General features: G+C 72.2%; 52 protein-coding genes and 1 other RNA gene (1 of these 53 running past the window's edge). 21 read left to right on the top strand and 32 right to left on the bottom strand.

What is annotated here, in order from left to right:
* A partial coding sequence (locus R2737_12390) for a hypothetical protein (protein ID MEZ5117055.1) occupies window positions 1–233 on the top strand: 233 nt, incomplete at its 5' end.
* Here the strand turns inward: R2737_12390 and R2737_12395 are convergent.
* The 3 genes from R2737_12395 to R2737_12405 form a co-directional block, all read right to left on the bottom strand.
* Window positions 182–907, bottom strand: a complete 726-nt coding sequence (locus R2737_12395) for a radical SAM protein (protein ID MEZ5117056.1) — start codon at window positions 905–907, stop codon at window positions 182–184. The two genes, R2737_12390 and R2737_12395, sit on opposite strands and share 52 nt — an antisense overlap.
* Entirely contained in the window at window positions 879–2,420 is a 1,542-nt protein-coding gene (locus R2737_12400) for a YjjI family glycine radical enzyme (protein MEZ5117057.1), read from the bottom strand. Before R2737_12400 ends, R2737_12395 begins: the two co-directional genes overlap by 29 nt.
* Before the next feature lie 85 nt (window positions 2,421–2,505).
* Window positions 2,506–3,678, bottom strand: a complete 1,173-nt coding sequence (locus R2737_12405) for an aminotransferase class I/II-fold pyridoxal phosphate-dependent enzyme (GenBank protein MEZ5117058.1) — start codon at window positions 3,676–3,678, stop codon at window positions 2,506–2,508.
* A 92-nt stretch (window positions 3,679–3,770) separates the two neighbouring features.
* Here R2737_12405 and R2737_12410 point away from each other — a divergent pair, with 92 nt between their 5' ends.
* Together R2737_12410 and R2737_12415 are read left to right on the top strand one after the other, a co-directional pair.
* On the top strand, window positions 3,771–3,956 hold the full coding sequence (locus tag R2737_12410) for a hypothetical protein (GenBank protein MEZ5117059.1): 186 nt from the start codon (window positions 3,771–3,773) through the stop codon (window positions 3,954–3,956).
* Between the two features lie 357 nt (window positions 3,957–4,313).
* Window positions 4,314–4,937 carry a hypothetical protein gene (locus R2737_12415; protein MEZ5117060.1) on the top strand — a complete coding sequence of 208 codons (624 nt, stop codon included), beginning with the start codon at window positions 4,314–4,316 and terminating at the stop codon, window positions 4,935–4,937.
* On the opposite strand, the gene R2737_12420 is transcribed toward R2737_12415, so the two are convergent.
* Window positions 4,888–5,358, bottom strand: a complete 471-nt coding sequence (locus R2737_12420) for a DoxX family membrane protein (GenBank protein ID MEZ5117061.1) — start codon at window positions 5,356–5,358, stop codon at window positions 4,888–4,890. The genes R2737_12415 and R2737_12420 overlap by 50 nt on opposite strands.
* Before the next feature lie 127 nt (window positions 5,359–5,485).
* Between R2737_12420 and serA the strand changes: the two genes are divergently transcribed.
* Together serA and R2737_12430 are read left to right on the top strand one after the other, a co-directional pair.
* Entirely contained in the window at window positions 5,486–6,694 is a 1,209-nt protein-coding gene (gene serA, locus R2737_12425) for a phosphoglycerate dehydrogenase (GenBank protein ID MEZ5117062.1), read from the top strand.
* 57 nt (window positions 6,695–6,751) lie between these two features.
* A complete protein-coding gene (locus tag R2737_12430; protein ID MEZ5117063.1) occupies window positions 6,752–8,797 on the top strand; it encodes a PAS domain S-box protein in 2,046 nt (681 codons plus the stop codon).
* A 3-nt stretch (window positions 8,798–8,800) separates the two neighbouring features.
* Here the strand turns inward: R2737_12430 and R2737_12435 are convergent, their stop codons facing one another.
* Entirely contained in the window at window positions 8,801–9,457 is a 657-nt protein-coding gene (locus tag R2737_12435) for a TMEM175 family protein (protein MEZ5117064.1), read from the bottom strand.
* 120 nt (window positions 9,458–9,577) lie between these two features.
* On the opposite strand from R2737_12435, the gene R2737_12440 reads away from it, so the two are divergent.
* Complete coding sequence (locus R2737_12440; protein MEZ5117065.1) at window positions 9,578–10,570, top strand: catalase; 993 nt, start codon at window positions 9,578–9,580, stop codon at window positions 10,568–10,570.
* On the top strand, window positions 10,570–11,922 hold the full coding sequence (locus R2737_12445; GenBank protein MEZ5117066.1) for a hypothetical protein: 1,353 nt from the start codon (window positions 10,570–10,572) through the stop codon (window positions 11,920–11,922). The genes R2737_12440 and R2737_12445 overlap by 1 nt, the downstream gene beginning before the upstream one ends.
* On the opposite strand, the gene R2737_12450 is transcribed toward R2737_12445, so the two are convergent.
* Window positions 11,867–12,517 (bottom strand): TetR family transcriptional regulator, encoded by a 651-nt coding sequence (locus R2737_12450; GenBank protein ID MEZ5117067.1) that lies wholly within the window; start codon window positions 12,515–12,517, stop codon window positions 11,867–11,869. The two genes, R2737_12445 and R2737_12450, sit on opposite strands and share 56 nt — an antisense overlap.
* Window positions 12,514–13,908, bottom strand: coding sequence for a fatty acid desaturase (locus R2737_12455; protein MEZ5117068.1), 1,395 nt, complete (start codon window positions 13,906–13,908; stop codon window positions 12,514–12,516). Before R2737_12455 ends, R2737_12450 begins: the two co-directional genes overlap by 4 nt.
* Before the next feature lie 126 nt (window positions 13,909–14,034).
* On the opposite strand from R2737_12455, the gene R2737_12460 reads away from it, so the two are divergent.
* From R2737_12460 to katG, 4 genes are all read left to right on the top strand, one after another.
* A complete protein-coding gene (locus R2737_12460; GenBank protein MEZ5117069.1) occupies window positions 14,035–15,141 on the top strand; it encodes a prolyl oligopeptidase family serine peptidase in 1,107 nt (368 codons plus the stop codon).
* A gap of 19 nt (window positions 15,142–15,160) precedes the next feature.
* A complete protein-coding gene (locus tag R2737_12465) occupies window positions 15,161–15,439 on the top strand; it encodes a hypothetical protein (GenBank protein ID MEZ5117070.1) in 279 nt (92 codons plus the stop codon).
* 149 nt (window positions 15,440–15,588) lie between these two features.
* Window positions 15,589–16,035, top strand: a complete 447-nt coding sequence (locus R2737_12470; GenBank protein MEZ5117071.1) for a Fur family transcriptional regulator — start codon at window positions 15,589–15,591, stop codon at window positions 16,033–16,035.
* A gap of 58 nt (window positions 16,036–16,093) precedes the next feature.
* Window positions 16,094–18,271 (top strand): catalase/peroxidase HPI, encoded by a 2,178-nt coding sequence (gene katG / locus R2737_12475; GenBank protein ID MEZ5117072.1) that lies wholly within the window; start codon window positions 16,094–16,096, stop codon window positions 18,269–18,271.
* 86 nt (window positions 18,272–18,357) lie between these two features.
* Here the strand turns inward: katG and R2737_12480 are convergent, their stop codons facing one another.
* The 5 genes from R2737_12480 to R2737_12500 all read right to left on the bottom strand — a co-directional run bounded on the left by R2737_12480 (window position 18,358) and on the right by R2737_12500 (window position 23,246).
* Window positions 18,358–18,759, bottom strand: a complete 402-nt coding sequence (locus tag R2737_12480) for a hypothetical protein (protein ID MEZ5117073.1) — start codon at window positions 18,757–18,759, stop codon at window positions 18,358–18,360.
* Window positions 18,760–19,052: 293 nt separating this feature from the next.
* The gene (locus tag R2737_12485; protein ID MEZ5117074.1) at window positions 19,053–19,988 is read right to left on the bottom strand and encodes an LLM class flavin-dependent oxidoreductase; all 936 of its coding nucleotides are present in this window, start codon (window positions 19,986–19,988) and stop codon (window positions 19,053–19,055) included.
* A gap of 26 nt (window positions 19,989–20,014) precedes the next feature.
* Entirely contained in the window at window positions 20,015–20,890 is an 876-nt protein-coding gene (locus R2737_12490) for a fumarylacetoacetate hydrolase family protein (GenBank protein MEZ5117075.1), read from the bottom strand.
* The gene (locus R2737_12495; GenBank protein MEZ5117076.1) at window positions 20,887–21,783 is read right to left on the bottom strand and encodes a hypothetical protein; all 897 of its coding nucleotides are present in this window, start codon (window positions 21,781–21,783) and stop codon (window positions 20,887–20,889) included. Before R2737_12495 ends, R2737_12490 begins: the two co-directional genes overlap by 4 nt.
* Window positions 21,783–23,246, bottom strand: a complete 1,464-nt coding sequence (locus R2737_12500) for an aldehyde dehydrogenase family protein (protein MEZ5117077.1) — start codon at window positions 23,244–23,246, stop codon at window positions 21,783–21,785. Before R2737_12500 ends, R2737_12495 begins: the two co-directional genes overlap by 1 nt.
* Window positions 23,247–23,344: 98 nt before the next feature.
* Here R2737_12500 and R2737_12505 point away from each other — a divergent pair, with 98 nt between their 5' ends.
* Window positions 23,345–24,052 carry a gamma-glutamyl-gamma-aminobutyrate hydrolase family protein gene (locus R2737_12505; protein MEZ5117078.1) on the top strand — a complete coding sequence of 236 codons (708 nt, stop codon included), beginning with the start codon at window positions 23,345–23,347 and terminating at the stop codon, window positions 24,050–24,052.
* On the opposite strand, the gene R2737_12510 is transcribed toward R2737_12505, so the two are convergent.
* Both R2737_12510 and R2737_12515 read right to left on the bottom strand, forming a co-directional pair.
* Window positions 24,049–24,720 (bottom strand): MarR family winged helix-turn-helix transcriptional regulator, encoded by a 672-nt coding sequence (locus R2737_12510; protein ID MEZ5117079.1) that lies wholly within the window; start codon window positions 24,718–24,720, stop codon window positions 24,049–24,051. The two genes, R2737_12505 and R2737_12510, sit on opposite strands and share 4 nt — an antisense overlap.
* 9 nt (window positions 24,721–24,729) lie before the next feature.
* On the bottom strand, window positions 24,730–25,479 hold the full coding sequence (locus R2737_12515) for a type 1 glutamine amidotransferase (GenBank protein MEZ5117080.1): 750 nt from the start codon (window positions 25,477–25,479) through the stop codon (window positions 24,730–24,732).
* A 127-nt stretch (window positions 25,480–25,606) separates the two neighbouring features.
* Here R2737_12515 and R2737_12520 point away from each other — a divergent pair, with 127 nt between their 5' ends.
* Together R2737_12520 and R2737_12525 are read left to right on the top strand one after the other, a co-directional pair.
* Complete coding sequence (locus tag R2737_12520) at window positions 25,607–26,962, top strand: glutamine synthetase family protein (GenBank protein MEZ5117081.1); 1,356 nt, start codon at window positions 25,607–25,609, stop codon at window positions 26,960–26,962.
* Window positions 26,963–27,123: 161 nt separating this feature from the next.
* Entirely contained in the window at window positions 27,124–28,182 is a 1,059-nt protein-coding gene (locus R2737_12525) for a hypothetical protein (GenBank protein MEZ5117082.1), read from the top strand.
* 12 nt (window positions 28,183–28,194) lie between these two features.
* On the opposite strand, the gene R2737_12530 is transcribed toward R2737_12525, so the two are convergent.
* From R2737_12530 to R2737_12545, 4 genes are all read right to left on the bottom strand, one after another.
* Window positions 28,195–28,992: an acetoacetate decarboxylase family protein gene (locus R2737_12530; GenBank protein MEZ5117083.1), complete on the bottom strand. Its 798-nt coding sequence runs from the start codon at window positions 28,990–28,992 to the stop codon at window positions 28,195–28,197.
* A gap of 56 nt (window positions 28,993–29,048) precedes the next feature.
* Window positions 29,049–29,846 (bottom strand): aromatic ring-hydroxylating dioxygenase subunit alpha, encoded by a 798-nt coding sequence (locus R2737_12535; GenBank protein ID MEZ5117084.1) that lies wholly within the window; start codon window positions 29,844–29,846, stop codon window positions 29,049–29,051.
* Between the two features lie 274 nt (window positions 29,847–30,120).
* A complete protein-coding gene (locus tag R2737_12540; protein ID MEZ5117085.1) occupies window positions 30,121–31,098 on the bottom strand; it encodes a PDR/VanB family oxidoreductase in 978 nt (325 codons plus the stop codon).
* The gene (locus R2737_12545) at window positions 31,095–32,366 is read right to left on the bottom strand and encodes a cytochrome P450 (protein ID MEZ5117086.1); all 1,272 of its coding nucleotides are present in this window, start codon (window positions 32,364–32,366) and stop codon (window positions 31,095–31,097) included. The genes R2737_12540 and R2737_12545 overlap by 4 nt, the downstream gene beginning before the upstream one ends.
* A 210-nt stretch (window positions 32,367–32,576) precedes the next feature.
* Here R2737_12545 and R2737_12550 point away from each other — a divergent pair, with 210 nt between their 5' ends.
* Window positions 32,577–34,100: an APC family permease gene (locus tag R2737_12550; protein MEZ5117087.1), complete on the top strand. Its 1,524-nt coding sequence runs from the start codon at window positions 32,577–32,579 to the stop codon at window positions 34,098–34,100.
* A 150-nt stretch (window positions 34,101–34,250) separates the two neighbouring features.
* On the opposite strand, the gene R2737_12555 is transcribed toward R2737_12550, so the two are convergent.
* Window positions 34,251–35,741, bottom strand: a complete 1,491-nt coding sequence (locus R2737_12555) for a DUF222 domain-containing protein (protein MEZ5117088.1) — start codon at window positions 35,739–35,741, stop codon at window positions 34,251–34,253.
* Window positions 35,742–35,930: 189 nt separating this feature from the next.
* Here R2737_12555 and R2737_12560 point away from each other — a divergent pair, with 189 nt between their 5' ends.
* A complete protein-coding gene (locus R2737_12560) occupies window positions 35,931–36,599 on the top strand; it encodes a DUF4337 family protein (GenBank protein ID MEZ5117089.1) in 669 nt (222 codons plus the stop codon).
* 10 nt (window positions 36,600–36,609) lie between these two features.
* Here the strand turns inward: R2737_12560 and R2737_12565 are convergent, their stop codons facing one another.
* The 9 genes from R2737_12565 to R2737_12605 all read right to left on the bottom strand — a co-directional run bounded on the left by R2737_12565 (window position 36,610) and on the right by R2737_12605 (window position 48,621).
* Window positions 36,610–37,839 carry an AI-2E family transporter gene (locus R2737_12565; GenBank protein MEZ5117090.1) on the bottom strand — a complete coding sequence of 410 codons (1,230 nt, stop codon included), beginning with the start codon at window positions 37,837–37,839 and terminating at the stop codon, window positions 36,610–36,612.
* 336 nt (window positions 37,840–38,175) lie between these two features.
* Window positions 38,176–38,543: a transfer-messenger RNA gene (gene ssrA / locus R2737_12570) on the bottom strand.
* A 227-nt stretch (window positions 38,544–38,770) separates the two neighbouring features.
* Window positions 38,771–39,682 carry an amidohydrolase family protein gene (locus R2737_12575; protein MEZ5117091.1) on the bottom strand — a complete coding sequence of 304 codons (912 nt, stop codon included), beginning with the start codon at window positions 39,680–39,682 and terminating at the stop codon, window positions 38,771–38,773.
* Complete coding sequence (locus R2737_12580) at window positions 39,679–41,289, bottom strand: FGGY-family carbohydrate kinase (GenBank protein MEZ5117092.1); 1,611 nt, start codon at window positions 41,287–41,289, stop codon at window positions 39,679–39,681. The genes R2737_12575 and R2737_12580 overlap by 4 nt, the downstream gene beginning before the upstream one ends.
* A gap of 21 nt (window positions 41,290–41,310) precedes the next feature.
* Window positions 41,311–42,738 (bottom strand): aspartate aminotransferase family protein, encoded by a 1,428-nt coding sequence (locus tag R2737_12585; protein ID MEZ5117093.1) that lies wholly within the window; start codon window positions 42,736–42,738, stop codon window positions 41,311–41,313.
* A gap of 34 nt (window positions 42,739–42,772) precedes the next feature.
* Window positions 42,773–43,252, bottom strand: a complete 480-nt coding sequence (gene smpB, locus R2737_12590) for an SsrA-binding protein SmpB (protein ID MEZ5117094.1) — start codon at window positions 43,250–43,252, stop codon at window positions 42,773–42,775.
* Window positions 43,253–43,268: 16 nt separating this feature from the next.
* The gene (locus R2737_12595) at window positions 43,269–44,438 is read right to left on the bottom strand and encodes a S41 family peptidase (GenBank protein MEZ5117095.1); all 1,170 of its coding nucleotides are present in this window, start codon (window positions 44,436–44,438) and stop codon (window positions 43,269–43,271) included.
* A 9-nt stretch (window positions 44,439–44,447) separates the two neighbouring features.
* Window positions 44,448–46,448 carry a zinc ribbon domain-containing protein gene (locus R2737_12600; protein MEZ5117096.1) on the bottom strand — a complete coding sequence of 667 codons (2,001 nt, stop codon included), beginning with the start codon at window positions 46,446–46,448 and terminating at the stop codon, window positions 44,448–44,450.
* Between the two features lie 853 nt (window positions 46,449–47,301).
* Window positions 47,302–48,621, bottom strand: coding sequence for a peptidoglycan DD-metalloendopeptidase family protein (locus R2737_12605; GenBank protein ID MEZ5117097.1), 1,320 nt, complete (start codon window positions 48,619–48,621; stop codon window positions 47,302–47,304).
* A gap of 217 nt (window positions 48,622–48,838) precedes the next feature.
* Between R2737_12605 and R2737_12610 the strand changes: the two genes are divergently transcribed.
* From R2737_12610 to R2737_12620, 3 genes are read left to right on the top strand one after another with little or no spacing between them, the layout of a single operon-like run.
* Window positions 48,839–49,894 carry an iron ABC transporter substrate-binding protein gene (locus R2737_12610; protein ID MEZ5117098.1) on the top strand — a complete coding sequence of 352 codons (1,056 nt, stop codon included), beginning with the start codon at window positions 48,839–48,841 and terminating at the stop codon, window positions 49,892–49,894.
* Window positions 49,895–51,487, top strand: a complete 1,593-nt coding sequence (locus R2737_12615; GenBank protein ID MEZ5117099.1) for an iron ABC transporter permease — start codon at window positions 49,895–49,897, stop codon at window positions 51,485–51,487.
* Window positions 51,484–52,557, top strand: coding sequence for an ABC transporter ATP-binding protein (locus R2737_12620; protein ID MEZ5117100.1), 1,074 nt, complete (start codon window positions 51,484–51,486; stop codon window positions 52,555–52,557). Before R2737_12615 ends, R2737_12620 begins: the two co-directional genes overlap by 4 nt.
* A gap of 167 nt (window positions 52,558–52,724) precedes the next feature.
* Here R2737_12620 and ftsX read toward each other — a convergent pair whose 3' ends face one another.
* From ftsX to prfB, 4 genes are all read right to left on the bottom strand, one after another.
* Window positions 52,725–53,633: a permease-like cell division protein FtsX gene (gene ftsX, locus R2737_12625; protein ID MEZ5117101.1), complete on the bottom strand. Its 909-nt coding sequence runs from the start codon at window positions 53,631–53,633 to the stop codon at window positions 52,725–52,727.
* A gap of 34 nt (window positions 53,634–53,667) precedes the next feature.
* On the bottom strand, window positions 53,668–54,357 hold the full coding sequence (ftsE, locus tag R2737_12630; protein ID MEZ5117102.1) for a cell division ATP-binding protein FtsE: 690 nt from the start codon (window positions 54,355–54,357) through the stop codon (window positions 53,668–53,670).
* A 90-nt stretch (window positions 54,358–54,447) separates the two neighbouring features.
* Window positions 54,448–55,059, bottom strand: coding sequence for a hypothetical protein (locus R2737_12635; GenBank protein MEZ5117103.1), 612 nt, complete (start codon window positions 55,057–55,059; stop codon window positions 54,448–54,450).
* Between the two features lie 225 nt (window positions 55,060–55,284).
* Window positions 55,285–56,370 (bottom strand): peptide chain release factor 2, encoded by a 1,086-nt coding sequence (prfB, locus tag R2737_12640; GenBank protein MEZ5117104.1) that lies wholly within the window; start codon window positions 56,368–56,370, stop codon window positions 55,285–55,287.
* Window positions 56,371–56,530: 160 nt separating this feature from the next.
* On the opposite strand from prfB, the gene R2737_12645 reads away from it, so the two are divergent.
* Both R2737_12645 and R2737_12650 read left to right on the top strand, forming a co-directional pair.
* Window positions 56,531–57,343, top strand: coding sequence for a GntR family transcriptional regulator (locus tag R2737_12645; protein MEZ5117105.1), 813 nt, complete (start codon window positions 56,531–56,533; stop codon window positions 57,341–57,343).
* Window positions 57,340–57,671: the 5' portion of a sulfite exporter TauE/SafE family protein gene (locus R2737_12650; protein MEZ5117106.1), read on the top strand. It continues 619 nt past the right edge of the window; only the first 332 of its 951 coding nucleotides appear in the window; it begins with the start codon at window positions 57,340–57,342; its stop codon lies beyond the right edge, outside the window. Before R2737_12645 ends, R2737_12650 begins: the two co-directional genes overlap by 4 nt.

A 57,671-nucleotide genomic window follows, 5' to 3' on the forward strand; every position in this document is an offset into this window, starting at 1 on the left:
ACGACCCGGGTGCCACCGGCCGTGCCGTGGCCCGGGTCAACGTCTTCAACTACGTGGGCTTCGTGCTCGGCGCACCGCTCGTCGGCCTGGTCGCGGAGGGCACGTCCCTGCGCTGGGGCTTCGCGGTGCTGGTCCCGGTGGCACTGGTGCTCGTGCTGATGGCCGGGGCGTACCGCCCGGGTCAGACCAGCAGCGGGTCGCGGACGCCGGCATCGACGAGGATGCGGACGTAGTCGGCGCGCTGCTCCTCGGTCGCCTCGGGGAAGTCGCGAGCCGCCGCGCGCACCCCGTGCCTGCGGAACCCGATCACGCGCACCCGCATGGCCGGGTCCACGTCGAGCAGCCACTCGGCGGTGCGGCGCAGCGTGCGCTCGTCGTCGTTGACCCCCGGCACGAGCAGCAGGCGGACCTCGTGCAGCTTGCCCAGGTCGGACAGGTGCCGGATCGAGTCGAGGACGGCGTCGTTGGGCTCGCCGGTGAGCAGCCGGTGCACCTCGGGGGCGAGTGCCTTGAGGTCGATCATCGCGGCGTCCATCACCGGCGCCAGCCGGTCCCAGGTGGCCCGCGACGCCGAGCCGTTGCTGTCCACGAAGGTGGTGAGCCCGGCCAGACCCGGGTCGGACTTCAGCGCCTCGAACCAGGCGCGCAGAAAGTCGGCCTGCAGGGTGGACTCGCCGCCGGAGGCGGTCACCCCACTGAGGAACGGGACGACCGGGCGCAGGTCCGCGACCAGCGCCTCGACCGACATCTCCCGCGCCCGCGGCGTGTGCAGCGGGATGGTGTGCGGGTTGTGGCAGGCGACGCAGTCGAATCCGCAGCCCTGGAAGAACACGACATAGCGGTTGCCCGGGCCGTCCACCCAGGAGAAGCGGACGACGTCAGCGACGAGCCCGAGGGGAGGACTCATGGCTCACCACCCGCTTCACCGCGCGCTGGTCGACGTGCGACTGCGCCACCGACCCTGCGCCGAGGAACGTGCTGCCGTGCCGCGCGCCCTCCTCGACGTGGATCAGGTCGGACTTGCGGACGAGGTAGCCGGTGATCCGGATGAAGTCGTTGCTGTCCAGGTTGAACGTGAAGTCCCGCATCCCCAGGGCGAAGGCGCCGCGGATGACGTCGACCACGGCCTGCGGGTTGCGCCGGGTGGTGTCGTCGAAGTGCAGGATGTCGCTGACCCCGGACTGGAAGTGGGTGTGGTGCGGGGCGACCGCGCGCAGGTGCTCGTACAGCGGCGGCTCGGTCCCGACCGGGATCCGGGTGCCGGCGGTGACCCCCTCGTCGAGGTCGATCCCGGACTGCGAGTGCAGGAACGCGCGGCCGCCGTTGGCCTCGCAGTACGGCATCGGGCGGCGGGCCACCAGGTCGGCGACCGTGGAGACGATGCGATAGGACAGCGCGTTCGCGTCGTCGTCGTGGCCGTAGCGGCCCTCGTGCCCGGCGCGCTCCATCAGCAGGTCGACCGCCTCGGCCAGCCCGAAGACCCCGAACATCGCGGAGAACCGGGCCAGGTCGACCAGACCCTCCCGCGCCAGCCAGGAGTGCTCGTAGAAGCCGGCCTCCTCGACCAGGTAGCGGATCCGCGACTCCATCAGCTCCGCGGTGAGCTCGACGTAGAACGGCAGCGTCACGGCCAGGTAGGCCTCGGTGTCGCCGTCGTGGTGGAGGACGGACTCGCGCAGGTTCAGCCGCACCAGCGTGTGCGACCCGCCGCCGATGCGCAGCGAGTTGTAGCAGCTGACGGCCGCGTAGTCCTCGCCGTGGTCGCGCACCATCATCGGGTGGTTGACGAAGTGCGGCTTGCCGCACTCGAACACGGTCGTGACGGCGTCGCGCACCAGGTCGTCGGGCGTGCGCTCGGGGTCGACCTTGAGCGTGACGTTGGGGACGACCTGCAGCAGCTCGCGGTCCAGCCGCAGCAGGGTGCGGGCGACCCGGGAGTCGTCGGGACCGAGGTCGGTGTGCACGAACGCGTCGGGGTACATCCGGTCCACCGACACCCAGAACCGGCGCAGCGACGCCTCGAGGTGCTCGTCGTCCACGTCGTCGACGAACGGGGCCAGCACCTTGTCGAGGTCGCCGAGGTAGACCGGGTACCCCGTGATCGACGGGACCTGCGAGTACATGCACAGCAGGAACGTCAGCGCGTCGTCGAGGGTCTGGGGTGCCTCCAGCTCCAGGAAGGCCGAGCCCTGGCGCACCGCCTGCACGTAGTCCGGGAGCACGTAGCGCGGCCGGTAGGGGGCGTTGCCCTCGTACATGTCGCAGATGACCCGCTTGTCCAGCGCCAACCGGCAGGCGTCGCTGACGGGCGGCGGCTCGAGCGCCTCCTCCGCCAGCCCGGCCAGCCGCTGCACGCGCTGGCGGTAGGTCAGGGACGGGTCCTCGACGACGCCGCGGACCAGGGACCGGAGCTCCTCCATCTGCACGGGCGCACCTTAGGCACCGCAGCGCCGCAGGCCTAGGGCCACAGGTCCCGCAGCAGGCCCTGGGTCCGTGGGTCCCGCGTCAACGCAGGGCGGCGGCCATCCGCTGCACGATCTCGGTGAGGATGCCGGCGGAGGTGGCGATGCTGAGGCGGACGTGGCCCGCTCCCCCGGCCCCGAACGCCGGGCCGGAGCCGCACGCCACCCGGCCGCGCTCGAGGAACACGGCCGCGGGGTCCGGTCCCAGCCCGAGCTCGCTGCAGTCGACCCAGGCCAGGTAGCCGGCAGCAGGGGCCACGTACCGGGTCCCGGGCAGGTCCCGGTCCAGCAGGTCGGCGAGCAGAGCGCGGTTGCGGTCGATCGTGGCCAGCGCCCGGTCCAGCCAGTCCTGGCCCTCGGAGTACGCGGCCACGGCGGCCACGACACCGAACAGGCCGGTGGTGAAGTGGGCCTCCTGCGGCACCCGCTCCCCCAGCCGGTCGGCCAACGACGCGGATCCCGCGACGAGCTGGGCGCACTTGAGACCCGGCACGTTCCACGCCTTCGAGGCTGACGTCACCGTGACCGAGTCCCCGGCCGCCTCCTCCCCCAGCGAGACGTACGGGGTGTGCACCGCACCCGGGAGCGTCATCGGCGCATGGACCTCGTCGGCGACGACGACCACTCCGTGCCGGGTGGCCAGGCCCGCGATCTCCGTCAGCAGGGCACGGTCGGCCACCTGCCCGGTGGGGTTGTGCGGGTTGCACAGCAGGAACGCGCGCACGTCCTCGCGAGCGAAGGCAGCCGCCAGGGCGTCGAGGTCCCAGGTCCACCCGGCTCCGTCGCGGGCCAGCGGCACCTCGACCAGACGGCGGCCGGCCACGTCCGGCACGACCGAGAAGAACGGCGGGTAGACCGGCGGGGTGATGACCACGCCGTCGCCGGGCCGGGTCAGCGCCCGCAGCGCCCACGAGACGGCGGTGAGGACGTCCCCGTACACCGAGACCCGGGCGGGGTGGACCGTCCAGCCGAAACGCCGTGCGGCGTCGGCGGCGAAGACCTCGGGCAGCCGCTGAGGCCAGGCGTAGCCGGTGTCGCCGCGGGCCACCGCGTCGGCGAGGGCCGCCGCGATCGGCTCGGCGAGCGGGAAGTCCATCTCCGCGACGAACGTGGGCAGCACGTCGGCGGGGTGCATCCGCCACTTCGCACTGGTCCGCCTGCGCAGCTCGTCGAGGGCGACGTCGTCGAACGGCGCGGGACCGATGCGATCGCTCACGGGCGCAGCCTGCCGCATGGGGGCGGCCCGCGTGACCCGACTCACCCGACCGTGGCTGGAGAATTATTCGCATATGCGGGAGGATTGACGTCGTGCGGGCAGACCGCCCGGACACCGCAGGAACGACGACCCAGGAACGGAGCGCCACGATGTTCTCCAGCAAGATGGCCAAGGCCACGCACAGCAGCAACCAGCTCGCGATCAACCACTCGGTGCACAAGGCCCAGATGAAGGCCGCGATCAAGAGCAAGAAGCCGGTCTCGTCCCCCGAGAAGTAGGCCACGCCGCGACGCGATCCCACGGGAGCAGCCATGACGCGACGGCAGGCCCGAGAACGACGACCCGACGAACGACGACCCGACGAACGACTACCCGACGAACGGCGACGGCGCGGACGCGCCCGCAGCTGAGCACCCGGTCAGACCGGCCCGACGGCCGAGGAGGACCGGGTGTTCTGCTGTGCGCGCGACCGCATCCGGCGCGGGTGAGTGACGTCACGCCCGCGGCGGGCATCGGGACAGCAACGGCGGGAGATACTGGCGGGGCTGGCTCGTCACGGCACGTGAGGGAGCGGATACCGACCGGGCGGCACCACCGTCTGCTCGTCCGCACCGTCCCGGAAGGCTCTCGCCCGCGTGTCCCCCGTCGCCACCCTCGCCCTCGCCCTGGCCTCCGGCCTGGCCATCACGTCCGCGCTCCTCATGCTCCGCGGCTCGCTGCGGGCCCGCTCGTCCGACGGCCTGGCCACCGGGATGCTGGCCCTCAACCTGTTCATCCACCCGATGTGGCTCACCTACGCCATCCAGCACGGCAACCCGGCGCAGGCGGCGGCCGGCGTCGCCTGGGTGTCCGCCATCACCTGCTGGTGGGGCTTCCGGGCCACCGACCGCGGCGGGCGCTTCTGGTGGGCGGTCGCCGGGATGGCCGTGTGGCTCGCGGTCGTCCTGGCCAGCTCGGCGTTCGTGCCCTACCAGGTCTACGGCTGGATCGGCGGCACCGCCGGCGTGGTCTCGTTCGTCCCGCAGGTCCGCGCGCTGTTCCGGGCGGACCACCTCGGGGTGGGCTTCGACCTGCGGGCCTGGTCCGTGGTCCTGGTCAGCATGTCGGCCTGGCTGTCGTACGGACTGGCCGCCCGCGAGCTGCCGATCATCGTGCCCAATATCGTGTCGCTCACCATGGTCGTGCTGATCGTGGGTCGCGCCCGGGTGCTCAGCCGCCGGCCGATGCCGGTGCGCGACGAACTGGCGACCGCGGCGTAGTCGTATCGCGCGCCAGCCGCTCGTCCACGCCGAGCCGCCCGGACCCCGACCAGGCCAGGAACAGCGCGGCGGCCAGCAGGATGAGACCCAGCCACAGGTGGAAGAAGTCGCGGTCGATGCGGCCGCCGGTGCCGACGGCGACGACCATCTGCGCCGCAACGACCAGGGCAGCCGGTCGGGTGAGCAGGCCCAGCACGAGCAGCAGGCCGCCGACCAGCTCGACGGTGCCGGCCAGGTAGACCGACAGCTCCGGCAGCGGGATGCCGTAGCGCTCGAAGGCCGCGACCAGGTCGGCGTGCCGGGTGAACTTCGACAGGCTCACGGCCACCAGGACCACCCCGGCCGCGAGCCGCACCACCGTCGGGATCCAGGCGGCACCGCCGGACAGGCGTTGCTGCAGCAGGCGTTGCGTCCACGTCATACCCGGGACCGTAGGGCCGAAGGGGCCGAACCGACCCTTACGAGGCGGTGACGGCCGCCCGCCACAGCCGTGCGACGCTGTCCCCGACCCGAGACCGGCCGACGCCGGACGTCCCGAGGAGCCGACCATGACGGGCCCGCTGCGCGCCCTGCTGCTGGAGAACATCCACCCCGACGGGGCCGCCCGTCTCACGGCGTCCGGCATCTACGTCGAGACCGAGGCCCGCGCGCTGGGCCCGGACGAGCTGGCCGAGCGCATCCCCGGGTTCCACCTGCTCGGCATCCGGTCCAAGACCCGGGTCACCGAGTCGGTGCTGGAGGCCGGCGCCGACCTGTTGTCCGTGGGCGCCTTCTGCATCGGCACCGACCAGGTCGACCTGGCCGAGGCCTCCCGCCGCGGCGTCGCCATCTTCAACGCCCCGTACTCCAACACCCGCAGCGTGGTCGAGCTCGCGCTGGCCGAGATCATCGCGCTCACGCGGCGTCTGACGGAGAAGGACCGGTCCGCCCACGCCGGGGTGTGGGACAAGTCCGCGGTCCGCAGCCACGAGGTCCGCGGGCGCTCGCTGGGCATCGTCGGGTACGGCAACATCGGCACCCAGCTGTCGATCCTGGCCGAGAACCTGGGCATGCAGGTCTACTTCTACGACACCGCCGACAAGCTGGCGCTGGGCAACGCCCGTCGCTGCGCCACGCTGCACGAGCTGCTCGGCGTCGCCGACGTGGTGACGCTGCACGTGGACGGACGCGCCGGCAACGCGGGCATGTTCGGCGCCGCCGAGTTCGCCGCGATGCGTTCGGGGGCGCTGTTCCTGAACCTGTCCCGCGGCTTCGTGGTCGATGCGGACTCGCTGCGCGACCACCTCCTCAGCGGCCATCTCGGCGGCGCGGGGATCGACGTGTTCCCGCACGAGCCGGCCAGCACGGCGGACGAGTTCGAGTCGGTGCTGCGCGGGCTGCCCAACGTGATCCTCACCCCGCACATCGGGGGATCCACGCAGGAGGCGCAGCAGGACATCGGGCACTTCGTCGCCGGCAAGTTCCTGGACTACGTGTCCGCGGGGACGTCCGCCCTGAGCGTGAACCTGCCCGAGCTGACCCTGCCGCCGCGGACCGGCAGCCACCGGCTGGCGCACCTGCACGCCAACGTCCCCGGCGTGCTCGCGGCCATCAACTCGGTCCTGGCCGACCACGCCGTCAACATCGAGGGCCAGTTGCTCGGCACCCGCGGGGACCTGGGCTACGTGCTCACCGACATCGCCACCGACTACGCCGCGGACGTCGTCGCCGAACTGCGGGCGCTGCCGGAGACCGTCCGGCTGCGCGTCCTCTCCTAGGGCCATCGGCCGTCCGGCCGCTGCCCTTCGCGCGCGCACGACGCCTACCCTGGAGGCATGGCGGACCCACGGTCGGCCGGGGGACTGGCCGAGGCGCTGGGGGTGCCCGAGGCTCCCCTGCGACTGGTTCTCGACACCCTGCTCAACCCGCTGATCCTCCTCACCGCGGTCCGGGACGAGTCCGGCCGCGTCGTCGACTTCGTCTTCGCGGACGCCAACGATGCGGCCTGCGCGTTCAATCGTCGAAGCCGCGAGGACCTGGTCGGCACGCGCCTCAGCGAGATCCACCCAGCCGTCCGTGCGACCGGGCTCTTCGCCGACTACGTCCACGTCGTGGAGACCGGTGAGCCACTGGCGTACGACGACTGGTCCTACCCGCAGGACCTCCTCGCCGGGGAGCAGCGCTGGTATGACGTGCGTGCCGTCGCGGTCGGCGACGGCCTGCTGCAGACCTGGCGGGACGTCACCCACCAGCACGTCGGCCAGCAGGCCCTCATCTCGCTCGACGCCGCCGCGATCGGCATGGCCCTCGTCCGTCCCGACGGCTCGTTCCTCAACGTCAACCCGGCCATGTGCCGGATGCTCGGCTACAGCCGGGAGGAGCTGGAGCGCCTGTCGTTCCAGCAGATCACCCACCCGGAGGACCTGCCCCGGGGTCTGGCCGACGTGCAGCGCCTGGTGCGCGGCGAGGCGACCTCCTTCCGGGAGCGCAAGCGCTACCTGCGCAAGGACGGGTCGACCGTGTGGGCCGACCTCACCGGGGCCGTCACCCGGGGCGACGACGGGGTGCTCACCGGCTTCGTGGCCCAGCTGATCGACGTGACCCCCGAGGTGGACCTCCTCGAGGCGCTCCAGCGCTCCGCCCGGCAGTTCCAGGCCCTGGCGGAGAACGCCACCGACGTGGTGTACCAGACCGACACGCACGGGACCATCCGGTGGATCTCCCCCTCCGTGCGGCAGGTGCTGGGCTGGGACCCCGAGCTGCTGGTCGGGACCGCCGCGCTGTCACTGATCGCGGCCGAGGACCTCCCCGCGGTGCAGAAGGTCCGCGACGAGCTCTACCACTCCGGTCAGCCGGCACGGCTGCGGGTCCGGTTCCGCACCGTGGACGGCGGTCTGCGGCAGGCCTCCGCCCTCGCCCGCCCGATCCGCGACCCGGCGGGGGCGATCACGGGCGCCACCGTGGGCCTGCGCGACATCACCGAGGAGGTGGCGGCCGAGGAGGCACTGGCCCGCAGCGAGGAGCAGTTCCGCCGGGCGATGGACTCGGCTCCCCAGGGCATGGCCATCACCGACGGCGCCGGCGTCGTCGAACGCGCCAACCCGGCGCTGGCCCACCTGCTCGGACACGATCCCGACGACCTCGTGGGGCATCGGCTGGGCGAGTTCCTGAACCCCGGCGCACCGGCGCCGGGGCCACTCGACCGCCACATGGCCGGCTGCCGACAGGCACCGGCGCGCCACGAGCACCGGTTCACGGTCGCCGACGAGGACGTGTGGGTCGACCACCTAGTCAGCCCCCTCACCGAGACGGGGGACGCTGCCCGCCAGTACGTGCACCAGCTGGTGGACCAGACGGGAACGCACGTGCTGCGAAAGCAGCTGGAGTACCGCGCGACCCATGATGACCTGACCGGCCTGTCGAACCGCGGGGACCTCCTGACCCGGCTGCGCGAGCGAATGGACCAGCCCCCGTCCGAGCACCGGACGCTGGGCGTGGTGTTCTGTGACGTCGACAACCTCAAGCCCATCAACGACCGCTTCGGCCACCCCGCCGGCGACGCGGTTCTGGCGGCCGTCGCGTCGAGGCTCCAGGCCGCGGTGCGCGACGCGGATCTCGTGGGCCGTTTCGGCGGCGACGAGTTCCTGGTGGTGCTCAACGGGATACCGGAGGCGGAGGATCTCGGCGAGGTCGCCGCCAAGCTGCTGGCGGCCGTCCGCGGGACGGTCGTCCATGCCGACGAGTCGATCAGCCTGTCGGTCAGCCTGGGCGCCGTTCTCGCGGGCAGCGACGATGACCCGGACACCGTGCTGAGGCGTGCCGACGAAGCGCTCTACCGGGCGAAGCAGTCCGGCCGCGACCGGGTCGTGATCGGCGACTGACCGCTACCAGGTCGCCGGCGCGATCCGGCGGTTGACCAGCCAGCCCAGCGCCGCGGCGAGCACGAGCCAGGACGCGACCGCGAGCCAGACGGACACGAACGCCAGCGGCACCGAGACCAGGAAGGCCGCGACCGGCGCGAGAGAGGCCAGGATCGCGTTGCGCCGCTGCGCCTGCGTGACCGGCCGGACGAACAGCCCCGCCCGGTCGGCCACCACGAAGAGGACGACCTCCAGGGCGGAGATCGTCGCGGCGAACACCGCGAAGAACGCCAGGGCCACCGGGTTGCTGCTGTACTCGCCGAGCGTGGCCGCGGGGAACGGCAGCAACGCGACGAACGCGAGATACGCCAGCACCGCGGCGATGTACCTGCCGTTCATGCCGGACAGCGCGTTCGTGAACCGGTGGTTCGCCCGCCAGTAGAACGCGATCCAGAAGAACGTGAACGCGTACGCCAGGAGGGTCGGCCACTTCGCGAGCAGAGCGGTCCACAGCTCACCCGGCGAACCGACGTCCTCGATCTCGGGCACCCCGATCTCGACCGCGACCAGGGTCAGCGCGATCGCGAACACCGCGTCGCTGAAGAAGATGACCCGGTCGAACGCGGCGGAGCCGCGCGGGTACGTCGACTGGGTCCACGGGTCGTCCGTCGCCTGCGCCATCCGCGCATGGTAGGAGTCGGCGAACAGGGGCGAGCCGAACCAGAGCACCGACCGGGGACCTGCGCCTAGGCTTTGTCACAACCGGACACGACGCGGTGCGGGACCGCCGCGGGAGGTGCCATGGATTCGCAGACAGCGCTCGTGACCACGTGGCGCGAGACGTATGCGGGCGGCAGCGAGCAGGCCGAGTCGGCCGAGTTCGCGGCCTGGGCCGACCAGATCCAGGACATCCAGCGAGAGCACCGGGAGCGGAGCGGGTCCGCCGTGGTCCGGCGGGGCTTCCACGCCAAGCAGCAGGCGGGGGTGGACGACGCGGAACTGGTCGTGGCCGAGGACCTCCCCGGCCACCTGAGCACGAGCGTGTTCCGGCCCGGGGCGCGGTATCCCTGCGTGGTGCGGCTGTCGAACGCCAGCGGTCGCGTCCAACCGGATACGGAGGGCGACCTGCGCGGACTCGCCGTGCGGGTGGACCTCGGAGCGGGTCGCGCCATGGACCTGCTGGCCACCAACGGAGCGGTGTCGTTCGCGCGTGACGCCGGTCAGTTCATGGCGATGGCGCGCGCCACCGCGGGGTCGCGTCTGATGGCCGTGCCGCGCCTGGCCGCATCAGTCGGGCCGTTGGAGGCGGTACGGATGCTGCGCACCGCGCTGGGCGGGACCCGGCGACCGGTGCGGAGCCTGGCGACCGAGCGGTACTGGAGCCGCGGCGCCTACCGCTACGGCGACGGAGCGGTGCGCTTCGAGTTCGTGCCGACCACCGCCGCCGCCCCTCCCCAGGCACCCGACGACCCGGACTACCTGCGTCACGAGTTGGTCGACCGGCTGCGGGGCGGCCCGGTGTCCTGGCGCCTGCTCGTCCAGCCCTACCGGGACGAGCGGTCGACCCCGATCGAGGACGCGTCCCGGACGTGGGCCAGCGAGCCCGTCCCGGTGGCCCGGCTGACCATCCCTCGGCAGGACCTCGACGCGCCGGGCCACGCCGAGGTCGAGCGGCGCGTGGACGCGATGGAGTTCAACCCGTGGACCACGGTGGACGACCACCGGCCGCTGGGCAACATCAACCGGGCCCGCAAGCCGGTGTACGAGGCGAGCCAGCAGCTGCGGAGGACCTGATGGGCGCACCGCGCGGATTCGACGACCTGCTGCGCTACCCGCTCGTGGACGCGGTCTTCCACCGGCGCACCCGGCGGGTGAGCCGAGGGGTGCGCCGGGTCCGCGCCGGCTCGCTGTCGTACGAGGATCCGGATGCCCAGCCGCGCCCGCTCAGCGAGCTCGAGGAAGCGATCCTCATCGCGATGACCGGCACCACCGGCATCACGCTGCCGGACCGGCCGTTCGAGTCCGACGACGGCACCGACCCGATCATGGGCGCCCCCAACATGACCATGGCGGGCCGGTCGGCGGGCAGCCCGGACAACGCTCAGGCGACGCACTTCTTCCTCATCAACGACGCCGGCACCTACTACCTGCGGCGCCTGGAGAAGGAGTCGGCACCGGTCCCGTTCACGCCCGAGAACCTGGTCGCCCGGGCGCGGGCGTCCAAGCAGCTGATCCTGGACGAGCGGCTGGACTTCCCCGACCGGGACTTCCCCGCCTACCTGGACTCCAACCGGTTCCTGTCCAACCTCCCCGGGACCACGATCCTGCTCCCGGTCGTCGACCTGACCCGGCAGTACATCAACGCACTGATGTACCTGCTCACGCAGCCGGACGGGAGCCGGCCGGCCCTGGTCGACGACCGCAACTTCTACCTTCCCGCAGGCACCCGCCGGTGGATCCGCAGCGGCTTCCTCAACAAGGACATCACTCTGCCGCTGGGATCCCTGGGCACGATGCGCACCGACTACGAGGCCATGTCGCTGCTGCAGACGCTGATGCTCACCGCGCAGGCGATGGGGCTCGGCGCCTGGATCCACGCGACCATCGGCCCGCCGGTGATGCTGGGGCACCCCCGCTTCGCGCCGCGGTACGGGCGCGGGCTCGGCTTCGACTACGCCGTGCCGCGGTTCAACCCGCTCGACCAGGTCCGCTGGGGTGTGGCGCTGCCCGAGGCCCGGGCCCACCCGGTCGGGCTCCCCGGCGCGTTCACCGGGCTGTGCCCCCCGTACGTGGAGGACATGGGTGAGGCGGTGGATCGGATCATCGAGCACAAGTTCGGCCCCGACGGGGTTTATCGCGACCCGGACAACTTCCGGCCGGTGTTCCGCGAGGGGCTCGCCGAGCGCTACATGGCCGAGGTGCCGGTGTACGAGCCCGAGGTCATCGAGTGCACCAAGGCGATCTGCCGGTACATCCACCGGACCCACGGCCGGTTCCCCGCGCACTGCGACGCGGTCCACGTCCCCGGCGTGTGGCTGCAGGTCCACAGCCTCAACCTCGGCTACTACGACGCCCTGTTCGACCAGGTGCTCACGCCCGCACAGAGGACCCACGACGAGCGGTGGCCCGCGGACGACTCGGACTGACGGGCAGCAGCAACCGGCTCACCGCCCAGGCCAGGTCATCAGCTGTCTCCGCCGGCGTGCCGCCCGGCTGCATCACGTGGCTGAGCACCGCACGGACGACCAGGTCCACGGTGGCACCGAGCCGTGCGCCGCTCACGCCGATGTCGTACGCCTCCAGCCGGTTGCGGACGACGGTCGTCGCCGCGTCCAGGACCGCTCCTGACCTGATGGTCAGCAGCGGCAGCAGGTCGGTCTCGGCGCCGTGCCCGGCCGCGACGATGGCGCGCGGCAGCGGCCGTTCCTCCGCCAGCGTGAGGACGCCCCGGACCGCGTCACGCACCGCGGCAACAGCGTCGCTCGGGTGCCGGTCGAAAGCCTGCTCCACCGCGTCCAGGAAGCGGCCGAGCTCATCGAGCACCATCGCCTCGGCCAGCGCCGGCTTCGAGCCGAACTCGTTGTAGACCGTCTGCCGGCTGACCCCCACGGACGCGGCCAGGCGTCCCATCGTGACGCCGGACCAGCCGGTGCTGGCGGTCAGGTCCGCGGCCGCGTCGAGCAGGGCGCGGCGGTGCTGGCCCCCGGTCGCGGAGACGACCGCCTCGCCGACCGCGGTCACGCCCGGCTGCCCTCGACCGCGACGAAATCAACCTTGTCTCGTACCCCGCAGTCGGGGCAGCACCAGTCGTCCGGCACGTCGGCCCACGCCGTCCCGGCGGCGAAACCCTCACGCTCGTCACCGTCGGCCACCACGTACGTGTAGCCGCACCCCGGGCAGCGCATCGCGTCCCCTACCGGTGCGGCCGGCACCGCATCCGCGGTACCGGGGTGCGCGGTGCTCGGGGAGGCGGGCGTCGGCTCGGCGTACCGGGCCAGGATCCGGTCGCGCTTGCGCGGGGAGACGTTGGCGCGGGACATGTCGCCGTCGTAGTGCGCCAGCACCCGCGGGTCCATCACCCGGCGCCACCAGAACGGGACCAGCGCGACCAGGATCATGCCGGCGTACCCGGTGGGCAGTTGTGGCGCGTCCGGGTAGTCCCGCAGTGCCTGGTAACGCCGTGTCGGGTTGGCATGGTGGTCGCTGTGCCGCTGCAGGTGGTAGAGCAGCACGTTGGTCGCGACCTGGTTGGCGTTCCAGGAGTGCCATGGCTCCACGCGCTCGTACCGCTCGTGCCCGGGACGGCCCACCCGCTGACGCAGCATGCCGTAGTGCTCGAGGTAGTTGACGAGCTCGAGCAGGGTGAAGCCGAGGACCGCCTGCAGCACGAGGTAGGGCAGGATCCCCGGGCCCAGCCACACCACCAGCGCCGCCCAGAGCGCGGCGGAGACCAGCCAGGAGTTGAGCACGTCGTTGCCCGGGCGGAAGGGGTGGCGGTGGCGGCGGGCCAGCCGCCGCTGCTCCAGCCGCCAGGCGCTGCGCACCGAGCCGGCGACCGTGCGCGGCCAGAACTGGTAGAAGTTCTCGCCCACCCGGCTGCTCGCCGGGTCCTCCGGCGTGGCGACCCGGACGTGGTGGCCGCGGTTGTGCTCGATGTAGAAGTGGCCGTAGAACGACGGTGCCAGGGCGATCCGCGCGAGCCAGCGCTCGACGTCGTCCCGCTTGTGCCCGAGCTCGTGCGCGGTGTTGATGCCGATGCCGGCGACGAAGCCCAGCGTGACCGCGAGCCCGATCCGGTCCGCGACCGACATGTCCCACGTGGCGATGGCCCACATCGCCACGACCAGCCCGGCGTACTGCAGCGGCAGGAACAGGTAGGTCAGCCAGCGGTAGTACGGGTCCGCCTCCAGGGCCGGGATCGCCTCGTCCGGGGGGTTGGAGTCGTCGGTGCCGACGACCAGGTCGATCACGGGGACCATGCCCAGCACGAAGATCGGCCCGATCCACAGCCACACCGACCAGCCGGTGCCGACGTAGCCGCCGAGCCCGACGAAGACCAGCACCGGCAGCAGCAGCCCGAACAGCCACAGGTGGCGCTTGCGGTCGTGCCACTGTCCCGGTGCGCGTGCCATGCCGTCCCTCCGGTCCCTCGTCGGCGGTGGACAGAACGTACGCGGATGTACACCTGCTTGACAAGAGGCCTCGAGTTGTCAAGTGGTCCGGGTGCGCCCGCGCGACCTCGCGCTGATACTCGGATGATGACCGGGAGGCGCCGCGCGACCGGCACGGCCGCGGCCGCGGTGGCCGTGGCGCTGCTCGCGTCGGCCTGCACCTCAGGGGCCGCGTCTCCCGCACCGACCAGCACGGCGGCCGCACCGACATCCGCGGCCGCGACGCCCGCGGCCCCCACCTCCGCGACCCCCACCTCCGCGGCCCCGACGTCCGCGGCCCCCGAGGCCGATCCGGCCCCGGCGCTGCCCCCGGTCACCGACCCCGTCTCGCTGCCTGCCCTGATGCGGGAGGACGTACGTGGCTCGAACCTGAAGCTGGGGCGGGTACTCGCCCGGACGGACGCGTACACCCGGTACGCGGTCACCTACCGGGCCGACGACCTGCGGATCTCCGGGGTCATGAACGTCCCCGACGGAGAGGGACCGTTCCCCGTGGTCGTCCTGCTGCACGGCTACATCGACCCCGACGTCTACGTCACCGGCCAGGGCTACCGGCGCGAGCAGGACTCGTTGGCACGCAACGGCTATGTGGCCTTCCACGTCGACTACCGCAACCACGCCGGGTCCGACGACGACCCGCGCAACGACGTGGACCTCCGCCTCGGCTACGCGCGCGACGCCATCGCCGCGGTGAAGGCCGTGAAGGCGTCCGCGCTCCCGTTCCTCGACGGCGAGCGGGTCGGGATGATCGGGCGCTCGATGGGGGGCGGCGTCGCGTTCAACACCCTGGTCGCGGCACCGGGCCTGGTGGACGCGGCGGTGACGTACGCGTCGGTGAGCACCGACGCCGTCGACAACTACGAGCGGTGGATCCGCTTCGACGACGGCCGCAGCGAGCTGGCAGCGCGGATCGAGGCCGAGCACGGGTCGCCCGAGGACGCCCCGGAGTTCTGGCGCGGCATCTCGGCCCGGAACTACTTCGACCGGATCGAGACCCCCGTGATGGTGCACCACGGGGTCGTCGACGACACCTGCCCGATCCGGTGGTCGCGGGCGACGGTGAAGGCGCTGCGCGCGGCCGACGTCGACCTGACCTACCACGAGTACGACGGCGAGGGGCACTACTTCTACGGCGGCTGGGCGCGGTCGTTCCAGCGGACGCTGGCGTTCCTCGACGAGCACCTGACCGCCTGACCGCACCTACCCTGGGCGCGTGATCCACCTCGTGGGTGCCCTGGGCACCGTGCTGGTCCTGGGCGCGTACTTCCTGGTCTCCACCCGGCGGATCGGGTCGGCCTCCCGCGCCTTCCAGGGCATGAACCTCGTCGGCGCCGCGGCGCTGGTGGTGTACGCGGTCGCCCTGTCCGCCTGGGCCAACCTGGTCCTCAACTCGGTCTGGGCCGCCATCGCCCTGGTCGCCCTCCTCCGCCTCCGTCGGACCGCCGCCCCCGCCAGCACCTCCCGCACCCCCCGCCCCACCGCGACCGAATGAGTCCAGGCGTCGCTTGGCGGGCGGAATCCCGCTGCCAAGCAACGTGGGGACTCATTCCGTCGCGACGGGGTGGCGGGGTGGGCCGCCGCGGGGATCTGGAGTGAGTCCAGATCTGGACAGAGTCCAGGGGTCGGGCTAGGGTCGTCGGCATGCACCAGGAACCCGCGGACCTGCTGCGCCGGCACGGCGTCCAGGTCACGGCCCAGCGGCTGGCGGTGCTGCGCGCGGTGACCAGCCACCCGCACGGGACCGCCGACCAGGTGGCCGACGCGGCCCGGGCCGACATCGGCGCGATCTCGCGCCAGTCCGTGTACGACGCCCTCACCGTCCTCACCGAGGCGGGCCTGCTCCGGCGCATCCAGCCGGCCGGCTCGTCCGCGCGGTACGAGGACCGGGTGAACGACAACCATCACCACCTGGTCTGCCGCGGCTGCGGCGAACTGGTGGACGTCGACTGCGCGGTCGGGTCCCGTCCGTGCCTGACGGCGTCCGACGACCAGGGCTACGACATCGACGAGGCCGAGGTCGTGTACTGGGGGCTCTGTCCCTCGTGCCAGGCCGCGGCCACCGGCTCCCCCAGCACCCGCACCCCCTGAACCCGCACCCCCTGAACCCGCACCCCCGACCCCACGCACGTACGAGGAGAGGCGACCCATGGCGAACGACGGCACCTGCCCGGTCACGGGCCACGGTTACTCGGGCACCACGAACCGCGACTGGTGGCCCGACCAGCTCGATCTGAAGGTCCTGCAGCACAACCCGCCGCAGGCCTCCCCGATGGGCGAGGACTTCGACTACGCCGCGGAGTTCTCCAGCCTCGACCTCGCCGAGGTCAAGCGGGACATCGAGTCCGCGATGACCACCTCGCAGGAGTGGTGGCCGGCGGACTACGGCCACTACGGCCCGCTGTTCATCCGGATGGCGTGGCACAGCGCGGGGACGTATCGCATCAGCGACGGCCGAGGCGGCGCCGGCGCGGGCGAGCAGCGGTTCGCCCCGCTCAACAGCTGGCCGGACAACGCCAACCTGGACAAGGCCCGCCGGGTGCTGTGGCCGGTCAAGGCGAAGTACGGCCGCACGCTGTCCTGGGCGGACCTGATGGTGCTCGCCGGCAACGTGGCGCTGGAGTCGATGGGCTTCGAGACGTTCGGGTTCGGCGGCGGGCGCGAGGACGTGTGGGAGCCCGAGCAGGTCAACTGGGGCAACGAGGCCGAGTGGCTGGGCGACGCCCGCTACAGCGGTGACCGCGAGCTGGCCAACCCGCTCGCCGCGGTGCAGATGGGCCTGATCTACGTCAACCCCGAGGGCCCCAACGGCAACCCCGACCCGCTGGCCGCTGCCCGCGACATCCGCGAGACGTTCCGCCGGATGGCCATGAACGACGAGGAGACCGTCGCACTGGTGGCCGGTGGCCACACCTTCGGCAAGACCCACGGTGCCGGTCCCGCCACCGACGTCGGTCCCGAGCCGGAGGCCGCCCCGATCGAGCAGCAGGGCCTGGGCTGGAAGAGCAGCTACGGCACCGGCAGCGGCTCCGACGCCATCACCAGCGGCCTCGAGGGAGCCTGGACCCCGACGCCGATCACGTGGGACAACAGCTACTTCGAGACCCTGTTCGGGTACGAGTGGGAGCTGTCCGAGAGCCCCGCGGGCGCGAAGCAGTGGGTCCCGACGGACCCCGCCGCGTTCACCACCGTGCCGGACCCGCAGGACCCGGCGAAGCGGCACGCCCCGGTCATGCTCACGACCGACCTCGCGCTGCGGATGGACCCGATCTACGAGCCCATCTCGCGCCGCTTCTACGAGAACCCGGCCGAGTTCGCGGACGCCTTCGCCCGCGCCTGGTTCAAGCTGACCCACCGCGACATGGGCCCGATCGAGCGCTACCTGGGTCCCGAGGTCCCGTCGGAGGAGCTGATCTGGCAGGACCCGGTCCCCGCAGTGGACCACGAGCTGGTCGACTCCGCGGACGTGGCCGCGCTGAAGGCGAAGGTCCTCGACTCCGGGCTGTCCGTCTCCGACCTGGTGTTCACCGCCTGGGCGTCGGCGTCCACGTTCCGCGGCACTGACAAGCGCGGCGGCGCCAACGGCGCGCGCATCCGGCTGGAGCCGCAGCGTGGCTGGGAGGCCAACGACCCCGACCGCCTCGCGGCCGTGCTGCGCACGCTCGAGGGCATCCAGCAGGAGTTCAACGCTGCCCAGAGCGGCGGCAAGCGGATCTCGCTGGCCGACCTGATCGTGCTCGCCGGCGGTGCCGCGGTCGAGCAGGCCGCCAAGGCCGGCGGAGTCGAGGTCGAGGTGCCGTTCCGGCCCGGCCGCACGGACGCCTCCCAGGAGCAGACCGACGTGGAGTCGTTCGCCGTCCTGGAGCCCACCGCGGATGGGTTCCGCAACTACCTCGGCAAGGGTCACACCCAGCCGGCCGAGGCGCTGCTGGTCGACAAGGCGTCGCTGCTCGGGCTCACCGCCCCGCAGATGACGGTGCTGGTCGGTGGCCTGCGGGCGTTGAACGCCAACACCGGGCAGTCGGCGCACGGCGTTCTGACGTCGCGGCCGGGGACGCTGACCAACGACTTCTTCGTGAACCTGCTCGACATGGGTACGGAGTGGTCCGCGGTCGGCGAGGGCAAGGACACGTTCGAGGGCCGCGACCGCGGCACCGGCGCGGTGACGTGGACCGGCACCCGGGCCGACCTGGTCTTCGGCTCGAACTCGATCCTGCGCTCGCTGGCCGAGGTATACGCCAGCGCGGACGCCCAGGAGAAGTTCGTGCGCGACTTCGTGGTCGCCTGGGACAAGGTCATGAACAACGGCCGCTACGACCGCGCCTGACCCGCACGGTCGCACCTCGGAGGGGCGGGCACCCGGATCGGGGGCCCGCCCCTCCGACACGCATGGACCTGGATCCGGTTCGCGGGTCAGCCGCCCAGCGCGGACCAGACCTCATCGACGATCGCCGCGGTCCCCTGGACGTCGGGGACCATGCCGGGATCGACCATCACGGTGAGCGCGGGGCCACTGCGCTGGCATCGCTGGACGCGGGCGTCCCCCGGCGTCTGGCCGGCCGGGACCACGTCGTTGCGGACGAGGCACTGCACGTCGCCGACGACGACCACCTCCTCCACCGGCTTCGCCAGGCCGAGCTCCTCCGCGTCCGCGGACGTCACGAACAGCCCGGGGGACGGGGCACGGACGGCCATCACCAGGAGCTGCAGCTGCAGGTCGTCGGAGAGGTACGTCCGAGCCGCGGCCGGGGCTCCGCCATACGCGTCGGCGACTCGACCGGCGACGAGATCCGCCGTCGACGCGAGCCGGGACACGGCCGATGCGGAGGGGCCGGACCCCGAGGATGCGGTCGCCGCCGCCAGACCGCCGACAGTGTCAGGCAGGGTCAACGGCCCACCCGCCGGCGTGTCCGCAGTGGTAGCTGCGCCGCCTGTCGACGAACCCGCCTGCTCCGCCGCACCTCCGGACGCACAACCACTCACCGTCAGGACCAGCGCGACCGTGACAGCAACCACTCGCACCATGAGTGCCCCTTTCCGAGGGCCTGATCGTGGCACCTCGAGGACCCGATGGGCAGCGACGTGCGTTCGTGTCGTCGTGGGACGCGTCAGGCCAGCAGGCGATCCACCCGGGCCACCAGGTCCCGGCAGAACCCCTCCACGTCACGGGCGTCACGGACGAACATGGCCGGCTTGAAGCAGATCGTGGTGAACCCGCGCCCGACCTGGTCCGGCAGGGCCTCCAACGCAGTCGCGATGTCGGCGACGTCGTCCGCCTCGTGGAACGTGCCCCTGATCCCGCCGACCAGCTCGAGCTCGGCCATGCTCCGCCCCGCCGCCGCCATCCCTCCAGCGAGCTCGGCCAGGTCCTGGTCGGACAGCGGGCCGAAGGGGTTGAGCCCGGACCCGTAGCGCACGATGCGCCGGACCAGGGGCGGGTGCATGCCCTGGCCGCCGAACCACAGCACCGGCCCGGTCGGGCGGAAGGCCCCCGGTTCCAGCCACACGTCGTCGAACCGGAAGTAGTGGCCCTGATGCTGGATGGGGTACGGCCCCCAGGCCCGGGAGAGGACCTCCAGCTGCTCGTCGAGGATTCGCCCACGCTCCCCGAACGGGACGCCGAGGGCGTCGTACTCGTCGCGGTGCCAGGACACCGTCGGCAGGACGACCAACCGTCCCTCGCAGAGCAGGTCGAGGGTGCCGAGCTCCTTCGCGAGCAGCAGTGGGTGTCGCAGCGGCGCGATGATCGCCCCTGCCACCAGGCGCAACCGTGTCGTGGCCTGCGCGATCGCGGACAGGACGACCAGCGAACTCGGCCACGGCGTCGCCGGATCCTGGTTGCCGGGGGCCGCGTAGTCACGCTCGTTGAGCATGCGCCCCGCCGACCCGGACGACGGGCCCAGCACGACGTGCTCGCTGAGCATCACCCCGTCGATGCACGCGTCCTCGGCCGCCACGGCCATCCGGACCAGTCCGCGGACGTCGTGCGGGTCGAGGATGGCGTGGTTCTCGGTGAGGACCATCAGCAGTCGTACTCGGGACATGACTCCGCCGTTCACCGCAGGCGCGGTCAGGACTCCTCGACGGTGGAGGGGTACAGGTGCTTCGACGGGGTCCGGATGCCGCGGAACTCCCAGTCCCCGCCCAGCGCCGTCGACACGACCTCCTCGCTCTCGGTGGGCTGGGCGCCCACGTCGGAGCGGATCGGGGTCGGACCCGTGACGATGTGGTTCGTCAGCCGGCCCAGGCCCTCGACCTCGACCTCGACGACGTCGCCGGGCTGCACCGGACGCGAGTTCGCGGGGGTGCCGGAGAAGAGCAGGTCGCCGGGGACGAGCGTGATCGTGCGCGCGATGTCGGCGACGAGGTAGTGCATGTCCCACTCCATCTCGTCGGTGGAGGCCTCCTGCTTCACCTCTCCGTTGACCAGCGTGCGCAGCGTCTTGCCGCGGAAGTCCCAGTCGGTGACCAGCCCCGGTCCGACGGGCGCGAGGGTGTCGGACCCCTTGACCCGCAGCATGGATCCCGCGTCGGTGTCGCGGAAGTCGTGCAGGCCGTAGTCGTTGCCGATCGTGTAGCCCGCGATGTAGTCGCCGGCCTCCTCGGGCGAGACGTTGCGGCAGGTCCGGCCGATGACGATGACGATCTCGCCCTCGTAGTTCAGCCACTTGCAGCCGTCGGGCCGGACCACCGCGGCCCGGTGCGAGTTCAGCGCCGTGATGGGCTTGTGGAAGTACGTGGGCGCCGGCGGCAGCTTCGTCATGAACTCCCGAGTCCGGCTGTCGAAGTTCAGGTGCACCGCGATGATCTTGGTGGGCTCGGTGGGAGGGAGATGGACTGCCTCGTCCACCCCGACCGCGCGACCATCCGGAGCGACCAGGGCATCGCCGTGCCGGACCACCTGCACCGGGTAGCCGTCGAGCAGGATCCGCCGGTACTCGGTCACGCCGCGTCCTCCGTCCGCGTCCAGCCGGTGCCGGGCCGGTCGAACCACACGTGCACCTGGCTGGTGCCGATGGCGTTCTCGTAGTCCCCGTACTGCACGCCCGGGGCGGCGAAGTCCTTCTCCCCCAGCGCTGCCGCCATCATCAGGTAGTGGGCGAACATGCCCTCAGGACGGACCGTGAGGAACTCCGGCATGGTGTCGAGGACCCGGTCGTGCCGACCCTGGAAGAACCAGCCCAGCCGCTCGTGGTCCATGTCCCGCGCCTTCTGGCTGATGATGTGCGACGGGTCGCTGGACTCGTGCTTGCGCAGCTCCTTGAGCTTGTAGAACGTGTGCGAGAGCGACCCGGTCGCGATCAGCAGGACCTTGCGGTCGGTCTTCTCGATCGCCGCGCGGACCGCTCGGCCCACCCGCAGGAAGTCGTCCGTCTCGCCGGTCTGGCAGACCGAGATCGAGATCCACTGCTTGTCCAGCCCCTTGCCCAGGTAGGACCAGAGGTTGACCGACGGGTAGTACAGCGGCAGGTACGGGTCGTCGATCGGCGTGATCCAGGTGCCGGCCGGCTCGCCCTCGGCCGCGATCGCGTGCGCGAGCTCAGGGTCGCCGCGCCACTCGTACGGGATCCGGCACATGCCCCGCGGGAGCTCCTCTGCGGTGAAGAGCCCGGCGCGCAGCTCGTGCGCGGTGACGACGAACTCCACCGTCGTGAACCAGTGCGAGTCGAAGACGATCACGGTGTCGTAATCGAGCCTCTCGAACTTCTCCGCCCGGATCTGCCGCAGCGCGGGGACCAGCGAGATCTCCTTGCCGTCGTTGAGCGCGCGGCGCTGGTCCTCCGGCAGCATGATCGTGGGGACGTGGGACAGCAGTCCCGCGCCGACGACCTCACCCATCAGTCCCTCCAACCGTTCGGGGCGTACACGGTGTTCTTCACGTCGGCATAGAAGTCGAACGACCACACGCCGCCCTCGCGTCCGATGCCGGACTTCTTCGACCCGCCGAAGGGGGCGGCCAGGTCACGGACGAAGAAGCAGTTGACCCAGATGGTTCCGGCGACGAGGTGCTTCGTGAATGCCTCGGCGCGCTCGCGGTCGCCGGTGACGACGCACGCGGCAAGCCCGAACTCGGTTCCGTTGGCCATCGCCAGGCCCTCTTCGTCGGTGCCGAACGTCTGCATCGTCAACACCGGTCCGAAGACCTCCTGGGTGAGGATCTCGCTGCCCTCGGGGGCGTCCACGACTAGCGTGGGCCTGAAGTAGTGCGGTCCGAGCTCGTCGTTGCGCTCACCGCCGTACGCCACCGTCGCGCCGTCCGCCTTGGCCCGCTTGATGAACCCCTCGACCCGCTCCACGTGCCGGAGGTGGATGTTGGGCCCGATCTGGGTGTCCTCGTCACGCGGGTCGCCCTGCCGGATCTGGGCGGCCCGCTCCCGGAACCGCTCGGTGAACGCCGCCGCGATGCCCTCCTGGACCAGCAGCCGGGTGCCCGCGAGGCACACCTGGCCGGCGTTGTCGTACTGCTCGATGGCGAGGTCCACGGCGAGGTCGAGGTCGGCGTCGTCCAGGATCACCGTGGGGCTCTTGCCGCCGAGCTCGAACGAGCACGGGACCAGGTTGTCCGCCGCGGCGTGGGCGATGACCTTCGCCGTCGGCACCGACCCGGTGAAGCAGATCCGGGAGATGTCCGGGTTGGCGGTCAGGGCGGCCCCGGCCTCGGTGCCGAAGCCCTGCACGACGTTGAAGACCCCGGGCGGCAGTCCCGCCTCGTGCGCGAGCTCGGCGAAGTACGAGGCGGTCAGCGGCGCCCACTCCGGAGGCTTGGCCACGACGGTGTCACCGGCGGCCAGCGCCGGCCCGATCCGCCAGGTGGCGAGCATCAGCGGCGCGTTCCACGGCGTGATGATCACCGCCACCCCGGACGGGTCCCAGGACACGTGGTTGCTGTGCCCTCGCGTCTCCCAGACCGGGTGGCTGAGCTGGTCGATGGCGTAGTCGGCGAAGAAGCGCAGGTTCAGCACGACGCGGGGCATGACGCCACGGCGGTGGGACCGCAGCAGCGACCCGTTGTCCGCCGTCTCCAGCTGGGACAGCTCCTCGATGTGGGCCTCGACGTTGTCGGCGACCCGGTGCAGGATCGCGCCCCGCTCGCGCGGCGAGAGCGCTGCCCAGGCGGGGAACGCTGCGCGGGCCGCGGCCACCGCCGCGTCGGCCTCGGCCTTGCCACCGCGCGCCACCTGCGCCAGCACGGTCCCGTCGATCGGGCTCACGGTCTCGAAGGTGTCCGCCGAGGCGACCCGCCGACCGCCGATCCAGTGCCGGGTGTCCACCGTCGTGCCGGCGACCTCGACGCGATCCACCAGACCTCCCGCTGATCGGTGCGTGGGGTTCCGAGGCGAGCCGCTCTCGGATATCGTTCGGTCCCAAACGTACGGAGTAACCCCGGAGGCGTCAAGAGATGTCGCGAACTCCCTTGGTCGTGATCCCGGCCCGCTTCTCGGAGTCGGCGTCGGCCCTGCGCTACCGGGCGATCGTGTCGGCCCGCGCCCTGTCCGAGGGCGTCTTGCGAGCGGGCGGGGAGCCGCTCACCGTCCACCCGTGGGCCCCTGACGGGCACGCGGACGTCGAGGAGGTCGGCCGACGGCTGTCGTTCGCCGACGCGGTGCTGCTCCCCGGCGGGGGCGACCTGCACCCGCGTCGCTACGGGCAGGAGGTGGCCAGCGCCGACGTGTACGACGTGGACGAGGAGCAGGACGCCTTCGACCTCGCCGTGGCGCAGTGGGCCCTGGCCGCCGGCGTCCCCCTGCTGGCCGTGTGCCGGGGACTGCAGGTAGTGAACGTGCTGAGAGGCGGGAACCTGTTGCAGCACATGGAATCCCCGCACCGCCATGTCGTGCACGAGGTCACCGTGGACCCGGGGTCCGACCTGGCCGGCGCGGTCGGCCCGACGATCACGGCGTCCTGCTTCCACCACCAGCGGCTGGACCGCCTCGGCGACGGGCTGCGGCCGGTCGCCTGGGCGGCCGACGGGACGGCCGAGGCGATGGAGATCCCGGACTCCCCCGGCTGGTTCCTCGGCCTGCAGTGGCACCCGGAGGACACGGTGGCCACGGACCCCGCACAACTGGAGCTGTTCCGCGCCCTGGTCGCGGCTGCGCGGGGTTAGGACTCCTCGGCGCGCTTCACGACCGCCCGGAGCGAGCGCGCGAGCTGCAGCACCTCGTCCTCGGACAGCGCCGAGGTCACGTCGGCCTCGACCGCGTTGAACTGCGGGAACACCTTGGTCATCAGTCGCTGGCCCTTGGGGGTCAGCGACAGCAGCACCCGGCGCGCATCATCCGGGTGCACCCGCCGGCGGAGCAGACCCCGGTTGGTGAGCGTGGACGCCACGCCGGTCAGCGTGCCCTTGGAGATGCCCGCCTCGGCCGCGACGTGTCGGCTCTCGATGTCGCCCCAGATCCAGACCACCCACAGCACGACCCAGCCGGTCCAGGTGAGGTCGTGCGGGGCGAGGACCGTGCGCTCGAGGTGGTTGCGGACCGAGTTGGCGGCCCGGTAGACGTTCGAGACGGCGGCCATCGCGGCCAGGTCGATCGGCATCCCCTGCAGCCGCTCGGCCACGGCCTGCTCGGTGGCCTCCAGGGTCAGGTCGCCCTGCGACGGCCCGTCCGCCGCGCCGGCGGTGGATCGTACGTAGCGGCTCAGGGTGCACACCCCGTCATCGCACGGGCAGCGAGTCGGGTCGCACTCCTCGGCAGCCGCGCGCGCGACGTCGGCCGGCAGCGACTCCGCCGGGGTACGACGACCGCGTCCTGCGGACCGGGAGGAGGCCACGGATCGAGCCTACCCGCGCTCGTTCGCGGCCGAACGGACGTCCCGCGGCGCGGCGCCCGCGTGAGCCACCCGGTCGAGGAAGCGGTCGACGAGCCGGTGCGCACGCCGAAGGGCCTCGGGCTCCTCACGCGCGGTCCGCGCGACGATCGCGTCCACGTCGAACCCGTGCTCGCGCAGGTACTGCGCCCCCCCGTTGGCCAGCCAGCCGTCCAGCATCGGGGTGGTGAGCTCCGGATGGAACTGGACCGCCAGCGACCGGCCGATGACGTAGGCCTGCACTGCCAGCTCGGTGCTCGCCAGGGTCCGCGCGCCGGCGGGGGGTCGCAGTCGGTCGTGGTGCCACTGGAACCACGGGCCGGCCTCCACCAGGTCCGCCGCGTCGGTACGGATGTCGTACCAGCCGATCTCGGGCTCGGGGGCGCGCTCGACGTAGCCGCCCAGGGCGGTGGCCAGGGCCTGCGCACCGAAGCAGATGCCCAGCACCGGGACCCCTGCCTCGTGGGCCCGGTGCAGGAAGGACACCTCCTCCAGCACCCAGGCGCCGATCGTCGCGTCGTCGTAGACGGACCACGGGGCCCCCATCGGGACGATGGCGTCGTACGCCAGCGGGTCCGGGAACGCGACGTCCACGTCCGGGCTGTGGAACCGGTCCTCGGGCACCACGAGGAACTCCTCCACCTCGAAGCCGCGCTCGGAGAAGCGCTCCCCCACCGGGCCCACCGGGGAGACATGGTCCTGCTGGACGAACAGCGCACGCACCTGGGACTCCTTTGTTCGGATCCGAACGTACGACTCGGAGAATCTTCCCGCAAGCCCTTCCGCAGCCCTCGCAGACCGACTATCTTCCCTTTTTGTTCGGCTCCGAACGACATGCGAGGGAGGCCCTGTGGGCGGGACATGGGACGAGAAGCAGGTGCGCGAGCTGATCGAGCAGCTGCGCGGCCGGGGTGTGGACGTCATCCGGGTGTCCTACCCCGACATGATCGGCACCGACCGTGGCCGCGACGTGCTCATCGACGAGCTGCCGACCGCCATGGGGCACGGGATCGCCTTCTGCCGCGCCGTGTTCCACACCACGCCCCGCGGCGACGTGGTGCCCATCCAGGGCGGGATCGAGGACGGGCTGCCCGACATCAAGGTCGTCCCGGACCTGTCCACCCTGACGGACCTGCCGTGGGAGCCCGGCGCCGCCTGGTGCCTCGGCGACACCTTCGACCACGAGGGCAACCCGGCGCCCGAGTCGCCGCGCGAGGTCGCGCGCGCGGTGGCGGAGCGGCTCGCGGAGCTGGGGCTGTCCGCCGTCATCGGTCCGGAGCTGGAGTACTTCCTGTGCGTGCCGGACGAGTCCTGCGACGCCGGGTGGAAGCGCTACGCCGACGAGCCGGGCAACGTCTACGTCGTCGGGCGCAAGGGCGACCCGCGGGGCCTGCTGCTGTCGATGCTGCGCAACATGCGCGACGCCGACCTGCAGGTGACGGCGGCCAACCACGAGTTCTGCCCCGGTCAGTTCGAGATCAACCTGAACCACTCCGAACTGGTGGACGCCGCCGACCGGGCATTCCGGATGAAGTCGGCGGTCCAGGAGATCGCGCGGCACGAGGGACTGCTCGCCACCTTCATGGCGAAGCCGTTCAACGACGAGGGTGGCAGTGGGTTCCACCTGCACCTGTCCCTCACCGAAGGCGACGGCACCAACATCTTCGGCGACCCGGACGGGGTCGACGGGCTGTCGGCACGGGGTCGGTCCGCGATCGCCGGCGTCCTGCGGCACGCGCCCGCGCTGGCCGCGATCCTCAACCCGACCATCAACTCCTACAAGCGGTTCGGGCCCGACACGCTGGCTCCGTGGCTGATCGACTGGGGTCTGGACAACCGCAGCGCGATGCTGCGCATCCCCCCGGAGCGGGGAGGGGCCGCACGGATGGAGGTCCGCCTCGGCGACGCCACGGCCAACCCCTACCTGGCCATGGCCGCCATCGGCGCGGCGGTCTACCTCGGCGTCTCCGAGGGCCTCGAGCCGCCCGCGCCGCTGGAGGGCTACGGCTACGACCCGGAGAGCGCCCCCATGCTCCCGCAGACCCTCGGCGAGGCGCTGGACGCGCTCGAGGCGGACACGGCGCTGACCGAGGTGCTCGGCGCCTACTTCGTGCGCTCGTTCGTCGACTACAAGCGCAACGAGATCGAGCGCTTCACCAAGTACGTCACCGACTGGGAGTTCCGCGAGTACGCATACCACCTGTAGCGAGCGCTATGGCCTGATCAACAGGCGGTTTCCCGGGGCTGTAGCGCCCGGGAAACCGCCTGTTGATCGTGGTGCGTTCCGCGCGGCCGCCTCGGCGGCGGTGCGGCGGCCTGTGGACGGCCGGTGGCGGCGCCCGCTGGTCCCCGGCAGGCTGCGCGTTCGTGCCGGCCACGTCCCGCCCTCCCGCCACCACGGCACTGCTGGTGGACCTGTTCGGTGCGGGACCGTTCAGCCAGGCTGATGCGCTGGCTGCCGGGGTGAGCCGTGGCCGGCTCCGGGCCGCCCTCGACGCCGGCCACCTGGTCCGCGTCCGGCACGGGGTGCTCGCGCCGGCGGGGGTGTCGCGGGCGCTGGCCGATCCGGTGGACCGGCACGTCTTCGAGGCACGCGCGCTCGTGGCGGCCCTGCGCGCCCGTCGCTCCGGTCTGGGGGACAGCGCCGCGCTCAGTCACTCCACGGCCGTGGCCGTGGCCGGGATGCCGTACCCCGGCCTGCGGACTCCGCGGCACTGGCCGGTGCACCTGTCCGACGACGCTCCCGGCGGGCGTCAGGCGACGGGCTGGCTGCGACACGAATGCTCCGTGCCGCGCGAGCACCGCACCGTCGTCGCGGGTCTTCCGGTCACCACAGTGCCGCGCACGGCCGTCGACGTGGCGGCGGCGCTGCCGCTCCTCCGAGCCCTGCCGGTGGTGGACGCCGCGATGCGCCGGCTGTGCCTGGGCACCGCCCGGGTCGAACCCGGCTCGGTCGCGGGTCGCCTGCTGGTCCTGGACCCGCGGGTGGTCGGAGCCGCCCGAGAGCAGCTGCGCACGACCCTGGACGAGGCCGGGGTGAGCCGCGGCCGGCGTCGGGCGATCCAGGCCCTCGAGGTCGCAGACCCTGCGGCGGAGAACGGGTTCGAGTCGGTGAGCCGCGCGCACGTCCTGCGGGCCGGGCTGCCCCGGCCCGAGGTCGGCTACCCGGTCCTCGGGGCGGACGGCCGGCGCTACTGGGCCGATCTCGCCTGGCCGGACCTGCGGGTGCTGGGCGAGGCGGACGGGCACGGGAAGTACGCCGACATCGCCGCCCTGCACGCGGAGAAGGACCGGCAGGAGTCGCTGGAACGAGCCGGCTGGCGGGTGGTCCGCTGGACCTGGTCCGAACTGGACCGCACCCCGCACCTCGTCAGCGCACGGGTGGCCGCCGCGCTGGAGCGGGCCGGTGCCCGGGCGGCGGCGTGAGCCGACGGCGCGCTACCGGTGCGCGAGGGTCGTCCCGCCGTCCCAGGAGGTGCCGATCTGGCGGTAGTAGCCGCCGATGATCTCGCGGACCGGCAGCAGCGACGCCGGCTCGTCCCACGGGGAGTCGAACAGCTCCAGCTCGGCATCGCCCTGCCAGGCGGGACCGCCCTCGAAGTCGTAGCCGCTCATCGTGACGACCTCGTCCAGCGCCCAGCCGGCGCCGCGCTCCATGCCACGCACCTGCCGGTGGTGCAGCATCGGCAGCGCGTTGACGAAGCCGTTGGTCTCGCTGGGGCCGGTGATCTCCAGCCGTGCTGTGGCCAGCCGGTGGTCGTACGCCGCGAGGGACGCGCCGAAGCGGCCGCCCACGTCGACGCGCGGCGCACCCTTGCCGTACGGCATCGGCCGGGTCTGGTGGATGGAGCCGAGCTTCTTGGGATAGCCCTGGTGCATCCCCCGGGCGATGGCGAAGTCCGTCGTGACCCAGATGAGCACGCACCGGGAGTAGACCGTGCCCTGGTAGGAGCAGCGGACGACGGCGAAGGCCTCCTTGTACTGACTGCGGGCGGGGTCCATCAGCTCCTCGAAGGAGCCCGAGCACGACTGCCAGTCGGCCCAGATGAACGCCACCGCGCCGGGATCCTCCGGTGCGAGGTCGACGTCGGGCGGGAGCAGCGCGCGGACCCGCTCGGGGTCGGTGCGGTACTCCACCGTGAGCAGGTCGCCGCTGTAGTGCCACGGCGGGGGCGGGATGAGCGCCGAGCGCCCGCTCTCGGTGTACGGCCCGGCGAATCCCTTCAGCTCGGACACGACGTCTCCTCTCCCTCGCGGACGATCGGTGGGGCTCGGCTTCAGCTCAGCTCAGATCAGCGCAGCCGGCGGCCGCGCTGCCACGGGGCGACGGCGCCCTCCTCGGCGAGCATGGCGCCGACGATCTCGCGCACTTTCAGTGCGGCGACGTCCGCGCTCACGTTGACCTCGGGCCCCGGACCGTCGGTGTCGAGGACCCGCTGGGCCGTCTCCATCGCGGCCATCACCCGGTCGTAGTACGACCCGAACATCGCGGTCAGGCGGTCGGTGGCCGAGGCGTCGCCGACGGCGAAGTCCCGGCTGACGCGCCACAGCACCCGACTGCGGCGCTCGTCCAGCGGCGTCACCAGCTGGGTGAACCGCAGCCGGGCCACGTCGTCTCCGGAACGCACGTCCCAGTGGTCGACCCACGCCGCCGGGGAGACGAAGAACGCCTCCTGCACGGTCTCGCGCTCCTCGTCCACGGGCACCCCCAGCAGGTCGGCCTGCCACCCGGGGAGCGGGGCCGGGGGGAACTCGCGGCGCAGGGCCACGGTGGTCTCGGTCACGACCACGTCGAGCGGGGGCGGGGCCGCGGCCAGGACCTCGGGGGAGATCTCCGGCGCCACGAACGGCACCTGGGTCACGTCGGCGAAGTTCTCGTGCAGCAGCAGGAAGCCGGCGTCGACGTCCGCCTCGCCACCGACGGTGGCCCAGCCGTCCCCGGCCAGCCAGGGCAGCTCGGGCACCCGGTGCAGGCGAGCACGCCCGGGCTCCCCGAACCAGACCCACACCAGGCCGTCGGACTCGGTGACCGGGTAGGACGCGACCGCAGCGCCGAGCGGGACGCGGGCTGGGTCGGCACCGACACGCACTGGCCGTCGGCGTCGTAGCCGAAGCCACACAGGCCGCAGCGGACGGTGTCACCGTCCAAGGTGCCGGCGCTGAGGGGGTAGGCCCGGTGCGCGCACCGGTCCTCCAGCGCGACCGCGCGTCCCTGCTCGGTGCGGAAGAGGACGACCGGACGGTCCAGCGCGCGCAGCGCCAACAGGTCGCGGCCGACCGAGTCGCCCGTGGTGACGGCGTACCAGCAGTCGGTGGGTACGGATGAACCGTGACGGCGGGATGACATGGTCGCGGGCTCCTTCGTCACAGGTCGATCGTCAGCCGGTCGGACTTGGCTCGCGACACGCAGATCATCATCGCGTCGTTGGCCGCGCGCTCGGACTCGCTCAGCACGGAGTCGCGGTGGTCGACCTCGCCCTCGAGCACGATCTGCTCGCAGGTGCCGCAGATGCCCTCGTGGCAGGAACCGAGCACGCTGATCCCTGCGTCCTGCACCGCGTCGAAGATCGACTTGTGCGGTGGCACGGTCAGCGTCAGGCCGGAGGAGGCCAGCACCAACTCGAACGCGTGCTCCCCCTCGGCCGGAGCCTCGACCGGCTTGGCCGCGAAGCGCTCCAGGTGCAGAGCGCCCTCCGGCCAGGTGGACGAGCAGCGCTGCTCCACCGCCGACAGCAGGCCCTCCGGGCCGCAGCAGTAGACCAGCGTGTCCGCGCGCGGCTCTCCGAGGACCGCGTCGAGGTCGAGCATGCCGGCCTCGTCCTGGGGCACCAGCGTGACCCGGTCGCCGTACTGCGCGAGCTCGTCGACGAAGGCCATCGAGGCGCGGGTCCGGCCGCCGTACACCAGCGTCCAGTCCGCGCCGGCGGCGGTCGCCTCGGCGATCATCGGCAGCATGGGCGTGATGCCGATCCCGCCTGCGACAAACACATAGCGGGGCGAGCCGACCAGTGGGAAGTGGTTGCGCGGACCGCGCACCCGCACGGTCGAGCCGGGCTCGAGTCGGTCGTGCACGTACGCCGACCCGCCGCGGCTCTCCGGCTCGCGCAGGATGCCCAGGCGGATCGACCGGCTGTCGGCGGGGTCGCCGCACAGGGAGTACTGCCGGACCAGGTCGGGACCGAGGATCAGGTCCACGTGGGCGCCGGGGGTCCAGGGCGGCAGCGTGTCCCCGTCCGGGTCGACCAGGGTCAGGGCAACGACGCCCCTGGCCGCGGCGTCGACCGACTCGACCCGCATGTCCCCCTCATGCTCGCGGACCGTCGTCCGAGACTCGCCGCTCATGCGGACGGGGCCTTCGCCTTGACCCGCACGGGGAACTTCTTGATCCCGTTGATGAAGTTGCTACGCACCCGCACGATATCCCCGGCCTGCTCGATCGACTCCAGCCGCGGGAGCAGCGTCTCGAACAGGATGCGGATCTCCAGCCGGGCCAGGTTCGCGCCCATGCAGGTGTGCGGGCCCTTGCCGAAGGTGAGGTGGTCGTTGGGGAACCGCGACAGGTCGAGCCGGTAGGGATCGTCGAACTTCTCCGGGTCGCGGTTCGCGGCGGGGAACCACATCACGACCTTGTCCCCCTCCTTGATCTGCTGCCCGTGCATCTCCACGTCGCGGGTCGCGGTCCGTCGGAAGTGGTAGACGGGAGATGCGTAGCGGATCAGCTCCTCCACCGCTACCTGCGCCTTGTCGGGGTTGTCCAGGAACCACTGCCACTGGTCCGGGTTGTCCATCAACGCCTTCATCGAGTGGCTGATGGCCTGGCGCGTCGTCTCGTTGCCGGCGACGACCAGCAGGAGGAAGTAGTTGTCGAAGTCCTTGTCGTCCAGCGGGATCCCGTCGTCAGGGATCCGGTTGACCAACTTGCTGATGAGGTCGTCCCGGTCGGTGGCGCCGGTCCGCTCGGCCTTGAGCTGGCGGCCATACTCGAAGATCTCCTGCGACACCGGTGACCGGAACGGGAGGTGCGCGTACTGCTCGGCCTCCGGACTGTTGACCAGGACCCGGGCGTAGTCGGGGTCGGTGAAGCCGACGATCTCGTTGCCCCAGGAGATCAGCTGTGGCGTCATCTCGTCGGGGGTGTCGAGCAGTCGGACGAGGACCTGGATCGGGTAGTCCGCCGCGATCGCGTCGACGAAGTCGAACTCCTCCTCCTGCAGCGCGGTGTCCACGGTGACCCGGGCCAGGCCGCGGAGGAAGTCCTCGTAGCGGCGCAGTTGGGCGGCGGAGAAGTCGCGCATCAGCAGCTTGCGGAGGGCCTGGTGCCGCGTGCCGTCGGTCTCCAGGATGGAGCGGCGCAGGTCCTGGTACTCCGGCGGGGGCTCCTCGAGGTTGGTGAACTTCGTCGACGTGAAGGTCTCGGGGTCCTTGTCCACCCGCTCGATGTCCTCGAACCGGGTGATCGCCCAGAAGCCGCTGCCGCCGTCGTGCTCGGGGTTCCAGAACACCGGGGCCTGGCTCCGAAGGGTCTCGAACATCCCCCAGGCCTCGTTCCGCTCGAACACGTCCAGGTCGGCGAGGTCGACATCGTCCAGGGGGACCGGGGTGGGCTGCATGGCTGCTCCTCGGGGTGTCCGCTGCTCCGTGGCCGGGGCTAAGTCGTTTGGGACCGAACGGAAGGCTAGGGGCGCCGCGCGGGGAGGTCAAGGGATTCCGGGAAGGTTCGTTTGAATGACAACGATTCTGTCGAAACCCTTGACGACCGGCTCCGTGACCGCCACTCTTGCCGCTCGTTCGGGTCCGTACGAAAGCCGTGGAGGCCGCCCATGACCGCCCTGCAACCCGCCCCCGAGGAAACCCCAGGGACCGCGCTCCGGCACGGGCGCCTGGGGGTCATCGGCATCGTCTTCTTCGTCGTCGCCGCCGCCGCGCCGCTGCTGGGCATGACCGGCGCTGCCCCGGTCGCCATCGTCCTCGGCAACGGCGCCGCGGTCCCCGGCGCCTACGTGGCCGTCGGCATCGTGCTCCTGCTGTTCAGCGTCGGCTACGCCGCCATGTCGCAGAAGGTGACGAACGCCGGTGCGTTCTTCGCGTACGTCGGTCGCGGGCTCGGTGTGACCACGGGCGTCGGCTCGGCGTTCGTCTCACTGCTCGCCTACTTCACCATCCAGCTGGCGGTCTACGGATTCTTCTCCGCGGTCCTCGCCGGCCAGATGAGCGCGCAGTTCGGCATCGACCTCGCCTGGTGGGTGTGGGCACTCATCGCGTGGGCGATCGTCCTGGGCCTGTCGGTGCTGTCCGTGGACGTGGGCGCGAAGGTCCTCGGCGTCCTGATGTCGCTGGAGCTGCTGGCCCTGTTCGTCACGGCCACCGCGGTGTTCATCAAGGGCGGACCGGAGGGCATCGACCTCGGCGCATCCTTCGCGCCGGGCAACATCTTCGTGGGCGGGTTCGCCGGCCCCGCCGGCATCGCGCTGGCGTTCGCGTTCGCGTCGTTCATCGGATTCGAGGCCACCGCGCTGTACGGCGAGGAGGCCAAGGAGCCGCACAAGACGGTCCCGCGGGCCACGTACGCCGCGGTCGGACTCATCACCGTCTTCTTCGCCTACATGACGCTCGCCATCGTGACCGCTCTGGGCGCGTCGACCGTGGTGGACGAGACGGTCGCCCGGTCCACGCTCGACGGCACCCCGCTGGCCGACCCGGCCGCCGTGGTGTTCTCGATCGCGGCCGAGTACGTGGGCGACTGGATGCCGGACGTCATGAGCTGGCTGGTCATCTCCAGCGCGTTCGCCGGCCTGCTGGCCTTCCAGAACTCCAGCGCGCGCTACTTCTTCGCGATGGGTCGTGCCGGCGTGCTGCCCTCCGCCCTGGACCGCGTCAACGGCCGCGGGGCCCCGGTCATCGCGTCGGCCACGACGTCGGCGATCAGCCTGCTGGTCATCCTGTGGTTCATCATCCAGGGGCTGGACCCGATCCTGAACATGTTCTACTGGTTCAGCGCCCTCGCCGTGGTGGCCATCGTCTTCGTCGAGATCCTCGTGTCGCTGGCGGTGATCGTGTACTTCTACAACCACCGTGGTGATGCCACCCTCTGGACAGCGGTCATCGCCCCCGCACTGTCGATCGTCGGTCTGGCACTCGGGCTGTGGCTACTGACGTCCCACTTCGGCCTGCTCGCAGGGACGGTCGCCGAGGACGTCGACCCGACCACTCAGCTGTGGGGCCTCAACACCACCGGCTGGATCCTGGTCCTGCTGCCCTTCGTGTTCTTCGCCATCGGGCTCATCGTCGGCGAGGCGCGACGGCGCAAGGAGAACGTCGACGCGGTGGCCGACCTGGTCACCTGACCTCAGGTACGCAACGGCTCACGGGGGGCCCTGTCACGATCGCGTGGCGGGGCCCCCGCCGCGCTCTGCGAGCGAGACTCTGAGTCGATGGCCGACGGCCGGCCCGGCGCGACGTCTCACGTCCCGGCGCAGCTCCGAGTCGCCGGGGTCTCAGAACGGGGGCTCGTCCGGTGGGGGTCGGGAGGGGCCGGTGGGGTGGGGCAGGACCTCGGTGGTGGTGGTGCGGTAGGTCCGGCCCAGGGGTGAGGTCCACACCGGTTCGGGTCCGGCGTAGGGGTCTGTGATCGGGTCGGGGACGGCGGTCCAGCCGGCGGCGTCGCGGCCGCGGTTGTGCTTGGGGCAGGTCGCGGCGAGCCGGTCCGCGCGGGTGCTGCCGCCGTCGCGGTACGCCGGGACGTGGTCCACGTCGCAGCGGGCGGACCGTGCCCCGCAGCCGGGGTGGCTGCAGCGGGCGTCGCGGGCCTGGATGAACCGGGCCAGCCGGGCGCCGGGGAACCGTCGGGTGCCCTCGTCGAGCAGGTGCCCGGTGACCGGGTCGCTCACCCAGCGCACCCAGTCGGCGTCGCCGGCCAGCGCGCGGGCCAGGTCGGGGTCGATCGGGCCGTACCCGGGCAGCTGCCCAGGGGCGTCGGCCAGGTCCAGCAGGGTGGCCAGGTCGACCACCACCCCCACCACCGGCCGCCCGAACCCGACTCGCCCGCAGCCCGCCCCGGCGTCCGGGGCCGCGCCGCTCGAGGCGTCGCTGCCCGGGCCGCTCCCGGCCGCGGGCGTGGGCGTGGTGGGGTAGGTGGCGCTGGGCAGCCCGAAGGCGTCCAGCACCGCGGCCACCCGCCACTGCCCCACCGTGAACTCCACGCCCCCGGCGCCCTCGGCGTCCCCGGCGGACCCGGCAGTGCTCCCGGCTGCCGACGCGGCGGTCTGGGCGTGGCGGGCGTGGGCGTGGATCGCCTCGCGCAGCCGCAGCAGGTCCGGGGCCGCGCCGCGCACCGCCACGCAGCCCATCCCGTCCGGCTCGGACCACCACGACACCCCGGACTCCTCGCGCACCGCGCGGCGGCGCCGCCGCGCCGCCGCGGCCGGGTCCAGCGCCAGCACGCAGGCGGTCACCCGCTCCCGCAGCCGGGCCGGGGGATAGCGGTGCGCGGTCCACAGCAGCCGCTGCACCGCCACCTGCGCCAGGTCCCGGCCCTGCGCGTCCAGGCAGCCGGCCAGCACCGCCACCCCCTCCGCGACCACCCTCGCCTGGCCCCACGTCAGGACACCGGAGGCGACCTGCTCGCCCAGCACCGGCCAGCGGCGCACCAGGTCCCACGCCGCGGCGACCCGGCCCACGGCGGTGCGCGGAGCCAGCCGCAACGCCGCGCCGACCTCCTCCCCCACCCACGACGACGACGACGTCGCGGCGCCCCGGTCACCGGCGGCGGCCTGCACCGCGTCGGCCACGTCGACCAGGGCGTGCGCGGAGCGCACCGCGACCCAGCCCGCCAACGCCTCGCACGCCCGCAGCAGCGACACCCGCGCCTGCCCGGGCAACGACGACCCGTCGACCTCGGCCAGCACCGCCGCCAGCTGCGGACCCGGCGCCAGGCCCTCCCACGGCCACCCGCCGTCGGCACTCAGGTCGAACCAGCCCTCCGCCACGACCCCCACGCTACCCAGGGGGTCCGACACACCCCACCAGCTGAAACAGACTGGGGATGAACAGGTTTCACGACTCGGCGACCGGTCCGGGCGACACCCTCAGGCAGCCCCGACCACGACGTAGACCGATCACGCCCGTCGTCCGCCCACCGCGGCTAGCCTGTCCCCGCCTGAGGAGCGAGGGAGCCGATGAGCACCGACCCAGCCGTACCCGAAGAAGTACCCGCAGAGCCCGAGTCCGCTGCTCCGCAGCGCAGCCACCGTGCGGTCGAGATCGTCGCCGCGGTCATCCTCGGCGTAGCGGGCCTCCTGACCGCGTACGCGGCGTACCAGTCCAGCCAGGCCGACGGTGAGGCGCTCGAGGGATATACCCGGTCCGCGAAGACCACCGCCGACGCCAACGGCTACTTCAACGAGGCGGTGGCCAAGTACTCCAACGACCAGGCCCTGTTCCTGGAGTACGCGCTGCAGGCCGAGCAGGGGAACCAGGAGGCGGCCGACGCCATTCGCCAGACCCTGTTCACCCCCGAGCTCGAGGCAGCCACGGCCGCCTGGGTGGAGACGGGCGACGACGGTCCGCCGACACCGCTCGACATGGACGAGTACGTCGTGCCGGCCCAGCTGGAAGCCGTTCGGCTGACGAACCAGGCGGAGACCGAGTTCTCGGAGGCGCAGTCGGCGGACGAAGCGGGGAGCAAGTTCTCACTCGCCGCCGTGTTCCTGGCGGTCGCGCTGTTCCTCGGCGGAATCGCGAGCCTGTTCCAGAACGCCGGCGTGCGCATCGCCCTGCTGATCGGTGCCGCCGCCTTCATCGTGCCCGGGGCGGTGGCGATCCTCGGCGGTCAAGCAGCGATGTGAGGATCCGGGGTCAGGCCGTCACCGACTTCCCGCCGGACAGGTCGGGCGCGTCGGCCACTTCCGGGGCGAGGTCGTACCTCGTCTGGTACGTCTGCAGGATGGCGACGCCGGCAGCGGCGATCGGGATGCCGATCAGCGCGCCCAGCGGCCCCCAGATGGCGGCGCCGACGAACACCGCGCCCAGCGCGATGGCCTGGTTGACGTCCATCGTCTTCCGGCTGACCCGAGGCGTGAAGACATACGTCTCGATCTGCTGGTAGATCGCCGCGAACACGATGATGACCACGGCCTTCCACGGCGCGTCGAACACGGTGGCGAGCACCGGCAGCGCGATCCCGATGTACGTGCCGACGAGCGGCACGAACTGCGCGGTGATCCCGACGAACAGGGCGAACGGGAGCCAGTAGGGCACGCCGATCGCCAGGAACAGGATGCCGTGGAAGAACGAGGACAGCGCCGCCAGGATGATCTTGGATGCCACGTAGCCGCCGGTCTTGGCGATGGCGATCTCGGTCACGTTGAGGAAGACCAGCTGGGATCGCTGCGGCATCCAGGAGGCGATGGTGCGGAAGAAGTTCGGGCTGTCGCTGGCGAAGTAGAAGCCGAACACCAGCACCGTGACCAGGTCGAACGTGACCGCTGACAACGACTCGATGACCCCGAACACGCCGCCGGACAGCGACGCCGCATACGAGGCCATCTGCGACGGGGACAGACTGAGGGAGGACGCGATCTGCGATGCGTTGAACGAGGTGTCGAATGTCCCGTTGATCCAGTCGATGATCGACGCCGTCAGCGACGGGACGCTCTGGACGAACTGCGCGATCTGGGTGAAGAACAGCTCGCCGAAGGTGGCGGCGAGCGCCAGGCCGACCAGGATCGCGCCGCCACCCATGATCAACGCCCCGGTGCCCCGTGAGCGGCCGCGGCGGATGAACCAGCGGATCCCCGGCTCCAGGGCGATCGCGAACAGCCAGGCAAGCATCAGCAGGAAGAGGAAGTGGCTGGTCACCGAGTACAGCCACAGGCCCAGCAGGAAGACCGCGACCAGCAACAACACGCGGATCGCGGACCTGCCCACGGACTTGGAGTCGAACGAGACGGTCACCTCGCGCGCTCCGGCATCGACGGCGGCGCTCACCTGCTCAGTGGGTTCGGCCAGCGACGTCTCCGGCGCCGCCGTGGGGGGCTCGTGCGGTTCTGCGGCCGTCTGGTGGGATGGGCTGGGCTGGCTGGTCATGGCCTCACCGGTCCTCGACTCGACGTCCCGGACGGACTGCAGGGTCCACACGCACGCTACCGCCCGACTCGCGCCGAGACCCGCCAGCGGAGGTGCCGGGATCCGTGGGCCGTGGAGGTGCCGGGATCCGTCGGGCCGCCACCGGCGGCCCTCCTCCCGATTCCCGACGTGTCTCCCCACACAACGAAAACGACCCGGCCGAACCTGGCCGGGTCGTTGTCGTTGTGGAGGTGCCGGGATCCGTCGCGCCGCCTTCGGCGCCGCTCCTCCCGATTCCCGACGTGATACCCCAACAACAGACATGGGCCCAGGGGATCAACCCTGGGCCCATGTCTGTTGTGGAGGTGCCGGGAATCGAACCCGGGTCCGATCAGGTTCCTTCCGTCCTTCTACGTGCGTAGCCGCGCTGTCGCTGTCTCGGCCCCCGCGCTTCGTGCGGCACTACGCGGTGGCGGCCCAGTCACTGTGTGGTGTTCCGCCCGCCTCCGTGACCGAGGCGGTGGGTGAGTCCCCTAGCTGACGCCAGGATCCGGGTCGGGGACGTCCCGGGCTGACGGACGTGTTACTCGCTCAGGCGGCGAGAGTGACGTCGGACTTAGCCGTATTGGCATTTATTGAGTCCCAGGGGCGGTTTACGAGATCACCCTGGCTTCTCGGCACGCTTCTCCGGTCAGAACGTCTGGCCGTCGAAACCTGTCACCCCCTGTTGAGTTGTCTCACCAGCGTACGTGGTCCAACGCCCCCGCACCCAGCCGGATTCCCACGTCCGGCCCACCAACCTCGACCGTTCGTACGGTTTCCGGCCCCCGCGCAGCGGTCATGCCGTCGGTAGCGGATCCAGCTCCACCGCGACCCGCCGCCCCGGTCGTCGAAGCCGGGGACGGTGACCTGGCCCGGTGGGGGTCGCTCCTCCGCTCGCGATCCCCACCGGTCAGCCAGCCCGGACCTCGGGCGAGCCCACCAGCGCGACGCCGTTGTGCCACAGCACCGACCGCAGCCCGTCCTCCCCGAGGCCCAGCCGGACCAGCGCCTCGACCTGGTGGGCGTACGGGTAGGGGATGTTCGGGAAGTCCGAGCCGAACCACACCCGCCCGTCGAGGGCGAGCGCCTCCAGCCGAGGCACCAGGGACGCGGGGTACTCCCCCCACTGGTCGAGGAAGTCCGTCGCCGCCATCGTCGTGTCCAGGCCGCACCGCTGCGACCCCTCCGCCAAGGTGAGGAAGTCCGCGTACTCCGGTCCCCCGAGGTGCGCGATCACCAGTCGCAGTCCCGGGTGCCGGCGCAGCACCTCGCCGGTCGGACCCGGGCCGGTGAAAGGGCCCGCCAGCGGCCCGGATCCGCAGTGCAGCACCACCGGGACGCCCCGTTCAGCCAGCACCGCCCAGACCCCGTCCAGCGCAGCGTCCCGCGGGTCGAAACCGCCGACCTGGAGGTGCACCTTGAACAGACGAGCACCGCGCCGCAGCGCGGAGTCCACGTACGCCTCCACGCCGGGCTCGGGGAAGAACGTCGCCGTCGGCACGCAGTCCGGCGTGCGCCCGGCGAAGTCCAGCGACCAGTCGTTGAGCCACGCCGCCATGCCCGGCTTGTGCGCGTACACCAGCGACGTGAACCGCCGTACGCCCAAGGACCGCAGGATGGCGAGCCGGTCCTCGTCGGACCCGCGGTAGGCGATCGGCCAGGCAGTCCCGTACTCATCCTCCGCCCGGTCGAAGAACCGCCACACCGCATGCATCACCGACGACGGCATGAAGTGCACGTGCACGTCGACGATCCCTGGTATCCCCAGGTCGGTCAGGAACGCGGGGACCTCGGCGTCGATGCGCGGCGCGACCGGTGTCATCGCCCCGCGTTGAGCTTGCGATGGATGCCCTTCAGCTGCGAGGCGAGTCTGCGGTAGACGGCATAGACCTCGGCGTACGCCTCCCGGTCCGCGGCGACCGGCTCGAACACGCGGGCGGTCGGCACCATCGGCGGCACGTCCTCCAGCCGGATCTCCCCCAGGCACATCCGCGCCCATAGGGCGGCCCCGCGCAGCTGGGCGTTACGCGCGTCCAGGACCTGCTCGACCCGTCGGTCGAACACCCCGGCGATGATCTGGCACCACAGGTCGGACTGCGCCCCTCCACCCAGGACGCGCAGGTCCGTCACAGGCCGGCCGACGAACTTCTCGTAGCGGTCGAGCATCCAGCGGTTGTTGTAGGCGACGCCCTCCAGCACCGCCCGGACCAGCATCGCCCGGTCGGTGCGCAGCGACATGTTCAGGAACGACGCGCGCAGGTTCTTGTCGTCCACCGGGGTGCGCTCGCCGGCGAGCCACGGCGTGAAGATGACGCCCTCCGCTCCGGCGGGTACGTCCTCCGCGAGCGAGATCAGCTGCTCGAACGACGGCGGTGCGGCGTCGGGCGCGGCGCCGTCGGCGCCGATCCCGCTCCCGCCGCCGAGCAGCCCGTCGTGTGGTGCGATGACCTGCTCCCGCAGCCACTGCAGCGCCGCGCCGCCGGTCTCCTGGTTGTTGGCCACGAGCGGGTGTGCCGGGTCCAGCCCCGGCATGGTCGCCATCTGGTGCAGAGCATCGGTCTTCTTGAACGGCACCCGGCTGCTGATCCACGACGTCGTGGAGATCGCCAGGTGCGCGTGGAACGGCTCCACCGCTCCGCTGCCGACGACGGCCGCGTGCACGTCCGGGACCCCGCACACCACCGGCACGCCCCCGGCGACGCCGAGCTCCTCCGCGACCTCCGGCAGCAGCGGGCCGAGCACCGACCCCGTGGGTAGCAGCTCGGGCAGCCGGTCCCGGTCGCGGCGGCTGCGCCGGACCAGGTTGTCCACGTAGCCGTGCGGCGCCCCGATCCGGTTGTCCGTCAGCCACGACGCCGTCATCGACGCCGGGGTCGCCGCCGCGCGCCCGGTGAACCGCAGTCCGAGGTAGTCCAGCGGCTCCAGCAGCACGACGGTGCGCTCGTAGACGTCCCGCAGGTCGCGCTGCAGCAGCAGCGAGTGCCCGGTGGGGTCAGCCCCACTGGTCGCCGGCGCTCCTCCGGTGGTGCGGATCCAGGGCAGCAGCTTGTCCGGCGCGTAGCCCTGCACCGACACCGGGCCGCCGATCACGTCGCGCATGTGGCGACCCGCCCGGGTGTCGGCCCACAGCAGGACGTCGCCCGCCGGCTGCCCGTCAGCGCCCACCGGCACGGTGGACGCCCACTGCCCTGTGATGCCGACGGCGTGCAGCGCCGCGGGGTCCGCGCCCGAGCGCGCCAGGACGTCGTGCACGGCCTCCACCAGGCGCACCCACCACTCCCTGGCGTCCTGCGTCGCCGCGCCGTCCAGGCCGACGTGCAGGCGGACGCCGCGGTGCGCAGCCGCGACGATCTCGCCGCCCTGCGTCACCACCCCGACCTTCGGACCCCCGTTGCCGAGGTCCACCGCGAGGATCCAACGCTCCCCCACGGCCCTCGCCCGCCCCGCGGCCTAGTCGCCCGCCGGGACCACCGGCGGCGCGGGCTCGTACATCGCGTCGATCACGCCGCTCATCACGGTGTTGACCATCTCGTTTCCCTGCGGCGTCCCGGCGCCGAGGCCGTACATCGCGCCGCTCAGCGCCGGCTGCCCCTTGCGCTCCAGCGCGTAGTCGACGCTGGCACGCAGGTCGTCGACGAACCGCTCGGCCAGTCCCGGCTGGGTATTCGGGCGGGTCACGCAGAAGTGCAGTGCGGGTGGCAGCTGCAGCGCGTTCATCCGCCAGCCACGCTCCTTGAGCGCGTCGTTGACGAGGTAGACGTCGACCTCGTCGGAGCGGAACGCGATCAGGAACGTCGGCTCGCCGATGATCTCAAGCTCGGGGATGCGCTCGCGGATGCCGGCCTTCATGATGTCCGCGGTCCGCATGATGTCCTGCGCCGCAGCGAGATAGCCGTCCTCGCCCATCGTCACCATGGCGGCCCAGGTGGAGGCGATCAGCCCGCCGCTGCGCGAGCCCGCGAACCCCGGCGACAGGTACAGACCGCCCGGCCAGTCCGGGAAGGTGAAGTACTGGTGCCGCCGCAGCTCCTTGTTCCGGTACACCAGCACCGACGTGCCCTTGAGCGCGTAGCCGAACTTGTGCGTGTCCGCGGAGATGCTGGTGACCCCAGGGACCCGGAAGTCCCACGGCGGGATGTCGTACCCGAGCCGCTCGACCCACGGCAGCAGGAAGCCGCCGAGGCAGCCGTCGACATGCATACCGATGCCGCGCTCCTGCGCCAGCGCCGCGACCTCCTCGATCGGGTCGATCAGGCCGTGGCCGTAGTTGCCCGCGCTGCCGACCACCGCGATGGTCTGGTCGTCGACGAGGTCGGCCATCGCGGCCACGTCGGCGCGGTAGTCGTCGGCGAGCGGCGCGTGCCGCATCTCGATCCCGAGCCAGTGCGCGCCCTTGTCCAGCGCGACGTGGGCGGTGACGGGGATGACGACGTTGGGCTGGCGGACCCCGCGGGTCTCGCGGGCCTGCTCGCGGTAGGTGTACAGCGCGGTGATGAGACTCTCGGACCCGCCGCCGGTGAGAACGCCGCACACGTCGGGGCCCGCGGCCTCGCCGTGCAGCATGCTCGCCGTCATCGCGACGATCTCGCCCTCGAACTTGGTGGCGCTGGGGTACATGTCGCGCTGCAGCACGTTGGCGTGCGCGAACGCCTCGAACACCTGCGACAGGAAGTGGTAGTGCTCGTGGTCGCCGGAGTAGAGGCTGCCGGAGACCGTGCCCTCGTCGCCCTGGGCGTCCTCCCGCTCCGCCATGGCGCGGATCTCCGCGAGCACCTCGTCGCGGGGCCGGGACTGCGGGGCGATCCGGCGGTACGTGGTGGTGCTCCCGCGGTACGGGTAGAGGCTGTTGAGGAACTCGTCCAGGGCGTTGTCGCTCACGCACCCCACCCTAGGCCGCGCGACACGGGCGGGATCAGTCGTCGTGGCCCTTGGTCCGGCGGCCGGTGGCGCGCTGCGTCTCCCGCCGGGACTCCCGCTCCGCGATGGCCTGCCGCTTGTCGTACGACCGACGGCCGCGGGCCAGCGCCAGCTCGACCTTGGCGTAGCCGTCCTTGAAGTACAGCGCCAGGGGCACCAGGGTGAGGCCGGACTCCTTGGTCTTCCCGATCAGCCGGCGGATCTCCTCGGCGTGCAGCAGGAGCTTGCGGGGGCGGCGCGGGTCGTGGTTGGTCCACGTGCCCAGGTCGTACTCGGGGATGTGAACTCCCTGCAGCCACACCTCGCCGTCCTTGATGACCGCGTAGCCATCGGTCAGGGTCGCCCGCCCCGCGCGCAGCGACTTGACCTCGGTGCCGGTGAGCACCAGGCCGGCCTCGTAGGTCGCCTCGATGGCGTAGTCGTGCCGCGCACGACGGTTCTGGGCGACCATCACTCGCCCCTTCTCCTTGGCCATCAGCAGGTTCCGCCCGTCATCCCGGCCCGCCCGCGGACGCGACCAGCCCGCGCAGCACCTCGATCGCGCGCGCCTCCGCGGCCTCGGGGCCGGCGGTCGTACCGTCGGCGACGACGTCCGGCTCCACGCCGACGCCGTCGATGAGCCGGCCGGACGGGGTGCGGTAGCGGCCGACCGTCAGCTCGATCGCGGAGCCGTCCGACAGCACCGCGGACTCCTGCACCGACCCCTTGCCGTACGTCCGAGTCCCGACCACGATCGCCCGGTTGCGGTCCTGCAACGCGGCGGCGACCACCTCGGCGGCGCTCGCGGTCCCGCCGTCCACCAGCACGACCACGGGCGTCGTGGTGTCACCGGGTGCCAGCGACTCCAGCGTCCGGGTCCCGCTCGCGCGCGTCTCGTAGGACACCACCGGTCCGCCGTCGAGGAACGCGCCGGCCACGTCGACGGCCTCGGTGAGCAGGCCGCCCGGGTTGCCGCGCAGGTCGAGCACCACCCCGCCGCTGCGGGCCCCGGTGTCCAGCGTCAGCGCGTCGCGGACGTCGCGGCCCACGCCACGGCTGAACGACCGGATCTCCACCACCTGGATGCCGCCGTTCAGCCGCGTGACGTTGACGTCGTCGGTGGTGACCTCGGCGCGCCGGACGGAGAACTCCACGTCCTCCCCGTCCCGGGAGACCATCAGCGCCACCGTCGACCCCGCGTCGCCGCGCAGCGCCTCGGCCACGTCGCCGAGCGGGTCGGCGGCGACCGCTCGGCCGTCGATCTCGAGCAGGACGTCCCCGGGCAGCAGGCCCGCGGCCTCCGCGGGCGACGCCTCCTGCACGCCCGACACGAGGATGCCGCCGCGGCCGCTGGACAGCCACAGGCCCACACCGGTGTAGCGGCCTTCGAGCTCGTCCTGGAACGAGGTGTAGTCGGTGGGGTCCAGGTAGCGGCTCCAACGGTCCCCGACCGCGCGCAGCATGCCCTCGACGGCGGCGCGCCGCAGCACGTCCTCCTCGACCGGGCGCGCGGCCTGGTCCTGGATCCGCGTCATCGCCTCGTCCAGCACCCCGGTCGCGGTCGCGGCCGGCTGTGGGTCCCGCTCCCCGAGCACCCCGGTGGCCAGCCCCGCCACGTACGCCGTCGCCACGGCCGCGCCGAGCGCGACCGCCGGCAGCCAGCGCGAGTCGGTGGGGAGCACCCGACGAGTCTAAGAGTTGACCCGTAAGTCGGGTCTGTTGGTGGTTCGGGGCCTGGTCCGGCGACGTCGACCGTGGCCCTGGGTGGGGCCTGGCGCTGTTCCGGGGTGGGGCCCCGTTCCTTCAACATGGTCACCGGCAGGGGCCACCGGGTGGTGGCTGCCGTCCCTGCCGCCGGGGGTGCTGGGTCCGGGGGCGGGTGCGGTTGACCGGTGCAGCGCCTCTTGCTGCGCTGCTGCTCGTCGCGCGAGAGCGGCGAGAAGTTCAGGGTCGATCCGGGCGGTGGTGGGGTCGTCCGGGTCGGTGAGGGTGACGCAGGCGGCCAGCGCTGCCGCGAGGAGGTCCCGGTCGGCAACAAGGCCGCAGCCAGGGCAGCGGTGGACGCGCTGGGTGAGGGGTTTGCGTTCGCGGCGCCCGCAGACGCAGTGCTGGGACAGCGCGGTGGGCCCGGTCGCGGCACGCAGCAGCGCGCCGCCGGTCTTCTCGCACTCCATCCGCAGCGCGGCCAGCAGCATCCCAGGGGAGAACACGCGGATGCTCCTACCCCAGCTGCGTGCCCAGGCTCGGACGTCGACGTGTTCCGTGACGATGACGGGCCCGTGCGCGGCGACGATGTTGGCCGCGGCCTGCGCTGCCCGGGCACGTTTGGCCTGCGCGGCGGAGCGGGCGTCCGCGGCGTGGTCGGCCCGGGTGCGCCGGTAGGCGACGGTGAGGGTGTCCTTGCGGTACGCGCGGGAAGGCACACCGGCGGCGTTGCTGAGGCGCGGACCGGTCGGGATGTCCACGGTCCGCGGCGCGAGTCCGGCGGCGGCGCGGCGGTCGGCTCGGGCCTGCTGCCGGGCCGAGGGGTGGTACTGGTCGGCGTTGGCGGAGCGGCGGGACCGGTCCAACGCCCGCTGCCGGTCCCGTGCCTTCTTCGCCGCCCGCTCCGCGGCCCTCCGCTGCTCGTCGGTGACGGTGACGTAGTCGGCCCGCAGCCCGTCCCGGGGGCCCTCGGTCGGGCTGGACGGCATCGACACGGCAGCCAGGTTGGACACGTTGCCGTCGACCCCGCCGACCCGCCCGACCGGCGCCGCGGCGCGCCGGGCCAAGGTCGAGTCGGCGGTGTACCCGGGAGTGAGGACCATCAGGTGCGCGTAGTAGCGCCACCTGTCCGGCGCACGCCGGTCCTCCACCCGGACCAGGTCGATCTTGTGCCAGGCGCTCGGGTCGGCCAGGTAGTGCGCCACCCGAGGGAACGCCCCGGCGCCCTGCGGGAGCCGGACCGGCAGGACCAGGTCCCCGCCGGGCAGGCCGGTGAACACGACCGTGAGCGGCCCGTCGTACCCCCACCAGTCCGCGCGACCGTTCTTGATCGGGGCCACTGGAGTGGGCACCTGCTTCGGCTGCGCCAGCAGCGACTCCCCGGCAGGTGCGAGGACAGCCTCAGCAACTGTCAGGCCCGGGTCCACTCCGTACGCGTCGAAGTGCCCCTGCAGCGTCCCGACCAGTCGCCACGATTCCCACGTCTTGGTCGTCTTCGTGTGCGAGCGGGCTCGGCCGGGGATCCGGGTGAAGTCCCACCAGCCCCCGACTCGGGGACGCCCGTGCCGTTTGCCTGACGTGTCGGGGAACAGGTGCCGATCGATCGTGTTCCACACCTCGTCCGCGACGTGAAGAGCGACCGCTTTCGTGATGTGCGCGCGCATCCACCGCGAGTCGTCGACGTGCCGCGACGCAGCAGCCTCGATCCCCTTCCGCGACAGCCCGAGACGCTCCCTCACCTTCTTCGGTCCGGCCCCCCGCCGCTCCCGGTAGGCCGCGTGATACGCGTCGACCCGATCCCGCGCATCACGTTGGAGCGCGCGCCGCAACTCGTACACGGCCTGCCACTGCTTCTCCACCCGGGCCCTGGCCTGCGGGTCCGACACGTCCAACTCCAGCCGGATCACCGACACCCCGACATCGACCGGACGGCGCCAGTTCTTCCCCTTCGACTTCCCGCGACGCTTCGGCGCGACAGGTTCGGGCACGGCCGAGCCGACAGGCTCACCACCACCCGATATCCCGCTCACGCCCTCATCCTTCTCGAACGGTCCGACAGTTCACCTTCCCGCGCGATACCGGCGTCTGATCGTGCTCACCGGCCTGACCCCATCCGAGTTCACTGCAGTGGTTCGCGACGCCGCCCAGGTGGTTCCCGTGACGCGGGGGCGGCCGTGGAGCCAACCCCTACCCGTGCGGATCCTGCTCACGCTTGCCGCGCTCCGGACGAACCTGACCGAACGCGCGCTCGCGGCCGTGTTCGACACGTCCCAATCGACCGTCAACCGGGTCATCACCCATCTGACCGCAGTCCTGTCCCGGTTGAACCCCGACCCAGGGCTAACGCCTGACAAGGGGTCGTGGATCGTGGACGGCACGCTCATCCCCGTGCACGACCACACCCGGACCGCGCTATCGAAGAACTACCGCCGCTCGGTCAACACCCAGATCGTCATCCGGGAAGCCGACCGTACGGTTGTGACCGTGTCCCGCGCGTGGCCCGGGAACAGGACCGACATCGTCGTCGCTCGCGCCGAACTCACCGACCTGCTCGCCAGCACCACCCGGACCGTGCTCGGCGACGGCGGCTACCGCGGTCTACCCCGGATCACCAGCCCCGTCCGAGACCCGCAAGGCCACATCATCCGAGATCGCGCCTGGCGCCGTCACAGGCGTCGCCGCGCCCGAGTCGAACACGTCCTCGCCCGGCTCAACGACTGGCAGATCCTCAGACAATGCCGCCGACGCGGCGACGCCATCGACCACGCAACCGCGGCCATCGCCGACCAACACAACCTCAAACGACGACCCGACTTGCGGGCCAACTCATGGGGACCGCCGTCAGCAGGAGACCGGGTAGCGGGACCCGCCGAACCAGCCGAACGGGTCGTACGGCACGCCGCCGACGTGGACCTCGAAGTGCAGGTGCGGTCCGGTGGACCAGCCGGTGGAGCCGACGTAGCCGATGACCTGCCCCGCACTCACCGAGCTGCCGGAGCCGACGGCGACCGACGACTGGTGCGCGTACATGGTCGACAGCCCGCCGCTGTGCACGATCAGGGTGTGCAGGCCGTACGGGCCGCCGTTCTGGACCGAGGCGACAATGCCCGACGCGGCCGCGCGGATCGGGGTGCCGTAGCCCGCGCTGATGTCCACTCCGGTGTGGCAGGACCGGTAGCCGTAGACCGGGTGGATGCGCGGGCCCACCCCACCGGAGACCCCGCCGCCGGAGACCGGCCAGACCAGGGAGCCGCTCGGCGTGGAGGCGCCGGACGACCCGGCCGAGCCCGAGGATCCCGAGGAGGAGCGGGCGGCGGCCTGGGCCCGCAGCGCGGCGGCCGCCGCCGCAGCGGCGCGGCGGGCCTCCTCGGCGAGGCGGGCCTGCTCGGCCGCGAGCTGGTCGTAGCGCTCCTTGACCGCGTCCTTCTTCTCTTCCGCCACGGCCAGCGCGTCCCGCCGCTGCGCGACGAGGCGGTCGACCTCGGCCTTGGCGGCCTCGGCCTCGGCTCGCGCGTCCTTGGCCTCGGCGTACCGCTGGGCGACCAGCCGGCGCTTGGCGTCGACCTCCTCGCGCAGCAGCTCCAGCCGGACCTCCTGGATGGCCATCTCGGCCCGCGCCTCGGACATCCGGGCCAGGGACTCGCTGTTCGCCCGTCCCACCGAGTCCAGCGCGGCCAGCCGAGACGTGAAGTCGCCGGGGTCCCGGGCGTCCAGCAGGATGTTGATCTCGGCGAACGGGCCCTGCAGGTATGCCGCCCGGGCCAGGTTGCCGACCTGCTCCCGCATGTCGGCGATCTCGGCCTCCTGGGCGGCGAGCTGCTGCTCGGCGCGCAGGGCCGCGGAGGTGGCGGCGCGCAGCTCGGCGGCGGCGATCCGGTCGGCCTCGGCGGCCCGGTCGGCCTTCGCGGTCGCCCGGGTCAGGGCGCTCTGCGCGGCGGGGAGCTTCTCCTTGGCATCGGTGAGCGAGCGCATCGCCGCGGTGACCTGGGCGTCGGCGGCGTCCAGGGCCTCCCCGGCCTGCTCGAGCTGGCGGTCCACGTCGTCACGGCGGTCCGCGGCGGCCGGGGTCAGGGTGCCGGCCACCAGCGCGCCTGCGGCGAGCAGCGCGACGACCGCGGCGGTCGCCCGCGCGCGAGCGCGCGTACCGAGGACCACGGGCACGCGGGCGACTCCCTTCACCCCACGAACGGCTGGCCCCCTGTGGGAACAGCCGACTCAGAGTACCCCCGGGAACGCTGCTTTCACACCCGTCACTTCGGTCACAGATCTCGCGCGGGCCGGGCCCGCTCAGGTCCTCATCCCAATAGGTTAGGCTTACCTAACTTTCTTGGAGCGCGGTCGCCCTCGGGCCCGCATCGCAGCCTCGAAGGAGTCCTCCGTGACCCGTGCTCGACCCCGCCAAAGCGGCACGGCCCTGTCCGTGGGGGCGCTCGCCGTCGGCGCCCTGCTGCTCACCGGCTGCGGCGGCGACGCCGCCGCCGACTCCGGCACCCCGCAGGCCGAGGGGTCCGTGGTGGTCTACAGCGGGCGCAGCGAGGAACTGGTCGGCCCGATCCTGCAGGCGTTCACCGAGGAGACCGGGATCCCGCTGGATGTGCGGTACGGCGACACCTCCGGCCTGGCGGCGCAGTTGATCGAGGAGGGTGACCGCACCCCTGCCGACGTCTTCCTCGCCCAGGACGCCGGCGCCCTCGGCGCCGTCGCCGACGCCGGGCTGTTCACACCGCTCGACGACGCGCTCACCTCGACGGTGCCCGCCGGCTACGTCGGGGCCGACGGCACCTGGGCCGCAGTGACCGGACGCGCCCGGGTCCTGGTCTACGACCCCGCAGCGGTCTCCGCCGAGGAGCTGCCCGCGTCGGTCTACGAGCTGACCGACCCCGCCTGGAAGGGCCGGGTGGCGATCGCCCCGACCAACGCCTCGTTCCAGAGCTTCGTGACCGGCATGCGGGTCGCCGACGGCGACGACCGGGCCCGCGAGTGGCTCGACGGCATGGTCGCCAACGACGTGGAGTCGTACGAGAAGAACAGCCTCATCCTCGACGCGGTCGACGCCGGACAGGTCGACCTCGGGCTGATCAACCACTACTACTGGTACGAGAAGGCCGCCGAGGTCGGTGCCGACGCGATGAGTGCGCGGATCGCGTTCACCGAACCCGGCGACCCGGGCTCGCTGGTCAACGTCTCCGGCGTCGGCGTGCTGGCGCCCGCGGCCGAGGATCCGCGCGCCGCGCAGCTGGTCGAGTTCCTGCTGTCCGAGCAGGCCCAGAGCTACTTCGCCGGCACCACGTTCGAGTACCCGATGCTCGCCTCGGTGCCCGCGGCCGACGACCTGCCCGCCCTGGACACCCTGCAGGGGCCGGACGTCTCGCTCGGCGACCTGGGCTCGCTGCCGCAGACCCTGCAGATGCTGCAGGAGACGGGCCTGCTGTAGGTGACCGTCACCACCGGGGCGCCACGCGTCCGTCGACGGGGTCGCGCCGCCGGGCGCGGCCCCGGCGTGGTGCTGACGCTGGCCGTCCTCGGCAGCGTCGCCGTGGCGACGCTGCCGCTGTGGTATCTGCTGGTCCGCGCCGTCGGCGGACTGGACCGAGCGGCGTCGATCCTGGGCCGCCCGGGATTCGGGACCGCCGCGCTCACCAGCCTGGCCCTGGCGGTGGTGGTGGGGGCCGGGGCCCTGGTCGTGGGGACCGCGACCGCGTGGATCGTCGGCCGGACCCGGCTGCGCGGCCGTCGGGCCTGGGCCGTGCTGCTGCTGCTGCCGCTGGCCGTGCCGTCGTACGTCGCGGCCTACGGCTGGGTGTCGCTGGCGCCCTGGTTCTCCGGCTTCTGGGCCGCGGCGCTGGTGCTGGTGGCCTCGACCGCGCCGTACGTCGCGCTGCCGGTGTTCGCGGCGCTGTCGCGGGGCGAGGCCGGGCTGGAGGAGGTGGCTCGCTCCCTCGGCGCCGGGCCGATGGAGGTGCTGCGCACCGTCACGCTGCCCGCGGTGCGTCCCGCCGCGCTCGCCGGGACGCTGCTGGCGATGCTCTACGCGCTGTCGGACTTCGGCGCGGTGGCGATCCTGCGCGTCGACACGCTGACCCGCAGCGTGTACGCCTCGTACAGCAGCGCCTTCGACCGCACCGCCGCGGTGCTGCAGTCGCTGGTGCTGATCGCCTGCGCGGTGGTCCTGGTCCTGGCCGAGCAGCGGTTGCGCGGGCGGACGGGGTCGCGGGTGTCCACCTCGGTGCCGCGTCCGGTGCCGGCCGCGGGCCTGCCCGCCGCCGGGCGGATCGCCGCGCTGGCGCTGCTGGTCGGCACGGTGGTGCTGTCCCTCGCCGTCCCGGCCGTGGCGCTGGTACTGCGGCTGCTGCAGGGCATGCGTGGCGGCGTCGATGGCGGCGAGCTGGTCTCGGCCCTGGCGGGCAGTGCGTGGGTCGCGCTGCTGGGGACGGTCCTGGCCGTGCTCCTCGCCCTGCCCGTGGCCGTCGTCGCCGCGCGCTTCCCCGGCCGGCTGTCCCGGATCGTCGAGGTGGCGTCGTTCTCCGGCCACGCCCTCCCCGGGGTCGTCGTGGGCCTGTCCCTGGTGTTCGTGACCCTCAACGCGCTGCCCGCGCTCTACCAGAGCGTCGCGGCGCTGGCGCTGGCGTACGCGGTGCTGTTCCTGCCCAAGGCGATCGGCTCGTCGCGGGCCGCGATCGAGTCGGTCCCGGTGTCGCTGGAGCACGTCTCGCGCGCGTCGGGACGCGGGCCGCTCGCGACCTTCGTGTCGGTGACGGCCCGGCTCTCAGCACCGGGGATCGCGGCGGGCGCGCTGCTGGTGATGGTGACCGCGATGAAGGAACTGCCGGCGACGTTGATGTTGCGGCCCACCGGGCTGGAGACGCTGGCGACCGAGCTGTGGAGCCGTACCGAGGTCGCGGCGTACGGCGCTGCCGCCCCCTACGCGGTGGCCCTCGTGGCGTTGGCCGCCGTGCCCGCGACCCTGCTCGCGCGCGGGGTGCGGCTGCCCGACCTGGCCACGACGGATGGAGAGGTGACCCGGTGACCGCGGTCGAGGTCGAGGGCGTCGACGCGGCGTACGGCGACGTCGAGGTCCTGCGGGCGGTATCGCTGGACGCGCCGTCGGGTCTGCTGACCGGCGTGCTCGGCCCGAGCGGCTGCGGCAAGTCCACGCTGGTGCGGGTCATTGCCGGGTTCCACCGGCCCACCGGGGGCACCGTGCGCATCGGGGGCCGCGCCGTGGACGGGCCGGACGGGTTCGTCCCGCCGGAGCGGCGCCGGGTCGGCATCGTCCCCCAGGACGTCGCGCTGTTCCCGCACCTGACGGTCGCGCAGAACGTCGGGTACGGGACCCGGCGCGGCCTGCGTCGCCGCCCCGACGAGGCCGTTGTGCAGCGCGCCCTGACCCTCGTAGCGCTTCCCGACGCGGGGCCGCTGCGGCCCGACCAGCTCAGCGGCGGACAGCAGCAACGCGTGGCGGTCGCCCGGGCCCTGGCGGCCGATCCGGACGTCGTCCTGCTGGACGAGCCGTTCGGGTCGCTGGACCCGTCGCTGCGCGAGCAGGTTCGGGCGCAGGTGCGGTCCGCGCTGCGGGCCTCCGGCTCGACAGCGCTCCTGGTCACCCATGACCAGGAGGAGGCGTTGAGCCTGTGCGACCGGGTCGTGGTGCTCCGGGACGGACGGGTGGTGCAGTCGGGCACTCCGGAGCAGGTCTACCGGGAGCCGGACAGCCTGTGGGGGGCACGGTTCGTGGGCGACCTGGTCGAACTGTCGCCGCACTCAGCCGTCTGCGAGGGTCGCGTCGACACCGCCCTGGGCTGCCTGCCGGTCTCCGCCGTCATCACCGACCCGGAGTCGGCGGCGGGTGTCGGGGTTGCCCCGGTGGTGACGGTGCGGCCGGAGCAGGTCGTCCTGGACCCGGCGTCCGGCGTGTCGGCGGTGGTGGTGGACGTGACGTACTTCGGGCACGACGCCCTGATCGGGCTCCGGGTCGAGGGCGACGCCCCCGCGGAGGGGGTCCGGGTGGTCTCGCGGGTGACCGGGGTCCGGCCGCCGGCCGTCGCGGACCGGGTCCGGGTGTCGGTGCAGGGCGCCGCCCGCGCCTACACCTCCTGAGGTCAGACGCGCAGCCCGCCGGCCACCCCCGTCCTCTTCACGACGGAATGAGTCCAGGCGTGGCTTGAGGGGCCGAATCCGGCTCCCAAACAACGTGGGGACTCATTCCGTCGCGAGGTGGTGAAGGTCCGCCCAAAGAACGGCGGGGCCGGGTGGTGCCGGCGCGGTCAGACGCGCAGGTACTTGCGCAGGGTGAAGAAGGCAGCACCGGCGGCCAGGATCGTGCCGGTGAGGAACACGATCGGAGCGATCGTCGCGATGCTGTCCCAGCCGATGAACGCGGTGAACTGGAAGGCCGGGGCCAGCACCTGGTCGATCAGGACGGCCTTCACGACGATCAGCCCGCCGATGGCCAGCAGCGCCCCCACCGCCGCGGCGATCGCCGCCTCGAGCAGGAACGGCAGTTGGATGTAGAAGTTCGACGCCCCGACCAGCCGCATGATGCCGGTCTCCCGGCGCCGGCTGAACGCGGCCACCCGCATCGTGTTGACGACGAGCAGCACCGTCACCACGAGCATCGTGAGCGCGATGAACAGGGCGATGGCCTGCAGGCCGCCGAGCAGCTTGAAGAACTTGTCCAGCAGCTGGCGCTGGTCGTTGACCTGCTCCACGCCGGGCCGGCCGGAGAATGCGGACGCGACGACGTCGTACTGGGTGGGGTCGGACAGCTTGACGCGGAACGACTCCGGCAACGCCTCGGGCGTGACGTTCTCGACGATCGGCGAGTTGCGGAACTGCTCGGTGAAGCGCTCGAACGCTTCCTGCTGCGACTCGTAGTAGACCTCCTGCACCAGCGGGCGCAGGGACTCCAGGTCCGCCTCGATCTGGTCGCGCTGCGCCTGCGTCACCGCGCCGCCGGCGCAGGACGGGACGTCGGAGTTCTCACCGCACAGGAAGATCGAGACCTCGACCTTGTCGTACCAGAAGTCCTTCATCGTCTCGACCTGCGCGCGGACGAGCAGGCCGGTGCCGAACAGGGCCAGCGACACCGCGACGGTGATGACGACGGCCAGCGTCATGGTCAGGTTGCGGCGCAGGCCGATCGCGACCTCGCTCAGGACGAACCGTGCTCGCATGCCGTGACTTCTCCGTGGGGTCGGTCTTCGTACGTCAGCGGGCGTAGCCGTAGACGCCGCGGGACTGGTCGCGGACGACCCGGCCCATCTCCAGCTCGATGACGCGCTTGCGCATCTGGTCGACGATCTGCGCGTCGTGGGTGGCCATGAGCACCGTGGTCCCGGTGCGGTTGATCCGGTCGAGCAACTTCATGATGCCGACGCTGGTGGTCGGGTCGAGGTTCCCGGTGGGCTCGTCGGCGATGAGGATCATCGGCCGGTTGACGAAGGCCCGGGCGATGGCGACCCGCTGCTGCTCACCGCCGGACAGCTCGTCGGGGAGCCGGTCCTCCTTGCCGTCCAGGCCCACCAGGTCGAGGACCTCGGGGACAACCTTGCGGATGTGGTTGCGCGGCCGGCCGATGACCTCGAGCGCGAACGCGACGTTCTGCGCGACGGTCTTGTTGGGCAGCAGCCGGAAGTCCTGGAACACCGTGCCGATCTGGCGGCGCAGCTGCGGAACCTTCCACGACGACAGTCGACCGAGGTCCTTGCCGGCCACCCATACCGCGCCCTTGGTCGGCTTCTCCTCCTTCAGGCACAGCCGCAGGAAGGTGGACTTGCCGGAGCCGGAGGACCCGACGAGGAAGACGAACTCGCCCTTCTCGACCTCGACGGACACGTCCTCGAGCGCGGGCCGGGTCTGGCTCGCGTAGACCTTGGTGACGTTCTCGAAGCGGATCACGGCAGCTCTCGGATCGGGACGCGTCCGACGCGCGTCGTCGAGCGAGTGTACGTCGGTCGGGGTGCGGCTCCGCGCAGGCGCAGGCCTGGCTCAGGCCCGGTGGCGCGCGCGGGTGGTGGCCGTCGCGGGGTCCGGGCGCCGGCGGGCGACGAGGACCAGGACGACGCCGGCGAGCACGGCGGCGGCGCCGGCGCCGGCGAGGAGCGGCTCGACACCGGTACGGGGCAGGGTCGGGCGGGCGATCTGGGGCGTGGAGGCGGCGCTGCCGGCCGATCCTCCGACGGCGGGACGCGCGGCGGAGCCGGCCTGGGCCTGGCCACCCCCGGCGCCCGGCTGCACCGCGTCGGGGGCGCCGGCGTTCTGCTGGACCTGGGACTCCACGATGACCAGGCCGTCGGACGCGGTCGTGGTGGCGACCGGCTCGGGCTCGGCGGGGTCGACCGCGGGGACCTCCTCGGCGGGGGCCACGGGCGCGTCGGTGGGGTCCTCGACCGGGACCGCAAGGGCCTGGACCGGGGCCGGTTCGGGTGCCGGCTCGGCGGCGTCCGCGGGGGCCGGGCTGACTGCGGGGGCCTCGACTCCCGGGGCGTCGGCGACGACGGGGGCGGCCGCGCCGTCCTCGGCGTACGCGACGGTCGCCGGCAGGCCCACCAGGGCCACGGCCGCGGCCAGGGCCACGACCGCCCGACGCGTCACCGTCATGATCCGATCCCCACCCCTCCGGCCGTCGCGCTGACGTCCGCCCCGCCAGGGTAGGCCGGTCCGATCACGCTGTGAAGTCTCAATGCAAGCATCCAGCATCATCCGAACGGATGATATTCAGGGACCCCATCAACAGTATGTAGTCACAATCGCCCCATGCGTCACTCCTGGTATGACGGTGCGGCGAACGGGTGACGGGTGCGGGCCGGGCGAGGACCGCCGGGACTACGCGGAGACCTCGGCCTGCTTGCGCCAGCGGATCCCGGCCTCGACGAACTCGTCGATCTCGCCGTCGAGCACCGCCGCGGTGTTGCCCGTCTCCATCTCGGTCCGCAGGTCCTTGACCATCTGGTACGGGTGCAGCACGTACGAGCGCATCTGGTTGCCCCACGAGCCGGACGAGTCGCCCTTGAGCGCGTCCATCTCCGCGCGCTCCTCCTGCCGGCGCTTCTCTAGCAGCCGCGACTGCAGCACGCGCATCGCGGCGGCGCGGTTCTGGATCTGCGACTTCTCGTTCTGGCAGGACACCACGATCCCGGTCGGCAGGTGCGTGATGCGCACCGCCGAGTCGGTGGTGTTGACGCTCTGGCCGCCGGGGCCGGACGAGCGGAACACGTCGATGCGGATGTCGTTCTCCGGGATCTCGACGTGGTCGGTCTGCTCGGTCACCGGCAGCACCTCGACACCGGCGAACGACGTCTGCCGGCGCCCCTGGTTGTCGAACGGCGAGATCCGCACCAACCGGTGCGTGCCCTGTTCCACCGACAGCGTCCCGTAGGCGTACGGCACCTTCACCGCGAACGTGGCGGACTTGATGCCCGCCTCCTCCGCGTACGAGGTGTCGTACACCTCGAACGGCCAGCCGTGCCGCTCGCAGTAGCGGGTGTACATCCGCAGCAGCATCTCCGCCCAGTCGGCCGCGTCGACGCCACCGGCCTCCGCACGGATGGTGACCAGCGCCTCGCGCTCGTCGTAGTCGCCGGACAGCAGCGTGCGGACCTCGAGCTCGCCGATGGTCTTCTGCAGGTCGGTCAGCTCGGTGACGACCTCGTCGCGCACCGAGTCGTCGGCCTCGGCCTCCGCGAGCTCGAACAGCACCCGTACGTCGTCCAGCCGGCGCCGCAACCCGGTCACCCGGCGCAGCTCCCCCTGCAGGTACGACAGCCGCGATGTGACCCGCTGCGCGTTCTCCTGGTCGTCCCACAGGTCCGGCGCGCTGGCCTGCTGCTCCAGCCGCGCGATCTCCGCCTCGATGGCGGGCAGGTCGAGGACCGTCTCGATGCTCGACAGCGTCGTGTCGAGCTCGGTCATCACCTCGACGGGATCCAGGGCGGCCACGAGGCAGAAGGGTACGGCGCGCCCGGCCCCCGCACCGAATCGCCGAGGGGGCGCCCCGGCCACCGGCCGCCGATTTGGCTGACCTGTCCAGTTGTACGTACATTAGGGCCCTGTCGTCACGCCAGGAGCCCGCATGAGCCGCCGCCGCACCGCCGCGGGTCCGGTCGCCCCCGACCGGTCCAGCCCGATGCCGCTGTGGGCCCAGATCGCCGCTGACCTGCGGCGACGGCTGGAGTCCGGCGAGTTCCGCGAGCGGGTGCCCGGCGAGCTCACCCTGGTCGACGAGTACGGCGTGAGCCGGCACACCGTCCGCGAGGCCCTGCGCGACCTGCGCCAGGACGGCCTGGTGGTGGCCTCCCGCGGACGCGGCTCGTTCGCCAGCGTCCCCGACATCGACCAGCCGCTGGGGTCGCTCTACTCCCTGGTGCGCTCGCTGGAGTCCGAGGGCATCGAGCAGCGCAGCGAGGTGCGCCGGCTGGAGGTCGTGCGCGACGCCGACGCCGCGATGCAGCTCGAGCTGCCCGCGTCGACCCGACTGGTCCTGCTGGAGCGCCGCCGGTTCGCGTCCGGCGAGCCGCTGGCCGTCGACCGCGCATGGCTCCCGGACACCGTCGCCCACCCGCTGCTGGACGCGGACTTCACCACCACCGCGCTGTACGACGTCCTCGCCGAGCGCTGCGGCATCCACCTGGACTCCGGTCGGGAGCGGATCACCGCGGTCCTGCCGTCCGCGTCCCTGCGCCGGGACCTCGACCTCCCGCATGACATCGCCGCGCTGCGCATCCAGCGACTGGCCCGCGCGGGCGGCCGCCCGGTCGAGTGGCGCGAGACCGTCGTCCGCGGCGACCGCTTCCACGTCGTCGCCGAGTGGTCGCAGTCCTCGGCGTTCGCGCTCGACCTCGCTCCCACCCCGCACGCCGACTCCGACGGAGACCCGACCGCATGATGGCCCTCACTCTCGCGCTGGCGGTCGTCGTCGGCATCACGCTCGGCCTGCTCGGTGGCGGCGGCTCCATCCTGATGACCCCACTGCTCATCTACGTGGCCGGGCTGGAGGGCAAGACCGCGATCGCCGCGTCGCTGTTCGTCGTCGGTGTCACGAGCATCGCCGGGATGTGGTCGCACGCGCGCGCCGGCCGGGTCCGCTGGCGCACCGGCCTCATCTTCGGCGGCATCGCGTTCGTCGGCGCGTTCCTCGGCGGCAAGGTCGGTGGCCTCATCCCGACGCCGGTGGTCCTCGCCGGGTTCGCGCTGATGATGCTGGCCACCGCGGG

Source organism: Candidatus Nanopelagicales bacterium (assembly GCA_041393815.1).
GTDB lineage: Bacteria > Actinomycetota > Actinomycetes > S36-B12 > JAWKJK01 > JAWKJK01.

Excerpts from the sequence above, each read along its gene's own strand:
- smpB (MEZ5117094.1), bottom strand. The coding sequence starts at position 43,252 with ATGGCCAAGGAGAAGGGGCGAGTGATGGTCGCCCAGAACCGTCGTGCG.
- R2737_12430 (MEZ5117063.1), top strand. The coding sequence starts at position 6,752 with ATGGCGGACCCACGGTCGGCCGGGGGACTGGCCGAGGCGCTGGGGGTG.
- R2737_12420 (MEZ5117061.1), bottom strand. The coding sequence starts at position 5,358 with ATGACGTGGACGCAACGCCTGCTGCAGCAACGCCTGTCCGGCGGTGCC.
- R2737_12445 (MEZ5117066.1), top strand. The coding sequence starts at position 10,570 with ATGGGCGCACCGCGCGGATTCGACGACCTGCTGCGCTACCCGCTCGTG.
- R2737_12400 (MEZ5117057.1), bottom strand. The coding sequence starts at position 2,420 with ATGGAGGAGCTCCGGTCCCTGGTCCGCGGCGTCGTCGAGGACCCGTCC.
- R2737_12575 (MEZ5117091.1), bottom strand. The coding sequence starts at position 39,682 with ATGACACCGGTCGCGCCGCGCATCGACGCCGAGGTCCCCGCGTTCCTG.
- R2737_12550 (MEZ5117087.1), top strand. The coding sequence starts at position 32,577 with ATGACCGCCCTGCAACCCGCCCCCGAGGAAACCCCAGGGACCGCGCTC.
- R2737_12395 (MEZ5117056.1), bottom strand. The coding sequence starts at position 907 with ATGAGTCCTCCCCTCGGGCTCGTCGCTGACGTCGTCCGCTTCTCCTGG.
- R2737_12460 (MEZ5117069.1), top strand. The coding sequence starts at position 14,035 with ATGACCGGGAGGCGCCGCGCGACCGGCACGGCCGCGGCCGCGGTGGCC.
- R2737_12645 (MEZ5117105.1), top strand. The coding sequence starts at position 56,531 with ATGAGCCGCCGCCGCACCGCCGCGGGTCCGGTCGCCCCCGACCGGTCC.
- R2737_12440 (MEZ5117065.1), top strand. The coding sequence starts at position 9,578 with ATGGATTCGCAGACAGCGCTCGTGACCACGTGGCGCGAGACGTATGCG.
- R2737_12545 (MEZ5117086.1), bottom strand. The coding sequence starts at position 32,366 with ATGCAGCCCACCCCGGTCCCCCTGGACGATGTCGACCTCGCCGACCTG.
- R2737_12560 (MEZ5117089.1), top strand. The coding sequence starts at position 35,931 with ATGAGCACCGACCCAGCCGTACCCGAAGAAGTACCCGCAGAGCCCGAG.
- R2737_12635 (MEZ5117103.1), bottom strand. The coding sequence starts at position 55,059 with ATGACGGTGACGCGTCGGGCGGTCGTGGCCCTGGCCGCGGCCGTGGCC.
- R2737_12470 (MEZ5117071.1), top strand. The coding sequence starts at position 15,589 with ATGCACCAGGAACCCGCGGACCTGCTGCGCCGGCACGGCGTCCAGGTC.
- R2737_12485 (MEZ5117074.1), bottom strand. The coding sequence starts at position 19,988 with ATGTCCCGAGTACGACTGCTGATGGTCCTCACCGAGAACCACGCCATC.
- ftsX (MEZ5117101.1), bottom strand. The coding sequence starts at position 53,633 with ATGCGAGCACGGTTCGTCCTGAGCGAGGTCGCGATCGGCCTGCGCCGC.
- R2737_12505 (MEZ5117078.1), top strand. The coding sequence starts at position 23,345 with ATGTCGCGAACTCCCTTGGTCGTGATCCCGGCCCGCTTCTCGGAGTCG.
- R2737_12495 (MEZ5117076.1), bottom strand. The coding sequence starts at position 21,783 with ATGGGTGAGGTCGTCGGCGCGGGACTGCTGTCCCACGTCCCCACGATC.
- R2737_12435 (MEZ5117064.1), bottom strand. The coding sequence starts at position 9,457 with ATGGCGCAGGCGACGGACGACCCGTGGACCCAGTCGACGTACCCGCGC.
- serA (MEZ5117062.1), top strand. The coding sequence starts at position 5,486 with ATGACGGGCCCGCTGCGCGCCCTGCTGCTGGAGAACATCCACCCCGAC.
- R2737_12455 (MEZ5117068.1), bottom strand. The coding sequence starts at position 13,908 with ATGGCACGCGCACCGGGACAGTGGCACGACCGCAAGCGCCACCTGTGG.
- R2737_12540 (MEZ5117085.1), bottom strand. The coding sequence starts at position 31,098 with ATGAGCGGCGAGTCTCGGACGACGGTCCGCGAGCATGAGGGGGACATG.
- katG (MEZ5117072.1), top strand. The coding sequence starts at position 16,094 with ATGGCGAACGACGGCACCTGCCCGGTCACGGGCCACGGTTACTCGGGC.
- R2737_12565 (MEZ5117090.1), bottom strand. The coding sequence starts at position 37,839 with ATGACCAGCCAGCCCAGCCCATCCCACCAGACGGCCGCAGAACCGCAC.
- prfB (MEZ5117104.1), bottom strand. The coding sequence starts at position 56,370 with ATGACCGAGCTCGACACGACGCTGTCGAGCATCGAGACGGTCCTCGAC.